At 45.4% G+C, this 57,671-nt stretch carries 50 protein-coding genes, 1 tRNA gene and 1 riboswitch (2 of these 52 only partly in view); of the genes, 21 read left to right on the forward strand and 30 right to left on the reverse strand.

What is annotated here, in order from left to right:
• Together H3V14_RS06935 and H3V14_RS06940 are read right to left on the reverse strand one after the other, a co-directional pair.
• Positions 1 to 964, reverse strand: partial view of a magnesium transporter CorA family protein gene (locus H3V14_RS06935; protein WP_198227541.1) — the 5' portion only. Its footprint begins 65 nt before the window's first position; only the first 964 of its 1,029 coding nucleotides appear in the window; the start codon lies at positions 962 to 964; the stop codon falls past the left edge of the window.
• A gap of 3 nt (positions 965 to 967) precedes the next feature.
• Positions 968 to 2,281, reverse strand: a complete 1,314-nt coding sequence (locus H3V14_RS06940) for a methylmalonyl-CoA mutase family protein (protein ID WP_075915987.1) — start codon at positions 2,279 to 2,281, stop codon at positions 968 to 970.
• A gap of 504 nt (positions 2,282 to 2,785) precedes the next feature.
• On the opposite strand from H3V14_RS06940, the gene H3V14_RS06945 reads away from it, so the two are divergent.
• Positions 2,786 to 4,306, forward strand: coding sequence for a helicase HerA-like domain-containing protein (locus tag H3V14_RS06945; RefSeq protein WP_198227543.1), 1,521 nt, complete (start codon positions 2,786 to 2,788; stop codon positions 4,304 to 4,306).
• Positions 4,307 to 4,660: 354 nt separating this feature from the next.
• Here H3V14_RS06945 and H3V14_RS06950 read toward each other — a convergent pair whose 3' ends face one another.
• Positions 4,661 to 5,359 carry a L,D-transpeptidase gene (locus H3V14_RS06950; RefSeq protein WP_198227545.1) on the reverse strand — a complete coding sequence of 233 codons (699 nt, stop codon included), beginning with the start codon at positions 5,357 to 5,359 and terminating at the stop codon, positions 4,661 to 4,663.
• Between the two features lie 331 nt (positions 5,360 to 5,690).
• Between H3V14_RS06950 and H3V14_RS06955 the strand changes: the two genes are divergently transcribed.
• The gene (locus H3V14_RS06955; RefSeq protein WP_075870126.1) at positions 5,691 to 6,287 is read left to right on the forward strand and encodes a superoxide dismutase; all 597 of its coding nucleotides are present in this window, start codon (positions 5,691 to 5,693) and stop codon (positions 6,285 to 6,287) included.
• Between the two features lie 84 nt (positions 6,288 to 6,371).
• Here H3V14_RS06955 and H3V14_RS06960 read toward each other — a convergent pair whose 3' ends face one another.
• The 4 genes from H3V14_RS06960 to msrB form a co-directional block, all read right to left on the reverse strand.
• Positions 6,372 to 6,710 carry a hypothetical protein gene (locus H3V14_RS06960; protein ID WP_246713057.1) on the reverse strand — a complete coding sequence of 113 codons (339 nt, stop codon included), beginning with the start codon at positions 6,708 to 6,710 and terminating at the stop codon, positions 6,372 to 6,374.
• A 31-nt stretch (positions 6,711 to 6,741) separates the two neighbouring features.
• Complete coding sequence (locus H3V14_RS06965) at positions 6,742 to 7,053, reverse strand: hypothetical protein (RefSeq protein WP_198227547.1); 312 nt, start codon at positions 7,051 to 7,053, stop codon at positions 6,742 to 6,744.
• Positions 7,054 to 7,396: 343 nt separating this feature from the next.
• Complete coding sequence (locus H3V14_RS06970) at positions 7,397 to 9,484, reverse strand: S9 family peptidase (RefSeq protein WP_198227549.1); 2,088 nt, start codon at positions 9,482 to 9,484, stop codon at positions 7,397 to 7,399.
• Positions 9,485 to 9,561: 77 nt separating this feature from the next.
• The gene (msrB, locus tag H3V14_RS06975) at positions 9,562 to 9,981 is read right to left on the reverse strand and encodes a peptide-methionine (R)-S-oxide reductase MsrB (protein WP_198227551.1); all 420 of its coding nucleotides are present in this window, start codon (positions 9,979 to 9,981) and stop codon (positions 9,562 to 9,564) included.
• A 403-nt stretch (positions 9,982 to 10,384) separates the two neighbouring features.
• Here msrB and H3V14_RS06980 point away from each other — a divergent pair, with 403 nt between their 5' ends.
• Positions 10,385 to 10,822: a MucR family transcriptional regulator gene (locus tag H3V14_RS06980; protein WP_075870415.1), complete on the forward strand. Its 438-nt coding sequence runs from the start codon at positions 10,385 to 10,387 to the stop codon at positions 10,820 to 10,822.
• Between the two features lie 136 nt (positions 10,823 to 10,958).
• On the opposite strand, the gene H3V14_RS06985 is transcribed toward H3V14_RS06980, so the two are convergent.
• Entirely contained in the window at positions 10,959 to 11,384 is a 426-nt protein-coding gene (locus H3V14_RS06985) for a SufE family protein (protein WP_198227553.1), read from the reverse strand.
• 121 nt (positions 11,385 to 11,505) lie between these two features.
• Positions 11,506 to 11,988, reverse strand: coding sequence for a DUF5330 domain-containing protein (locus tag H3V14_RS06990; RefSeq protein WP_198213245.1), 483 nt, complete (start codon positions 11,986 to 11,988; stop codon positions 11,506 to 11,508).
• 268 nt (positions 11,989 to 12,256) lie between these two features.
• Here H3V14_RS06990 and H3V14_RS06995 point away from each other — a divergent pair, with 268 nt between their 5' ends.
• The 3 genes from H3V14_RS06995 (at position 12,257) to H3V14_RS07005 (ending at position 14,942) form a co-directional block, all read left to right on the forward strand.
• Positions 12,257 to 13,447, forward strand: coding sequence for a HAMP domain-containing sensor histidine kinase (locus H3V14_RS06995; protein WP_075870121.1), 1,191 nt, complete (start codon positions 12,257 to 12,259; stop codon positions 13,445 to 13,447).
• Positions 13,398 to 14,384, forward strand: coding sequence for a peptidoglycan-binding domain-containing protein (locus tag H3V14_RS07000; protein ID WP_198227561.1), 987 nt, complete (start codon positions 13,398 to 13,400; stop codon positions 14,382 to 14,384). Before H3V14_RS06995 ends, H3V14_RS07000 begins: the two co-directional genes overlap by 50 nt.
• 210 nt (positions 14,385 to 14,594) lie before the next feature.
• Positions 14,595 to 14,942, forward strand: coding sequence for a DUF1491 family protein (locus tag H3V14_RS07005; protein WP_198227563.1), 348 nt, complete (start codon positions 14,595 to 14,597; stop codon positions 14,940 to 14,942).
• A gap of 5 nt (positions 14,943 to 14,947) precedes the next feature.
• Here H3V14_RS07005 and H3V14_RS07010 read toward each other — a convergent pair whose 3' ends face one another.
• From H3V14_RS07010 to H3V14_RS07020, 3 genes are read right to left on the reverse strand one after another with little or no spacing between them, the layout of a single operon-like run.
• Entirely contained in the window at positions 14,948 to 15,481 is a 534-nt protein-coding gene (locus H3V14_RS07010; RefSeq protein ID WP_075870118.1) for a hypothetical protein, read from the reverse strand.
• Positions 15,474 to 16,070, reverse strand: a complete 597-nt coding sequence (locus H3V14_RS07015; protein WP_075914802.1) for a DUF1214 domain-containing protein — start codon at positions 16,068 to 16,070, stop codon at positions 15,474 to 15,476. The genes H3V14_RS07010 and H3V14_RS07015 overlap by 8 nt, the downstream gene beginning before the upstream one ends.
• A 33-nt stretch (positions 16,071 to 16,103) precedes the next feature.
• Complete coding sequence (locus tag H3V14_RS07020; protein ID WP_198227565.1) at positions 16,104 to 18,266, reverse strand: transglycosylase domain-containing protein; 2,163 nt, start codon at positions 18,264 to 18,266, stop codon at positions 16,104 to 16,106.
• A 368-nt stretch (positions 18,267 to 18,634) separates the two neighbouring features.
• Between H3V14_RS07020 and H3V14_RS07025 the strand changes: the two genes are divergently transcribed.
• Genes H3V14_RS07025 through H3V14_RS07035 form a run of 3 tightly spaced genes read left to right on the forward strand, consistent with a single transcriptional unit; the run spans position 18,635 to position 21,022 of the window.
• Positions 18,635 to 18,865, forward strand: a complete 231-nt coding sequence (locus H3V14_RS07025) for a hypothetical protein (protein ID WP_075870115.1) — start codon at positions 18,635 to 18,637, stop codon at positions 18,863 to 18,865.
• Positions 18,866 to 18,887: 22 nt separating this feature from the next.
• Positions 18,888 to 19,550, forward strand: a complete 663-nt coding sequence (locus H3V14_RS07030; protein ID WP_075915969.1) for a response regulator transcription factor — start codon at positions 18,888 to 18,890, stop codon at positions 19,548 to 19,550.
• Between the two features lie 17 nt (positions 19,551 to 19,567).
• A complete protein-coding gene (locus H3V14_RS07035) occupies positions 19,568 to 21,022 on the forward strand; it encodes an ATP-binding protein (RefSeq protein WP_198227567.1) in 1,455 nt (484 codons plus the stop codon).
• 233 nt (positions 21,023 to 21,255) lie between these two features.
• Here H3V14_RS07035 and H3V14_RS07040 read toward each other — a convergent pair whose 3' ends face one another.
• The gene (locus H3V14_RS07040; RefSeq protein ID WP_198227569.1) at positions 21,256 to 22,623 is read right to left on the reverse strand and encodes an LLM class flavin-dependent oxidoreductase; all 1,368 of its coding nucleotides are present in this window, start codon (positions 22,621 to 22,623) and stop codon (positions 21,256 to 21,258) included.
• 230 nt (positions 22,624 to 22,853) lie between these two features.
• Here H3V14_RS07040 and H3V14_RS07045 point away from each other — a divergent pair, with 230 nt between their 5' ends.
• From H3V14_RS07045 to H3V14_RS07085, 9 genes are all read left to right on the forward strand, one after another.
• Entirely contained in the window at positions 22,854 to 23,261 is a 408-nt protein-coding gene (locus tag H3V14_RS07045) for an RT0821/Lpp0805 family surface protein (RefSeq protein ID WP_198227577.1), read from the forward strand.
• Between the two features lie 99 nt (positions 23,262 to 23,360).
• A complete protein-coding gene (gene ccmI, locus H3V14_RS07050) occupies positions 23,361 to 24,533 on the forward strand; it encodes a c-type cytochrome biogenesis protein CcmI (protein WP_198227585.1) in 1,173 nt (390 codons plus the stop codon).
• A gap of 34 nt (positions 24,534 to 24,567) precedes the next feature.
• Positions 24,568 to 25,062 (forward strand): cytochrome c maturation protein CcmE, encoded by a 495-nt coding sequence (ccmE, locus tag H3V14_RS07055; RefSeq protein WP_198213213.1) that lies wholly within the window; start codon positions 24,568 to 24,570, stop codon positions 25,060 to 25,062.
• Positions 25,052 to 27,022 carry a heme lyase CcmF/NrfE family subunit gene (locus tag H3V14_RS07060; RefSeq protein WP_198227586.1) on the forward strand — a complete coding sequence of 657 codons (1,971 nt, stop codon included), beginning with the start codon at positions 25,052 to 25,054 and terminating at the stop codon, positions 27,020 to 27,022. Before ccmE ends, H3V14_RS07060 begins: the two co-directional genes overlap by 11 nt.
• A gap of 11 nt (positions 27,023 to 27,033) precedes the next feature.
• Positions 27,034 to 27,504 carry a cytochrome c-type biogenesis protein gene (locus tag H3V14_RS07065; RefSeq protein WP_198227588.1) on the forward strand — a complete coding sequence of 157 codons (471 nt, stop codon included), beginning with the start codon at positions 27,034 to 27,036 and terminating at the stop codon, positions 27,502 to 27,504.
• Positions 27,505 to 27,671: 167 nt separating this feature from the next.
• On the forward strand, positions 27,672 to 29,174 hold the full coding sequence (locus H3V14_RS07070) for a Do family serine endopeptidase (protein ID WP_198227590.1): 1,503 nt from the start codon (positions 27,672 to 27,674) through the stop codon (positions 29,172 to 29,174).
• Positions 29,175 to 29,250: 76 nt separating this feature from the next.
• A complete protein-coding gene (locus tag H3V14_RS07075; protein ID WP_075870105.1) occupies positions 29,251 to 29,937 on the forward strand; it encodes a response regulator transcription factor in 687 nt (228 codons plus the stop codon).
• The gene (locus tag H3V14_RS07080; RefSeq protein WP_198227592.1) at positions 29,934 to 31,352 is read left to right on the forward strand and encodes a HAMP domain-containing sensor histidine kinase; all 1,419 of its coding nucleotides are present in this window, start codon (positions 29,934 to 29,936) and stop codon (positions 31,350 to 31,352) included. The genes H3V14_RS07075 and H3V14_RS07080 overlap by 4 nt, the downstream gene beginning before the upstream one ends.
• 178 nt (positions 31,353 to 31,530) lie before the next feature.
• Positions 31,531 to 34,452 (forward strand): bifunctional [glutamine synthetase] adenylyltransferase/[glutamine synthetase]-adenylyl-L-tyrosine phosphorylase, encoded by a 2,922-nt coding sequence (locus H3V14_RS07085; protein WP_198227854.1) that lies wholly within the window; start codon positions 31,531 to 31,533, stop codon positions 34,450 to 34,452.
• Between the two features lie 464 nt (positions 34,453 to 34,916).
• Here H3V14_RS07085 and H3V14_RS07090 read toward each other — a convergent pair whose 3' ends face one another.
• Both H3V14_RS07090 and pepN read right to left on the reverse strand, forming a co-directional pair.
• Positions 34,917 to 37,241 carry a PAS domain-containing sensor histidine kinase gene (locus H3V14_RS07090; protein WP_198227599.1) on the reverse strand — a complete coding sequence of 775 codons (2,325 nt, stop codon included), beginning with the start codon at positions 37,239 to 37,241 and terminating at the stop codon, positions 34,917 to 34,919.
• Positions 37,242 to 37,529: 288 nt separating this feature from the next.
• Positions 37,530 to 40,157, reverse strand: a complete 2,628-nt coding sequence (gene pepN, locus H3V14_RS07095) for an aminopeptidase N (protein WP_198227601.1) — start codon at positions 40,155 to 40,157, stop codon at positions 37,530 to 37,532.
• Positions 40,158 to 40,460: 303 nt separating this feature from the next.
• Between pepN and H3V14_RS07100 the strand changes: the two genes are divergently transcribed.
• Complete coding sequence (locus H3V14_RS07100; protein ID WP_198227856.1) at positions 40,461 to 41,375, forward strand: DMT family transporter; 915 nt, start codon at positions 40,461 to 40,463, stop codon at positions 41,373 to 41,375.
• A gap of 17 nt (positions 41,376 to 41,392) precedes the next feature.
• On the opposite strand, the gene H3V14_RS07105 is transcribed toward H3V14_RS07100, so the two are convergent.
• The 12 genes from H3V14_RS07105 to H3V14_RS07160 all read right to left on the reverse strand — a co-directional run bounded on the left by H3V14_RS07105 (position 41,393) and on the right by H3V14_RS07160 (position 53,396).
• Positions 41,393 to 42,226 (reverse strand): uracil-DNA glycosylase family protein, encoded by an 834-nt coding sequence (locus tag H3V14_RS07105; protein ID WP_075870099.1) that lies wholly within the window; start codon positions 42,224 to 42,226, stop codon positions 41,393 to 41,395.
• Between the two features lie 336 nt (positions 42,227 to 42,562).
• Positions 42,563 to 43,672, reverse strand: coding sequence for an acyl-CoA dehydrogenase (locus H3V14_RS07110; protein ID WP_198227603.1), 1,110 nt, complete (start codon positions 43,670 to 43,672; stop codon positions 42,563 to 42,565).
• A gap of 174 nt (positions 43,673 to 43,846) precedes the next feature.
• Positions 43,847 to 44,863 (reverse strand): endonuclease/exonuclease/phosphatase family protein, encoded by a 1,017-nt coding sequence (locus H3V14_RS07115; protein WP_198227612.1) that lies wholly within the window; start codon positions 44,861 to 44,863, stop codon positions 43,847 to 43,849.
• Positions 44,864 to 45,329: 466 nt separating this feature from the next.
• Positions 45,330 to 45,860, reverse strand: a complete 531-nt coding sequence (locus H3V14_RS07120; RefSeq protein WP_198213197.1) for an O-acetyl-ADP-ribose deacetylase — start codon at positions 45,858 to 45,860, stop codon at positions 45,330 to 45,332.
• Between the two features lie 155 nt (positions 45,861 to 46,015).
• Positions 46,016 to 46,801, reverse strand: a complete 786-nt coding sequence (locus H3V14_RS07125; protein WP_246785077.1) for a hydroxymethylpyrimidine/phosphomethylpyrimidine kinase — start codon at positions 46,799 to 46,801, stop codon at positions 46,016 to 46,018.
• A complete protein-coding gene (locus tag H3V14_RS07130) occupies positions 46,771 to 47,376 on the reverse strand; it encodes a thiamine phosphate synthase (protein ID WP_198227858.1) in 606 nt (201 codons plus the stop codon). Before H3V14_RS07130 ends, H3V14_RS07125 begins: the two co-directional genes overlap by 31 nt.
• On the reverse strand, positions 47,376 to 48,146 hold the full coding sequence (locus tag H3V14_RS07135) for a thiazole synthase (protein WP_198227614.1): 771 nt from the start codon (positions 48,144 to 48,146) through the stop codon (positions 47,376 to 47,378). The genes H3V14_RS07130 and H3V14_RS07135 overlap by 1 nt, the downstream gene beginning before the upstream one ends.
• Before the next feature lie 5 nt (positions 48,147 to 48,151).
• Entirely contained in the window at positions 48,152 to 48,349 is a 198-nt protein-coding gene (thiS, locus tag H3V14_RS07140; RefSeq protein ID WP_198227615.1) for a sulfur carrier protein ThiS, read from the reverse strand.
• Between the two features lie 5 nt (positions 48,350 to 48,354).
• Positions 48,355 to 49,317, reverse strand: a complete 963-nt coding sequence (locus H3V14_RS07145) for an FAD-dependent oxidoreductase (protein ID WP_198227617.1) — start codon at positions 49,315 to 49,317, stop codon at positions 48,355 to 48,357.
• Positions 49,318 to 49,478: 161 nt separating this feature from the next.
• Positions 49,479 to 49,604, reverse strand: a riboswitch (TPP riboswitch).
• A 155-nt stretch (positions 49,605 to 49,759) separates the two neighbouring features.
• Positions 49,760 to 50,125, reverse strand: coding sequence for a DUF423 domain-containing protein (locus H3V14_RS07150; RefSeq protein WP_075914782.1), 366 nt, complete (start codon positions 50,123 to 50,125; stop codon positions 49,760 to 49,762).
• Between the two features lie 5 nt (positions 50,126 to 50,130).
• Positions 50,131 to 51,252, reverse strand: coding sequence for a pyridoxal phosphate-dependent aminotransferase (locus H3V14_RS07155; RefSeq protein WP_198227620.1), 1,122 nt, complete (start codon positions 51,250 to 51,252; stop codon positions 50,131 to 50,133).
• An 857-nt stretch (positions 51,253 to 52,109) separates the two neighbouring features.
• Positions 52,110 to 53,396: a porin gene (locus H3V14_RS07160; RefSeq protein WP_198227622.1), complete on the reverse strand. Its 1,287-nt coding sequence runs from the start codon at positions 53,394 to 53,396 to the stop codon at positions 52,110 to 52,112.
• 877 nt (positions 53,397 to 54,273) lie between these two features.
• Here H3V14_RS07160 and H3V14_RS07165 point away from each other — a divergent pair.
• Positions 54,274 to 54,364, forward strand: a tRNA-Ser gene (locus H3V14_RS07165).
• Positions 54,365 to 54,937: 573 nt separating this feature from the next.
• On the opposite strand, the gene H3V14_RS07170 is transcribed toward H3V14_RS07165, so the two are convergent.
• From H3V14_RS07170 to H3V14_RS07180, 3 genes are read right to left on the reverse strand one after another with little or no spacing between them, the layout of a single operon-like run.
• Positions 54,938 to 55,162, reverse strand: a complete 225-nt coding sequence (locus tag H3V14_RS07170) for a hypothetical protein (protein WP_198227623.1) — start codon at positions 55,160 to 55,162, stop codon at positions 54,938 to 54,940.
• A gap of 24 nt (positions 55,163 to 55,186) precedes the next feature.
• Positions 55,187 to 55,900 carry an MFS transporter gene (locus H3V14_RS07175; RefSeq protein ID WP_198227625.1) on the reverse strand — a complete coding sequence of 238 codons (714 nt, stop codon included), beginning with the start codon at positions 55,898 to 55,900 and terminating at the stop codon, positions 55,187 to 55,189.
• Positions 55,897 to 56,088: a hypothetical protein gene (locus tag H3V14_RS07180; protein ID WP_198215812.1), complete on the reverse strand. Its 192-nt coding sequence runs from the start codon at positions 56,086 to 56,088 to the stop codon at positions 55,897 to 55,899. The genes H3V14_RS07175 and H3V14_RS07180 overlap by 4 nt, the downstream gene beginning before the upstream one ends.
• 869 nt (positions 56,089 to 56,957) lie before the next feature.
• On the opposite strand from H3V14_RS07180, the gene H3V14_RS07185 reads away from it, so the two are divergent.
• Positions 56,958 to 57,671, forward strand: the 5' portion of a protein-coding gene (locus H3V14_RS07185; protein WP_198227627.1) for a putative FMN-dependent luciferase-like monooxygenase. 297 nt of this gene lie beyond the right edge of the window; 714 of the gene's 1,011 nt are visible here — the first part of the coding sequence; its start codon is at positions 56,958 to 56,960; the stop codon falls past the right edge of the window.

Raw genomic sequence — 57,671 nt, forward strand, 5'->3', positions numbered from 1 at the left:
AAGCAAAAGGATAGCCCCATTTTTCATTAAGTTCCGGCATAAATTGGAAATTCATGCCGTAGATGGAAGCAACAAGTGTTGGCGGCATGAAACCGACCGCTGCAACCGAGAAAAATTTGATAATTGCATTTTGTTCAGTCGATATCATTCCGACAACGGTATCAAGCAGGAATGTCATTTTTGCAGACAAAAAGTCTGCATAATGTTCAAGCGACTGGGTATCCTGTTCCAATGATTTGACAGTCGTCTTCATATCTTTTTTTGGTGTTACTGTTTTGCCGTCGGCTTCGATATATTTGGGGGTAACTGTTTTCCCGTAAGCTTCAACATAAACGAGAAGGCGGCTAACTCCTGCAATGCTTTCTCTCACCATTGAAAGCAACGTTCCCTGATTGCCAATATGGTTGAGAGTTTTGCGAAAATCGATGGTCGACATCGGCATAGCCGCTTCATCACGATGGAAAATATTGCGGGAAGCCGTTTCAATGCGTCCGGAGACTGCTTCAAGAAGATCGGCAAGCCTATCTGTTGCGGCCTCGATAACAGCAGTGAGAATAGTTAACCCCGTGCACTGCGGTGTAATTAATCCATTGCCTGCTTTAGTCACCCGCAAAATGAAAAGCTCGATTGCTTGCGGGTGGCTATAGCGAACAGTCACCAGCCTTGATCCTGTCAGAATGAAGGTAACAGGTGCGATATCACGTTTGTCGCCGTCAACAGTGTAGATCAACGGGGCCGTCATATATTGCGCTCCGTTTTCCATGTAAAAGCGGCTTGATTCTTCAATCTCTGTCATATCATCATGCGTCGGTATGGGAATTCCGAGCCACTTTTCCAGCTTTTTTTCCTCTCCTGCAGTCGGATCGGAAAGATCAATCCACAGCACGTCATTTTCGGGCGTTCCGTCTTCTTTGAGCGGGACTTCAACAAGACGGTCAGTCGATGTTCGGAAGCTGCGGATCATGCATTAATCCTTTGTGATTTCAACCGGCGCTATTTTTTGTACTTCTACGAATTCTTGGTCCCAACGGCCTGATACCAGCGGGTGACAATGAGAAATACCTTCAGCTGAAAAATGAACCGGCTTGGTATCGACAATGCCGGCAGGGGCGTCATCGCCTTTCCGATATTCGGATGTTCCGATGATGGCACGTTCATTTTTGTGATAACTCGCCAGTCTGAGATCTCGCGCTTCTTCAATACGTTTGGCAAGGTTGCCATCAATCAGACTTTGCATAACGCCGCCTTCATCTTCAAGGCGGGTAAATTCGACCCATGCTGCTTCTGCAAGTGCATCTGCGTCACTGTCTCGCCGGTTTGCCTGTTTTGCAAGCGGGGTGGCAAGCTCTTTCATAAAAATAAGCTGGCTGTTACGGGCAATGCGACGTGCGTTTTCGTCAGGTAAACCGAATACGAAACTATATGGCAAAACCGATAATGATGATGCCCCACCCAAAATGGCAGCATAGGCAGCAATCGATGAACGGGAGATATTGCTGAGGGAATCCTGTTTTGTCATCATTCGCATCGATGTTTCGACGTGAATGACCGCAGGAAATGGCGAAGTCACCCCGCGTTCTTCCTGAAGTCTGCGCCAAAGCGACCTGATTGCACGCATTTTTGCAAGCCCCATGACGGGGTCTTCATCAAGAGCTGTGGCAAAACCGATGTGCGGTAAAGCATAAATAATGTGGTGGCGTGCTTCCTCGACCATCTTCAAATGGGCGAGCGCAACCGACATCATAGCACCGATCTCTTGTGCCGGCGTAGCACCGGCATTATGATAAGGGCGTCCATCGGCTTCAAGAACAACACCGGGAATGCCTGAGGAAAAAAACACCGACATTGATTGCGGCAATGACGCTTTTAGCGCTTCAATCGACATTTTGAGTTTGCCGGTCGTGGCCAACACAGCCGTGGGGTCGGTACTGAATGTCAGTTTTGTGCGAGTCGGGTTAATGCGCCGGTGCTGGAGATAATCGATAAAACTGTCGGCAATGACACGACCATGGGGATGGTTGTCGAGACGGATATGAAGACCGTCGAGGCTTACCCCGTCGAAAAGTGTTGGAATTGTTTCTGCTTTAGCCGGTAGTCCGAAGCCGTAAGCACTATTGGCGCCTTCGAAAATCAGGGCAATGCCGGTAGCACCATTGGCTATATCTTCCTTAAGTTGGAAGCGGGCACGTTCAATATCGGGATCGTCGGCACGTTGCATGACTGACCAGCCTGCCTGACGGGATTGTGTATTGTCGGATGGATGGGATTGTTTCGAGCTCATGAGCAAATCAAAATCCTGCTAAATAAATTTTACACCATCACGGAGATGGGGTTTTATGTAACACAATCACAAAGCCCCGACCGGTGCAAGTCCAACCTATTGCAAATTCATTTAGGATTCAATTTGTCAAAACCAAGTTTGGCTCGAGAAATCCGCAATCAATCGGGTGTTTATTCAGTATCGGAAGCAATTATGAAGTTACGAGGTTGGGCGCATTCCAAAATCGCGAGCTCAAAGGCGAATTTTTATATGTCGTTGATTTAAAAATAGAACTTGCGAAAATTTATTGAGCTTTCAAATTTTTGAAATTTTTACGAAGATGCATTTGTTGCGTTGTTAATCACGCCAGTCATCGGCCGACTATCCGGTTTTTTACCGTAAGAATTGGTGCATCAGAAAACCAAGTTCTCTTATCTCGTCAAGGCTCACATAAAAGACTTATTGATTTTGTCTAATTTCGGTACATTTATGATGATTGGAAAACATGCCGAGGGATAATTGGGTATGATAGACAAGAGTGGAATTTTTCTGGGTGCCAGCCATCAAAAAAAGGATAACGCACTCAAACCTGAATATATCTGGCTTAAATATGCAAATCGTCATGGCTTGATAACCGGTGCGACAGGCACAGGAAAAACTGTAACATTGCAGGTTATTGCCGAGGCCTTTGCAGCTTCCGTTGTGCCAGTCTTTTGCGCCGATGTGAAAGGTGACCTTTCAGGCATAGCCAAAGCCGGCACGCTTAATGACAAGGTTCGTTCGCGAGCTCGAAGTGTCGGGCTCTCAACTATCGAAATGAAAGCCGCACCTGTTATCTTTTGGGATTTGTTCGGCGTCGACGGGCATCCGATAAGGGCCACTGTGTCAGAAATGGGCCCATTGTTGCTCTCAAGGCTGATGGATTTGACACAAGCACAGGAAGGTGTGCTGAATATTGCTTTCCGTGTTGCCGATGACGAAGGATTATTATTGCTTGATCTTAAAGATTTGCAGGCAATGCTTAATCACGTTGGAGAAAAGGCTGCGGAACTTTCTTCCCGTTATGGCAATATCTCTAAATCTTCCGTAGGCTCTATCCAGCGTCAATTATTGGTTTTTGAAGAGCAGGGCGGAGAACATTTCTTTGGTGAACCGTCTTTAAAGCTTGAAGATATTATGCGCACAACGAGTGATGGGCGAGGCGTTGTCAGTGTCCTTGCGGCTGACAAACTGATGACCAATCCGCGTCTTTATTCCACATTTCTGTTGTGGCTTATGTCGGAACTTTTCGAACAGTTACCGGAAGTCGGCGATCCTGAAAAACCGCGACTCGTTTTCTTTTTTGATGAAGCGCATCTGCTTTTTGATAACGCACCAAAAGCATTGATTGAACGGATTGAACAGGTCGTGCGCCTGATCCGTTCAAAAGGAGTGGGCATCTATTTTATTTCGCAAAATCCGTTGGATGTGCCGGAGTCCATTCTGGCTCAACTGGGCAATCGCATCCAGCATGCATTGCGTGTTTATACGCCGCGCGAAACAGCAGCTGTGAAAGCCGCAGCCTCGACTTTTCGTGCCAACCCTGATTTTGACACGATGAAAGCAATCTCGGATCTCGGAACCGGTGAAGCGCTGGTGTCAACTTTAGAAGATAAAGGGGTTCCATCCATTGTTCAAAGGACCACTATCCGTCCACCTTCATCACAAATTGGCCCGATTACTTCCGAAGAGCGTCAAAACTTGATAAAAACAAGCCCCGTGAGCGGAAAATATGACGAAACCGTTGATCGTCAGTCCGCTTACGAGATGTTGCAGAAAAATACGCAAGAAAAACAATCCGGTAATAATCAGGAAGAAGGCGGGAGTTTCTGGGATACGATTTTCGGCGATGATAAAAAGAATAGTCGCGGTCAATCTGTTGCGGAAACTGCCGTCAAGTCGATTACCCGTACGGCAGCCAATTCCATCGGCCGGTCAATTGCAAAAGCCGGTGAAAATTATTTACGCGGTGTGTTAGGCAATCTTCTGGGTGGTAGACGGAAATAAACGGTTGGTGACCTGACAGGTTTCGGCGTATGGTTGATAGATCACCAGTCACAGGATTGTAAATCTACCGTGAAGCGACCGGCCGCAATTGTGGCCTTGGCGTTACTCGAACTAATGTTTTAATATTTTAAAAGCCAATCGGCCTTCATCTATGGTCATATGGTTTTAAGAAGTTTTATATAATTTGTGAGCTGCGCTTGGCAAAGCAGGGGCGTTCATCAGAGGGTGTAAAAGTGGCTTGCTTTTGTTCTACTTAGCAAGACTTTCAAAACATTCTGTTAGTTTCAGGGAATTAACGTAACTACCGGAACCGTTATCGGTATGTGAGACCGAATTTACCGCCGCTCCTCAATATCAGACAACAAGTACGGGAGCTTTATCCGGCACACGCTCGTAAAGATCAATAATGTCCTGATTGATTAATCTCACGCAACCAGATGAAGCGCGCTTGCCAATGGACGACCAATCGGGCGAACCATGAAGACGGTAGAGAGTGTCTCTACCGTCTTGAAAAATATAAAGCGCGCGTGCGCCAAGCGGGTTTTTGAGACCCGGTTTCATTCCTCCGTTTTCGGCACTGTATTTTTTAAGTTGTGGCTGTCTTGCGATCATATCCGAAGGTGGAGTCCATGTCGGCCATTTGCGTTTATATTCGATGATGCCGCGGCCGGACCAAGCAAACCCTTCTTTTCCGACACTGACACCGTAACGGATAGCTTTGCCGTTCAAACGGACGAGATAAAGATAACGGCGTTTGGTATCGACAACGATTGTTCCCGGTTGTTCTCCTGTCGGATCATCAACAATCTGACGTAGAAATTGCGGATCAATTTTTTGATAGGGAATTGCCGGTAAGACAAAATCTCCATCGCGCATTTCAGCATACATCGACGCAAAAGGAAGAAGTGCACTATTGTCGGTTGTGGATGGTGATTTTACTGGCGCAAGCGCAATATCTTTCAACCCTGAAGGCATACATGCCGAAAGACCGGTTGTGGCTGCCCCGATTGTGAGTGTTTGCAAAAATAAGCGGCGGGAGACATAGCTGGTCATCTATCAATCCAATTTCTCTTCGTTATTTTATATATGCCGCAAAAAAGTTAAAAACCGCCAAATCTTAGACGCATCATCGCCATGCGAAGGTAAGTTTTCGTGTGAAAGTTCAAAAACACAAACAATAAAAATTTGCCATTTACGGGCTGCCCTTACAGCCATCAATGGTCTATCTATAAAACCGGTTTTGTAGAGACAACGACCCGATACCCCGACTTAGGCGGTCAAACTCTTGTGAGATAGGCAAATTCCCTTGCTTTTATCCAGTGAGAGCACCAAATAAATAAACGCACCTATTCCGGGAGAGAATATATTTTAAGGAGTATTGAAAATGGCTTTTGAATTGCCCGAACTACCCTATGCGTATGACGCACTTCAGCCTTATATGTCGCGTGAGACACTTGAATATCACCATGACAAGCACCATCAGGCCTATGTCACCAACGGCAATAAATTGCTAAAAGATTCAGGTCTTGAAGGCAAAAGCCTTGAAGAAATCGTCAAAGCAAGCTTTGGCAAAAATCAGGGTCTGTTTAACAATGCAGCGCAACACTATAATCACACCCATTTTTGGAAATGGATGAAGAAAGATGGCGGTGGAAAGAAACTACCGGCCAAACTGCAAAAAGCGATTGACAGCGATTTGGGCGGTTACGACAAATTCCGTGCCGATTTCCTTGCAGCCGGTGCAGCTCAATTCGGCTCTGGCTGGGCTTGGTTGGCTGTGAAAAACGGAAAATTGGAAATTTCCAAGACACCGAATGGAGAAAACCCGCTTGTTCACGGAGCAACGCCTATTCTTGGTGTCGACGTTTGGGAACACTCCTATTACATTGATTATCGCAATGCTCGTGCAAAATATCTGGAAGCATTTGTTGATCACCTGATCAATTGGGATCACGTTCTGGAAATGTACGAAAAAGCCTGATCTCTTCAGAAAAAAACGAAATTTGAGCCACCATTTGTAAAAATGGTGGCTTTTCTATTTTAAAACGTAAATAAGTTGAACACCTTAAAATCTGGTGCACATGCTCGCGTCGATCGACTTTTCATTATAAAGATAATTCATTGTTTTTAACCATGACTTGCATTGATTCATGGTTTTGAAACATCTGTAACGTTCTACCGGCATAAGACCGGAGCCACGATTTTGAAACGGGGTTTGTTCCCAGCCGCGGAAAAAACCGGCAACTATTCCACTTCCCTTCGGAGGCGTCGAACAACGTTCGCCTGCATATTCACTGGTCATATTAGCCACTTTCCCGGGATCCCGTCCACTTGCATAACCGTTTTGCGACATCGCGAGAAAGGCAAGGCCGATTGCAGTAAAAAATGTCAATCTCAGTTTCATAGAGAATAGGCCTCCATCAGCCCGGTTAAAATCAATATCTTGTACACAATGTTGCCGTTGGTGGTGGTGCACCGTAAAGCGATTCCATTGTATACAGCCAGCCACGGCATTCATCCATCGATTTAAAGCATCTGAAGCGGTCAACCGGGACAAAGCTATCAGAGCTTACAATGGGGTTATCTGTCAGGCCGCTAAAATAGCCTGCAACAATTCCACTTCCCTTTGCCGGTGTGTTACAACGGGTGCCTGCATATTCATCAACATCTTTCCTGATTCCTGCACTTTGAGCAGGCAGAGAAAAAATGATGACCAATAATAGAACAATTAAATTTGTAATTTTCATTTTCGAGACCAGATATTCCTGAAATATCAGACCAAATCCTGTAGATTTATTTTTAACATCTTGAGTAAATATCTGGTGTTTTTAGACTGCATTGACAAGTGTGACATTTATCCATTGCCTTAATATTAAATATGAGACGGTTAGAAAAAATAAATGTCCAAGTCCAAGCCAGCTTAGAGGGAACCTCGTTATAATCATCAGAATATGAAGTCCCCCTGAAAAAGTCTTCCGGAAAGCTTAATTTGCAAGAAAAAAACAGGTAGGATCGCAATATCCTGAAAACAGAATTGTGAGACCCGACCTGTCATTTAAAAAAACCTCCGGTATCATCCGGATGACGGCATTAATTCTTTCCGGCAACTTTAAGAATGAAAGCGTAGATATAGGCACTTTCTTCGAGCCGTGAAAAACGGCCGGATGCGCCGGCATGACCGGAATCCATGTTGGTTCTGAGCAAGACCGGATTATTGCCGGTTTTGAATTCGCGCAATTTTGCAACCCATTTTGCCGGTTCCCAAAAGGTTACACGGGGGTCGGTGAGACCTGCCATTGCAAGAATAGACGGATAGTTCTTCGCGCTCACATTATCATAGGGAGAATAGGACGCTATCAGTTCATAATCTTCCTTTGATGCAATAGGATTTCCCCATTCAGGCCATTCAGGTGGCGTGAGTGGCAAAGTATCGTCAAGCATTGTCGTTAACACATCGACAAAGGGAACGATAGCGACAATGCCGGCATAATCTTCGGGAGCCATATTGGCGACGGCACCCATCAGCATGCCACCAGCCGACCCGCCTTCCGCAATCAACCGGTCGTGAGAGGTGAAATGATTGGCAACCAGAAAGCGCCCGCAAGCGATGAAATCGGTAAATGTATTGCGCTTGAATAGATGCTTTCCTTTTTCATACCAGTCAAAGCCTTTTTCTTTGCCGCCTCTGATATGAGCGATTGCATAGATAAAACCGCGATCGACCAACGATAAAGCATTGGTATTGAAACTGTCCGGCATGGAAATTCCATAGGCCCCATAGCCATAAAGGAGGCATGGCGCACTGCCATCGAGTTTTGTACCTTTGCGATAAAAAAGCGAAACGGGAATCTCCGCTCCGTCTTCAGCCTTGGCCATCAAACGACGCGTTATATAATTTTTAGGGTCATGCCCCGAAGGTACTTCCTGCCGTTTTAACATGACACGTTGGCGTGTCGTCATGTCATATTCGTAAAGTTCGGCGGGCGTTGTCATTGAAGAATATGTAAAGCGGATCGTCCCGCTATCATATTCGGGTGCTCCATGAAGCCCTAATGAATAAGTTTCTTCTGTAAAGGAAATGGCATGTCTTGTCCCGTCACGCCGGTCAAGGAGCTCGATTCTGGGAAGGCCATCGCGCCGTTCAAGCCAGATTAGAAAATTCTTGTAAGCATCATGAGCAAGGATGAGCCTTGAACGTTGGTGAGGTACCACTTCCGACCAGTTTTCCTCAGTAGGTTTATCGAAAGGCGCTGACATGATTTTGAAATCTTTGGCGCCATTTATATTGGTGAGGATATAGAAGACGTCGCCGCCTTCAGTTAAGCTATATTCGACACCTTTTTGACGCTTTCTTACACATTTGGGTGCGCTTGTCGGATCTTTTGCCGGAATAAGCCAAACCTCGGAAGTTTCGTGGTCGTGTATATCGATATAGATCACGTCATTTAACGACGAACCACCAACACTCAAGAAAAATCCGGGGTCTTTTTCTTCAAAAACCAGTTTATCAGCTTGTTGTTCGGTTCCAAGCTTATGATAATAAAGTTTGGAGGGGCGGTGATTTTCATCCACGTTTGTGTAGAAAAAACCTTCCGAATTCGCGTCCCAAACAACATCACCGGCAGTATTCAGAATTGTTTCAGCACTATCCGAAAGCGAACCTAAATCACGCAATTTTGTTGTATAGAATTCCGAACCTTTGTCATCATAGGTCCAGGCACATTTCTTATGGTCTGGCGAATGCTGGACTGCACCGAGACGAAAGTAATCTTTCCCTTTGGCTAGCGCATCACCATCGAGATAAACGACAGCCTCACCACCATTGCGAGGTGTTCTGAAATAATGCGGCTGTTCACCACCGGTTGTGAAAGAAACGCCATAAGCATAGGGCCCTTCTTTTACCGGTACCGAGCTGTCATCTTCCTTTATGCGGCCCTTCATCTCGACAAAAAGTGCTTGCTGCAGCTCTTTCGTGTCAGCCATAAGGGTTTCCTGATAAGCATTCTCTTCTTCAAGGTGGTTACGTATATTTTCGTCAAGCAATTCGGGCTTTTTGAAGACTTCTTGCCAGTTTTCAGCTCTCAGCCAATGGTAAAAATCGTGACGAACAATGCCGTGATGTTCTTCATAATGGTCTATTTTCTTGGTTTCTGGCGGGAAAATTGATGATTCGGTCATTCTTGTTCCTAAATCAGGCACTACACCCGATTATTGCTGGGTTATTCTACAGGCCTATTTTATTTGGCCTGCCTGTTTTATCTTGGCGTCTTATCCTGCTTATAGGTTAAAGCATAGCCATTCATGCAATAACGCAAGCCCGTCGGCTCCGGGCCATCCGGAAAAACGTGTCCGAGGTGAGAGCCACAATCGGCGCATAAAACTTCAGTACGTTCCATGCCATGGGAAAAATCTTCCTGAAGAACCACTGCATCAGCGCTAATCGGGCGGAAAAAACTTGGCCAGCCGGTACCCGATTCAAACTTGGTTTCGGAACGATAGAGTGGTTTGCCACAACAAACACAATAAAAGGTTCCTGGTTTCGAAGTATCGAACTTTGGTCCTGTAAAGGCTCTCTCTGTCCCGTGTCCACGAGTAATATCGAATTGTTCCGGCGTTAATTGTTTACGCCATTCTTCGTCGGATTTGATAATTTTGAAATGATGTTTATCACTCATGAATTCTTCCTTGAATAAATATATTAATTTTGCCGACTAATCAGTCAATTGCTTTGACAGCGAAAAAATTAGCTGCTAGAAGCTGACAAAATAGCAATCATCCCCATTTATATGATATCTATGTATAAGGAAATCAATCAATACTAGAATTATCGTCATGTGTTCACGTTAATTATGTAAAAATGGGACACTTTGCCTTATTTTATATATATTTTGTATAAGAGACCTTTATAAGTTCAATAGAAAAATCAGAAAATAACTTGAAAACTATATGGAACCTTTGTTTTATAGATTTGTTTTCTATTTGTAATTGACAAGGTTTCTTACATAGCTATATGAAAACAACATTTGCTTGCTAAACAGACGCAAGCTGAAACAAAGAAGAAGTAAAAAGGAAAAGAAGATGGATGAACAAGCCGTCAGCGAGAATGAAAGTGATTTCATTATTACACTGGTTGCTGATGTTGTAGCTGCTTATGTCGGCAATAACTCAATTAGACCGGGTGAGTTACCTAGTTTGATCGCGGACGTTCACGCTGCATTTGTCAAAGCAGGTGGTGAAACAGCCGCAGAGGCTGAGGTCGAAAAGCAAAAGCCGGCAGTTAACCCGAAGCGTTCTGTTTTCCCTGACTACATCGTCTGTTTGGAAGATGGTAAAAAATTCAAGTCGCTCAAGCGGCACTTAATGACACATTACGAACTTACGCCGGAACAATATCGTGAGAAGTGGGATCTGGATCCTAACTATCCGATGGTTGCACCGAATTACGCTGAAGCCCGTTCCTCACTTGCAAAGCAAATGGGATTAGGGCGCAAACCCGGCAAAAGAAAAGCAAAATAATCGAATTTATAAGATTGAAAATTTAAACGGGTGCATTTTTAATGTGCCCGTTTTTTAAATCGATTGAAGTCCCGATTCAGATTGGCACACGTATGTTTGCGGATGGAAGCTTCAATCCGATCATAAAAATATAGATTTATTGTTTTTGAAGAGTGTTTCGGGCTTCGAGGCGAATTCGTTCAACCATCGACCGCAAGCCGTTCGAGCGTTGTGGCGTCAAATTTTCGTCAAGCCCCAGTTTTTTCAGAATTTTTTCGATGTCAGCGTCACGAACTTCCGAGGCGTGCTTTCCCGAATAGAATGTTATCAATATATAGACAAGACCGCGTACGATATGTGCGTCGGAATCGCCCACGAAAGTCATCACCGGATCGGCACCTTCGCCACGTTTGGTCAACAACCAGACTTGACTGACACATCCCGGCACCTTATGTGCCTCATCACGCGCTTCTTCCGGATAAGGGGGGAGTTCGCGGCCGAGTTCGATAACGTAACGATAGCGGTCTTCCCAATCGTCAAGCATGGAAAAACTTTCTAGAATATCGTTCATTGTGTCAGTCATGATTTATTATCGTTCTGCTTTTTCTCTAATGTCTAATAGTTATCGTTGAACCGTTTACTCCGTCTTTGAGAAAAAGTAAATTTTTCGACTGAAAGCTTTTTGCCGTTCTGCTTTTGATAGCCTATTCGAGTGGCTTGTTGTGACTGGAATGTGCTTCGTCTTTTCCCCCGGTTGCCGGCTTGTTTAAAGGTGTAGCAGCACTATCCATTTTGGGCATAGCGGGCTTTATTTCATGCTTTTCATGCTCGTCATGTCCTTTTTCAGGCGTGATCGAACCGGTATTGATATTTTCAGGCGGCAATTTTTTCTCGCCTTTGTCAGAGCCGAATGTTCTGTCCAGATATTCATAGGCAATACGTGCACCATCACGTGCACGTTCGCCAAGCGAGCCGAAAAAAGTCTTACCGGTTTCGCACGTATCGGAATTGCGTTCGCAGAAGTTGCCAAGGTCATTGACCGTATCTTTGACCGCCAATAGCGCCTCGACAGTATTCATATATTGATCAGGCTGAGAACCATTATTTTTTCCGGATGTTCCCAAAAACGAGATGATCACCAGAAACAGAGTTAAAAAACAGAAGGATTTTATAAAAAACCGTATCATAACGCCCCGACACAACGCAGTTACAAATGAGCAGGATAATGTCGACTGTAACGTTTTATGATTGACGAAAGATTGACAGGATTGAGTTTTTTTAAAGAAACCACAGGCTTTTTGATGATTTTTCGTGGTAGTTGTTAACCATAGCGACGAAGATATGCGACTTGCTACCGTCTTCTCCTGTTTATTATCCTTTCGTTAAAAACTTGCCGCCAGATTGGGTGCAGTGAGCTACAGACGTTGTTTGTGACAAATGGCGTCGTGCTCGAAAATGATGCGCAAAACTGGAAGCGACAAGGTTTTAATCGGAACAATGGAAACATTGAACGCAACATTGACAGTAAACAGCCAGGGTATTTTGCTTCAAAATGCCGCGCCAAACTGTTTTTTGGGATATTTAAAACAAAGCGATTCTTTGTCGGATCATGTACATATCAATGATCGTATCATTCTTTTGTCATTCCTAGCAGATGTTCGCGAAAACCGTATTGCCTCACCGATTTCAATTCGCATGAACGGACTTGATCGTACGCGATTCGTTTCGGTTATTGTCCATTGTCTTTCGACAGACCAAAAAGTCATCAAGCTTTTTATCGAAGCTAACAGCGACGAGATCAATGATATAGACGTGAGTGCGGTTTCGCCTTTTGCACGCGCCGCCCATGAAATGCGCACACCTTTAAACGCAATATTGGGATTTGCCGACCTGCTCGATTTTGTCGAAGACAAGAGTGCAGCGGACGGAAAGCGCCATGAATATATCGCAATGATTAAAAAGGCGGGTAACCATCTGTTGGGAATCGTCAACAAGACATTGAAAGATCAAAATCGACAGCTTGATGAAAACGGCGCCGGTACCTGCCTAGTTGCCAATGTGCTCAACGAGACCTTGGAGCTCACTTTGCCGCTGCACGGACATAGAAAAATTGCTCTTGCCGGCACTGAAATACCGATTAGCTGTTGTCTTGATACGCTATCGTTCCGTCAGATATGCATGAACCTTATTTCAAATGCTATAAAATATAGCAATGATGACGGACATATCGACATTCATGTTGCAACCCGCTCCGACAATTATTGTGAAATCACTATCAAGGATGACGGAATCGGAATGGATGAGCAACATATTGCGCGTTTGGGATTGCCATTCTTGCGTGCGTCCGACGTTGTCGTCTGTAAGATCGAAGGTGTCGGTCTCGGTCTTGCTATGGTGTTCGATCTGGTCAAACGTGCGAACGGTCAAATCTCGTTTGAAAGTCAAAAGGGAAAAGGTACGCGGGTGAAATTGCTTTTGCCGATTGATCCGACAAGATTGGTCACCCCGTTCAACAATTCCTCAACCGAACCGGTTAATGGCGATGGGTCCTCAAATAATCAATATCTTCTAACCCCGAAAACAAAAATTAGGAACAATGGCAAGTCAACGAAAAACATCACGAACCCGAGCCGGAAAACAGCGTAGTCTGTTTCTTGCAATTCTCTCCGGATTGGGCCATCTGCTGCGCTTGTTTGTTGCGTGGGTATATCGTTATGCGCGAAAAAACCCGCTCATGGCATGTGGTTTTTTCCTATTTTTAGTGGGATTCGGTTTTGTAACGTTCAACGCACTCTTCTACCAAAGTGCAAGCCATCATGCGGTTTTTATCCAGACCCGTCCACTGGCACAGCAGATCTCGGCGCCTTCTGCCCAGAGCACGTCTAACAAAGCGGATCATGCACAGGAAGGGACTGTCTCTGCAGTATCCTCATCTGCCTCTCCGGCTTCTCAAACGCAAACGTCACCGACGTCCAAAGAAACAACGCTTCCTGACAATTTATTGGATGCCCAGAAGATGTTGGCTGCAATGGGGCTTTATGACGGTCCTCTTGATGGACTAGATGGCCCAAAAACGAGAAATGCTATCGCATTATGGCGGCAAAATTCCAAAGGGAACGGAAATCCGAATGGGGGCAAACAACAGGATGATATTGCCTCTTTGATCAGCGGAGCTTTACCAAAGTCGGGCAATGTGGATCAGGTTACAACACAATCACTATCAACCACCAGGCAGGCTGTTGCCAATGGTCAAAATATCGCTGCCGTAAAGGAAGTTGCGGGAAACCAAAACAAAACAGGTGCGGATAATGGTGATGTTAAAATATTGCAAGCCACACCAGCGGTTGCAGCATCACAACAAGCAACGAACATCAACGGATTTAAAGCGGGAACTGCCGATATTATGCGCGTTCAGGCGGGCTTACGCGCATTCGGAGATGATCATGTGGTGGTGACCGGCACAGAGGATGAAAACACAGCTGAAGCGTTGAGGAATTTTCAAAAAATGTTCAGCCTGACCATCACCGGAAAAATCAATCAGGAAGTGATTGATAAAATGAAAGATATTGGTCTTATCGGATAGATTCGTGGCTCGAAACGGGTGAAACGTCAATCGGCCCCATAATGTGTCTGAATTCTAAACTTAAGATCATAAATAACGTTCGGCTATCGTAGTTTGTTTTCCTTTGATAGTTTATTTAGAAATTGAATAGTTCGGGTAACGGCAAGCTGAAAGTCGTATTTGAATTTCATTCAAGCTTTGTCGTTCAAGGGCAGATTTTCGGAGTATCGAATGCGTCTTACGTCAGATTTCTGGACGGCAGCTTTAATGCGCCGTGTTCGCGCAGAGGGCGGATTCGCTTATCTTACCCGTCGTGGCTCCAACGAAGCAGGTACGATTTTCATTCTGGATCGTTTAGACGATGGAAAGGTTGATCTTTATGGACCGGCTCCACAAAGCTTTTATACCGAACAAAGCGATCGCGACGAACGTTGCTTTATAAAAATTCTGGTAGATGTCGAAGAGGCAGTCGCTGTTGAAAAACTTGAAAAAGAACTACAATTCGATGCTGATTTATGGTTGGTCGAATTTGAAAATTATACTCCACAACAATTGCCGTTCAACACAGTGAAAGCTTGAAACGCCTAGTAATCAAGCGTCTGGCAATGGGCATGGTCAAGGAACTCATCGCCATTATTTGTCAACTTGGTCTTTAGACTGCGAAGGATAACAAATCCATCTGCAATATCTTCTCCTATGAGCACAGAATTTTCAACACTTTCCGGTGTTGATTGTTTCAGTTCCATGATCTGACCGGGATTACCGATGACAAGATCAAGCTTTCCGTTCGGCATAGTGTGATTATTCAAGCTGTAAAAATTGGTTCCGTTACGGTCATAAACCGACATTGACCAAAATGGAGCAGTACCTTCGGCCTTGATGTGGACGGGGCCGTCATCAAGATTAAAGCGGCAAGCTTTGAGGTGGAATAACGGGTCGGTAGAGGCAACGATCGGATTATCTTCGCCAAGCGGGGCAAAATTATATTTGTTATTTGTTGCGAGCAAACGTTTCCACGTATTGAGTTCGCTGAAATGGGGTACCATTAACACCACGCAAATGTGAACAATAATGGCTCCTATAATCCCGACCAGAAGTGCGTAGATTAATTTAGTCACAGTTGCGTACTCCCGTTGGAACAACCTCGACTGTTGGCATATTGAGTTTTTGTAGTGCTGTCGAAGTCACAATCGGTGTGTCGTAAAGTGTCAGGATCAATCCATATTCGCGCTTGCCCCGTGTAGCGAGCCAGTTTCCTGCTTGCGGTTGAGGCGAAACCAGTACATTCAATGTTCCATCCTGATTCCAGACGACGTTGGAACTTGATAATTCGGTAGGAAGTTTGTCATCCACCCATTGGGCACGCAATTCATGGTCTGCAGCATAAAGGGTAAACAATCTGGTTTCGGGCAGAAAACCTTTAAGGCGGTAAGTGCACCGGCTTTTCAAGGAGTGGTTGTGGTTATCCCGCCAGAGCTGGAAAACCAAGCCTTCGGTTCTGCCTAAAGAAATATCGCCGCGCTTTGCTGCACGGGCACGTGCATAGGCATCTGCCTCGTCGGTTCCAGCCTGCGGATAGGCTTCCCATTGACCGATTTTCAAGCGGCCGAAACCGTCGAAACTATCGAGGACATAATTGACGCTTAAGGCTCCGCCGACGATAGCTATGAAAAGGCTTAGAGTGACGAGAAATATGCGATAAAACATAAAGCGGCTTTTCCTGTTTCTTGCCCTTCCGGTTTAACGTATCTCACTTGTCGAAGAGGATACGACGTGCGCCGAACTTGCAGGCGTTAGAAGTGGTGCCTTCTGAAACTCTTCAATCAGTGATTTGATAACTTTTGAAGAGGCGGGCGAGAGCACCTGCGGCAGGTCGGGAGCAATATTTTCATTGGAATTATCGGTTTCGGAATGTTTCGAATTGGAAAGGATCGAGTTTTCGACGCCAAAAAGTGGTTTGATAGTTGTGTTTTGATGGGCATATAGCATTATGCGGTTCCACATCATTGCAGGCACAACGCCGCCGAATGCGCGGTTCATTGACGAAAAATCATCATTTCCCATCCAGACTGCACCGGTATAATTTCCGGTAAATCCGACGAACCATGCGTCACGATAAGCTTGAGATGTTCCGGTTTTTCCGGCAACGAGTGTCATCGGTAATTGGGCTCGTTTACCGGAGCCCCGTGTGGTCACGCCTACCATCATCTGGTTCATATAGGCCGCAGATTGTGCACTCATCACCCGATGTGGTTTTTCGCCATCTCTCGTCCAATCCCAAATAACTTTACCATCTGATGTCATAATTTGGGTAAAGCCATGACGGTTACCGGCCATACCGCCGTTGGCAAACACATTGAAACCGGTTGCCTGATCGAGCGGAGTCATGTTGGATGTGCCAAGAACCATCGTCTTATGCGAAAAGATATTTGCGTCAATGCCCATATTCTTGATCAGATCGCGAATAGGCTGCGTGTCGCGATTAAGATATTGATAGGTTATCCGAACCGGTACTGTATTGATCGAAAAGGCAAGAGCCGTTGCAAGGTCAACATTGCCACTGTAACGGCCGGAATTATTATGAGGTGACCAACCACCCCAGTTGATCGGAGCGTCGGAAATGATTGTTTTCGGAGTGAGGCCGCGTTCCATCGCAACAGCATAGACATAAGGTTTGAAAGACGAACCCGGTTGCCGTCCGCCCTGGGTTGCGCGGTTGAATTGGCTTTGTTGATAATCGCGCCCGCCGACAATGGCTCTAACCGACCCGTCATTATCAAGAATAACGGCTGCGGCCTGAGTGGCTTTATATTGGGCGCCGTATTGCTGAAGATAATATTCAATCGATTCGTCGGCGGCTTTCTGTATGCCTTGATCAAGAGTCGTGCGAACGACGACATTATGGTTCGGTAATTTGTTGCCAAGTTTTCTTACTTCATCGAATACCCAATCAAGGAAATAGTTCGGCTCGTCATTATCAAGCTCTGTGACGACACTTGCGGGATGGCGTCGTGCCCCGATAACCTGTCCTTCGGTCATCAAGCCGTCATCCACCAGATTCGACAACACAACATTGGCACGTGCCCGCGCTGCTGGCAGGTTGACATGGGGGGCATATTTCCCGGGTGCTTTGAAAAGTCCGGCAAGCATTGCAGCTTCGGCAAGCGAAACATCCCGTATATCTTTGCCAAAATAAAAACGTGAGGCAGCTGCAATACCGAATGCACCGCCACCCATGTAGGCCCGATCAAGATAGAGCTGCAAAATCTGTTTTTTGGAAAGATTTGCTTCCAGCCATATCGCCAGATAGGCCTCCTTGATTTTTCGCTCGAACGTTCTTTCATTATTCAGAAAAAGATTTTTTGCTAATTGCTGGGTGAGTGTCGAGCCACCCTGAACAACACCATGAGCGCGCAAATTTTGACTGAATGCGCGTGACAGACCATAAAAATCGATTCCCCAATGTTCGAAGAAACGCCTATCTTCGGTTGCCAGAACCGCTTTGATAACAAAATCAGGCATCTCCTCAATTGGCACAGGCTCGCCATGGAGAGCACCGCGGCTTCCGATGTAGTTGCCATGTCTATCGAGAAAATTTACTGCAAAATCTTCCGGAGAATGCCAGTCTTTTTTCGTTAATGAAAAAACCGACACGCCGATGAAGGTAAAAATGGCAAAACCGATAAGTCCGAGGGTTAACCCTTCATCGACGACTTCCACGATTAGCCTCTTCCAGCCGCGCACGCGGAATCGACGCGATATAATCGTGGCATTTTCCCAGAAAACTGCCATTGCCCGCCCGAACCGGTAAAGGCAGGTGTCAATCCACGAATCAAGCCCGATCAAAAGAGGGCTACGGAAACGCTTCCTGTCACTTTTATTATTTTTTTTAAAACCGAACATGGAAAGCAATCCGTGTCATTGACTACAGCTTTTTAAGAGCAACGCAAACTCTCGTCTATATTAGCTTATCGAACCTTTAGAACGAAAGAGTTTTTTCTCTCTTAAGGATTAATTTAGAGTGAAAGGTTAAGAGCTTTCATCATTCAATCAACAGGCCGGTCGATAAAGAACCGTCATCGAAACGGGTAGATTAGCCCAATTCCGCATGACCATTGAAAAATGGCGGTTTTCCCTAATATTAAAGTAAATATGGTAGCAGTTTGCAAATGACGACTTTTCATGGATTATAGAAAGTTGGAAATATCGGATAATAAATAATTGGTTTGTTCATTTTGTATTCAGACAAAATAGGATATGAGTGCGTTATCATGAAAAAGTTTCTGTTTTTTTTAATTCTGACATGTTTTGCAGGTGCAACCGGAGCTTATGCGGCCGATTGCACGGAAGTAGGAAAACGTGTTGCAACAGAGCAGGGCGGCACATTGGCCCGTGCTACACTTGATACACAAAATGGCAATACCTGCGTTGTAATAGTTCTCATTCCCGCCCGTGACGGCGAAAAGCCGCGCCGCGTTGAAGTAGCAGTACCTGCAAACTGAGAAAGCGTCGGAAGCATCGTCAATGAGAATTCTCGTTGTAGAGGATGATCGCGATCTCAATCGCCAACTCGTCGAGGCACTTAACGGGGCCGGATATGTTGCTGACCGCGCGTATGATGGCGAGGAGGGGTATTTTTTGGGGGATACCGAATCTTATGATGCTGTCGTCCTTGATCTCGGTTTACCAAAAATGGATGGCATTAGCATCGTCGAACGGTGGCGGGAGAATTCGCGTTCAATGCCTGTTCTGATTTTAACAGCGAGGGATCGGTGGTCGGATAAAGTTGCAGGCATTGATGCCGGAGCCGATGACTACGTCGTAAAACCCTTTCATATGGAAGAAGTCCTTGCACGCCTGCGCGCCCTGATAAGACGCGCATCCGGACATGCGTCAAGCGAGCTTGTCTGCGGGCCGATTACCCTTGATACCAAAACCTCGCGGGTTACAGTCAATGGCAGCCAGATCAAGCTGACATCACTGGAATTTGCTCTGTTATCCTTCCTTATGCATCATCAGGGTGAAATCATATCGCGCACCGGTTTGACAGAACATCTTTACGATCAGGATTTTGACAGGGATTCCAATACGATTGAAGTGTTTATAGGCCGGTTGCGAAAAAAATTGGGCGTCGATGTTATAGAGACGATACGCGGTATGGGTTACCGCTTGAAAGCCCCTGAATAATAGACAATGTTTTGCCCATGGAAACGGTAAAAGGCGAAACGAACTGGAAGCTTTTTTTCAAGACCATCAGTAAATCACTGGGGCTTCGGGTCAATATATTTTTGACTTTGTGGATCATTGCAGCGCTGGCCTTCATATCGGTTGTCAGTCTCGTCTTCTATCGCCAGTCAAATAACGATTATCTGGAACGCATTCTTACAGCTCACCTTTATAGCCTGATATCATCGGTCAATGTTTCTTCCGACGGAAAGCTGCAAGGAAATCCCGAACTCGGGGATATACGATATTCTGACCCTTCTTCCGGCTGGTATTGGGAAGTGGTCGCACTATCCGGTAATCTCAAGGGTAGACTGACTTCTTCTTCTCTAGGAGTAAAAAAAGTAGCCTCTCCAAGCGAGAAAACAGATCCTTTCGATCCAAAATTTTTTCGTTCATATAGAACCAAAGGGCCGGAAGGCCAGCGCTTGCGCGTTGTCGAAAGTGATATTATTTTAGACAACAAAAATCGTGTCGCCCGCTTTCGCGTTATGGGAAATATTGATGAAACGCGAGCGGAACTGGAAAAATTCAAGAAGACATTGCTCCTCTATCTTTCGTTATTCGGTGCTGCAAGTATTCTCATCAATCTTGTCATCATTTACATCAGTTTGCGCCCCCTTCAACGGATAAGGCACTCATTGGCCGATATTCGTGCTGGCAAGGCCAACCACCTTGACACGGATCTGCCTTTGGAAGTTATGCCGCTTGTCGGTGAAATGAATGCGTTGATTGATAATAACCAACGTATTGTTGAACGTTTTCGCGTTCAGGTGGGAAATCTTGCCCACTCGTTGAAAACTCCTTTATCAGTCATATCCAATGAAATCGACCAAAGCGCCAGTAAACCTCTTGATCGTAATCCGCTTAATGTAAAACTGCTTAAAGAGCAGACCGATATTATGCGTTCCCAGATTGACCGTTATTTACAGCGTGCCCGCATCGCTGCCCAACGTGATAGTGTTATTTATCGCACACCAATTCGACCATTATTGGAGCGACTTGTCAGAGTTATGGGTAAGCTCAATTTTGCGAAGGAAATTTCTTTCTCGATGGAGGAACCCGAGATTATCTTCATCGGAGAAAAAGAAGATATCGAGGAGATGGTCGGAAATATTCTCGAAAATGCCTGTAAATGGGCGCAAAAGCGTGTCGTTTTAAGCTGTAAAACTTTAAACAAAGAGGCTGCAGACGCAGATTCTGTTCACCCGATGTTTGCCCTTTCTGTTGAAGATGATGGCCCGGGGCTTCCTGAAAACCAGCGCAAAGACGCCCTTGAACGGGGCAAAAGATTGGACGAAAGCAAGCCGGGAACGGGGCTTGGACTTGCAATCGTTGCGGAACTTGTTGGCGAATATGGCGGAAGTGTCGAATTGACAAACTCAAAGCTTGGCGGCCTTTGCATAACGCTTACTCTGCCTTATGCAAATTCTTGACAAATTCGGGCGAGGCTTCTTACAAACAGTCGGAATGAAAAGATGAATTCGCGCACTTCATTTCCTGTTCTGTATCGGGCAAATATAAGCGTGTTTGAAAGTCACAACACTTCGCCAATTCCATAAAAATTTATAGCATTGACGGTGTTTGACAGCTGTCATCAGACACGATCATCGGTCGCAACAATTATTCGCTCGAATATGTCTGCCGCTACCGGTAAAAAGAGCAGGCATCAATGATGCGTCGTCGAAATATCCATTGCCATATAATGTTTAGGTGCAGCCGGTTGGCTTGCCTCCAACTCGTGGAATGGTAATTGATAACGTTCACGCAATAATTCGCCCTCACGAGGTTTGATGTGCAAACCTCTTCTTTCAAGAATTGGAATGACGCTTTCGGAAAATACGTCAATGTCAAAGGGGAGGGAGGGAAACAGCACATTAAATCCGTCGGCTGCTTCATTTTCAAACCAGTTTTGCATTGTATCTGCAACTTCTTCGGCCGTTCCGACAACCAGAAGATGGCCGCGCGAGCACATGAAGCGCTCTATCATTTGTTTCAGTGTAAGCTTGCGCAAACGCGCATCACCCAGAATAAGACGAGTACGGCTTGGTGCGGTTTTATCATCTGCCATTTTCAATAAAGCTTCAGGGAGTGGTTCATCAAGTGGCAGGCCGGACAAATCTTTATCGAAAATGTAGGAAAGACGCTGGATACCCGATTGAGGCACAGCAAAACTGTTCAGATAATTGAATTTTGCTTCTGCTTCTTCATGTGTTTTGCCAATGACCGGAACGATTCCCGGAAACACCAATATATCATCAAAATTCCGGCCATCTTCTTCTGTGCGATGTTTGACATCTTTATAAAACTGCTGTGCGCCGGCCAAATTGGATTGTACAGTAAACGCCAGATCGGCGTAGCGGGCAGCAAACGAACGACCGATTTCGGAGGCGCCACCTTGTGCCAATATCGGCTTTACCTGTGGCGAACGTGGCACAGTGAGCGGACCGATAGAACGCGTATATGAACCGGTATAATTGGCATTATGAACTGCTGAAGGATCAAGATAAAGACCGGTTTTTTTATCGGCAATGCGTGCACCGGGTTGCCAGCTTTCCCAAAGTGTCATAACGGCATTGAGAACATCTTCGGCGCGTGCATAACGTTCCTGACAGGGGGCAATAACATCCCGCCCGAAATTTTTTGCTTCCGACAATGTTGTTGATGTCACGATATTCCAACCGACCCGACCATTGGAAATATGATCAAGCGAAGCAAAGCGTCGGGCAATATGATAAGGATGATCAAATGTTGTGGAAGCTGTACCAATGAGGCCGATTTTTTCGGTGGTGGAAGCCAATGCCGATAAAACCACAACGGTGTCAAGCGCGCCGCTTACACTATATTTTACTTCATGCTGAAGAGCAAGAATATCACCTAAAAACAGCGAATCGAATTGTCCTCTTTCAGCCCGTTTTGCAATGTCTGTCCAATAGGACAGGCGGGTAATTGCAAGTGGATCAACATCCGGTAACCGCCAGGAAGCCGTATGACTTCCCAAACCGAACACCATGGCGTTCAAATACATCCGCCGCATTGATCAATCCTCTTAAAAGTTCGTCGGGAAAAAGAAAATTTATTTCGTTGAAATACAACTATACGTTATTTTGTTTCCAACTTTCCATAAAACATTCCGTGAGCTTTTATATCCCACTGTTTTTCCTATATATTTTAAAAAAATAATGTAACTTTGTGACGAAAAAAAGTTTTGTAATCCGTTTCCTAAACCGATATGAGAAAGGAGTAACGGAATTTGTTGGTGTCAGCATGAAGATACGCAGTTTCATCCTGTTGGTTTTATTTGCAGCATTATCGGCTTGTAGCCATAGCCGTGCACCGAATGGTGTAACAGGGCTTGCCGATACAAAGGTTATTTTGCAAACCATGGGAAACGGATTGTTGGGATCATCGATACAGTCGCTTTCAAAAGACGATCGCAAGCAGGCACTGGAAGCCGAATATAAAGCACTTGAATATACAGATGCCGGAAAAACAGTGGCCTGGACATCCGCCAAAAATGGGGCATCGGGTAGTGTCACACCGGGGCAGCCCTATCAGGTTGGTTCGCAAAATTGTCGCCAATATAGCCATTCATTCACAATTAACGGTGTTCCACAAACGGTTCATGGTAGTGCATGTCGTAACGCAAACGGCACATGGTCGCCGCTCATTTGACACATTTCATCAATCCGCCATCGTCTATCCAATCAATTTGACGCGAGAAAGCAGTGCAGGTTCTGGTTTTTTCTCTAACGTTTCTATATTGAACTCATCATGACATTTTGGGTTATCGTTCTCATTTTCGCAGCCATAGTGACAATGGTTGTGCTCTATGCCGTTAGTCGCCCGATCAAAAACGGGCAGGAACGGGTGGTTGTGGATTCTTCCACTTCGGATATTGAAATATATAAAAACCAATTATCCGAACTTGATGCTGATTTGAAGCGCGGCCTGATTGACAAGGAAAGCGCTGACGAAGCAAGGCTTGAACTTTCGCGTAATATATTGACGGCTGAAAAGCAAAAAACCGGAAACGCTTTTATAAATCACCGCAGCCGCGGGTTAAAGGGCGTTATTATTGTAGCGGTTTTATGCGTGCCTCTTATTACCATAGGGGTTTATTCGCTTTTGGGAAATCCGGGACTTCAAAGCCATCCCTTCAACGATCTTATGATGAAAGATCCCGCAGAACTGACGCCCGAAGAAAAGCTTGTTCGCACGGAAGCACTTTTTGCACGCAGTCCGGATGACGGAAAATTGGCAGACGAACTTGCAACCGGTTATCTTGTTGCCGGACGTTTTCAGGATGCTGTCAATACATACGTCAGTGCTTTACGTTTGAATGGTGATTCTGCACCCCGTCTGGTGGGCTACGGGATGGCTCTTGTCGGCTATAATGGCGGAACGGTAAGTGAAGACGCCGAGAAAAGTTTCGAAAAAGCGGCAAAACTGTCTCCGGATGACTTCTATCCACGTCTCTTTATTGCTGAATCTCTCCGACAGGCAGGAAAAATTGATGAAGCAATATCAGGGCTGAAAGATTATCTTTCGCGACAAGTGAAAGACAATGCCGGACGCCAGCGTGTTGAAATGATGATCAAAGAGCTGGAAAAAGCAAAAACTGATGCCGCCTCCCGCGAACAGGGAGCTAAAGGCGGTGCGATTTCCGGAAACGGCGAACGGGCTTCCGGTACCGGAAATAAGCCGGTTGCCAGCGATAATGATAGCAACGATGCCATTCACGCAATGGTGGAACAATTGGCACAAAAACTTGAAAAGAACCCGGACAATCTTGAAGGTTGGAAACAGTTGATCCATTCATGGCTCGTTTTAAACGAAACCGGAAAGGCAAGAAACTCGTTAAAAGAGGGAACATCGAAACTTACAAAAGATAAAGCGTCAGAGCTTGAGGCTTATGCAAAAGCACAAGGGCTTGCGTTGAAGTAAAAATCTCTTAACGTGAAAGTCAGGAAATAAGATTATGAGCAATGAAACAGCCGTACGTTTGACAATCCAGAAAGGGTTGCGGCGTCGTAAGACCAAACGCCTGATGATGATATTGGGTGGGCTCGTCGTATTGGCGGTTGCAGCGGCGCTTGTTCTTTATGCCATGCGGGGTACCGCCAGTTTTTTCCGCATGCCTTCAGAAATAACCGGTGAAGATATTTCATCCGGCAGGCCTCTGCGGCTCGGTGGTTTTGTTGAAAAAGGTTCGGTTGATAAAGAAAACGGAACCAGAATAACGTTTGCAATTACCGATTTTTCCAACAAGGAAACTGTGAAATTCGATGGCGTTCTACCCGATCTTTTTCGCGAAGGTCAGGGAATCATTGCAGAAGGCCATTTTGTGCCGGATGGTGTTTTTGTTGCCGATCGTGTTTTGGCAAAACATGACGAAACCTATGTGCCGAAAGATATTGTCGATAGGCTCAAAGCCCAAGGATTGTGGGAGGCCTATCAGAAACATGAGCGTTGAGATCGGTTCTCTTGCACTCTGTGCGGCACTCGCTGTAGCAATATTCCAGACGATTGTTCCTGTCATCGGTGTTTACCGTTCCGATCGGCGTTTGGTTGATGCTGCCTCGCCTATTGCCCATCTTGTCTTTGTGCTTGTGCTCGTTGCATTTGCCACATTAATTCACGCCTATATTGTTTCGGACTTTTCGGTTCTGAATGTTGTGCAAAATTCGCATTCCGAAAAGCCGCTCCTTTATAAGATAACCGGCGTGTGGGGAAACCATGAAGGCTCAATGCTGCTTTGGGTTTTTATTATCACATTTTTTTCCTCTCTTATTGCACTTTTTGGCGGTAATTTGCCGGAGCGGCTGAAAGCGCTGATTTTATCGACACAGGCGTCGATCACCACAGCATTTTTGCTGTTTATTCTTTTCACCTCAAACCCGTTCTTAAGAGTTAATCCTCCCGCTCTTCAGGGGCGTGATCTTAATCCTATTTTGCAGGATATCGGACTTGCTATTCATCCGCCGCTTCTCTATCTCGGCTATGTCGGCTTTTCGGTCTGTTTTTCATTTGCAATCGCTGCCTTGCTTGACGGGCGTGTTGATGCAGCCTGGGCACGCTGGGTGAGACCATGGACATTGGTTTCCTGGATATTTTTGACCGGTGGTATCATGGTCGGCTCTTATTGGGCCTATTATGAAATGGGGTGGGGTGGATACTGGTTCTGGGATCCGGTAGAAAATGCTTCACTGATGCCGTGGCTTGCTGGTACTGCGCTTCTTCATTCTGCTATCGTTTTAGAAAAGCGTGGCGCTTTGAAAATCTGGACGCTGTTTCTCGCCATTTTGACATTCTCGTTGTCGCTGATGGGAACTTTTCTTGTCCGCTCGGGCATTCTCACCTCGGTTCACAGTTTCGCGGTTGATCCGGCACGTGGACGTGCCATCCTCGCCATTCTGTTTTTCTTCATCGGCGCGGCATTAGTTCTTTTTGCCTTACGCGTATCATCTCTTAAAACCGGTGGTCTGTTTCGTCCGATATCACGCGAAGGACTTTTGGTTTTTAACAATCTGTTTTTGACAACTGCAACGGCTACCGTGCTCATCGGCACGCTTTACCCCTTACTTCTGGAAACATTGACGGGCCAAAAAATTTCGGTTGGTGCACCGTTTTTCAATTTGACCTTCGGCCCCCTTATGGTGCCGCTGTTATTGATGGTTCCGTTCGGCCCCCTTATGGCGTGGAAAAGGGGCGATATGCTTGCTGTTGCCAAACGGCTTTCGGGCGTTTTTGTACTGGCAATTATTGCAACATTGATTGTTTTTTACCAGACATCCTTGCGATCAATTCTCGCTTCCTTGGGGATTGGACTGGCAGCATTTGTCTTTTTCGGCGGCCTTTATGACCTCTGGTTCAAGAGCGGTACCAAAAGCACAGGATTTTTCGTCCGGCTAAGACGCCTTGGTAAATTGCCGAGGTCAAATTATGGCACCGCATTGGCTCATATCGGCTTAGGCATTACATTATTCGGCATTGTTGTGGTGGCAACCTTCGGACACGAAAACATTTTGAGAATTGGGGCAGGGCAGAGCGCAACGATAGCGGACAAACAGGTGCTGCTTGAAGGTGCCCGTAATGTTCATGGTTCCAACTACTCGGAAACCCAATTCCAATTTTCAGTGTCGAAGGCGGGCAAGGATTTGGGAACCATCACAGCAGCCAAGCGCTTTTATCCTTCGCAAAATATGCCGACAACAGAATCGGGCATAAAGAATTATGGGCTCTCCCAACTTTACATTGCTCCAGGCGACGTTAATAACAACGGATTGGTGCTTCACATCTGGTGGAAACCGGAAGTTGTCTGTATCTGGCTTGGTGCAATATTTATGATGATCGGCGGACTCTTTTCGTTGTCGGATCGCAGGCTCCGCGTCGGTGCTCCACAACGCGCGTTAACCCGTAGCAAAAAATCGTAGAAGGGGGCTTGATGCGTTTTTTTTGTCGAATCCTTGCTGCCTTTTATTTTTGCTGTTTAATAAATAGTGCCGGCTTGGCAGTGTTACCGGACGAAGTTTTGCAAGATCAGGCACTTGAAGCACGGGCGCGCGATATTTCTTCGCATTTACGCTGTCTCGTTTGCCAGAATGAATCGATTGACGATTCAAATGCGCCACTTGCCCGCGATTTACGACTTATTGTACGCGAACGTTTGAAAGCCGGTGACACAGATACTGAGGTCGTCGACTATCTGGTTGCCCGCTATGGCGAATTTGTGTTGTTAAAACCACGATTGAATGGTGAGACGATACTTTTATGGCTTGCACCACTTTTGATTATCGTGATTGCCGGAGGGGCGATTATCTTTAGGGTCAAGCGCCGCAAACACAACAAGTTGATGCCGCTCAGCGAAGCTGAAAAACGGCAACTTGCCCGGATATTGAAGGCGAAAAAGCGGTAACCCGTCAAAATACAAGAAAAAGGACGGAATGATCTTTTTGAAAAGACTTGCATTTTCTTAAAACCTTACAAAATTTTAATAAATTGGACAGGCGATGGTAAGGTTTGACATCTTATCTTTCCGTCAACATATGCGTTAAAGCCGCAGTCTAGAAGGAGTTTATGAGAATGCAGATGTCCCCTATTCGCAAAACGTTGGCAACTATTACGATGTCAACCGCTTTGGCGGGATCGATGATTTTCGCAGGACCGGGTTTTTCTACCAATATTGCTCAGGCAAAACCGGTTTACGTTGAAGGTGTTCAACAGCAAAGTTTTGCCAATGTCGTCGAACAGGTAAAGCCCGCAGTTGTTTCCGTTCAGGTCAAGAGCGACAAGAAAAATGAGGATCAGGGATTTACGGGATTTTTTGGTGGTCCCGGCATAGACCAGTTGCCTGATGATCATCCGCTCAAACGTTTTTTCAAGGATTTTAATGAACATCACCGTCCGCAGGCGCGTCCGGGCCAACGGTCGAAACCGCGGCCGATCGCACAGGGGTCGGGCTTCTTTATTTCTGAAGATGGCTATATCGTCACCAATAATCACGTTGTTTCGGACGGAACAACCTATTCGGTTGTGCTTGATGATGGAACCGAGCTTGATGCAAAATTGGTGGGAACAGATCCGCGTACCGATCTTGCTGTGTTGAAAGTCAACGACAAGCGCAAATTTGTCTATGTTGATTTTGCCGACGATTCAAAAGTTCGCATCGGTGATTGGGTTGTGGCCGTGGGTAATCCGTTCGGTTTGGGCGGAACCGTTACGGCAGGTATCGTCTCGGCACGCGGGCGTGATATCGGCGCTGGTGTCTATGACGATTTTATCCAGATTGATGCAGCGGTTAATCGCGGTAATTCTGGTGGTCCGACTTTTGACCTTAACGGTCAGGTCGTCGGCATTAATACGGCGATTTTCTCGCCTTCCGGCGGCAATGTTGGCATTGCTTTTGCTATTCCCTCGTCAACTGCAAAACAGGTTGTTGACCAGCTTATTAAAAAAGGTTCGGTCGAGCGCGGCTGGATCGGTGTTCAAATTCAACCTGTTACCAAAGAGATTGCCGATTCCATCGGCTTGAAGGAAGCCAAAGGCGCAATGGTTGCCGATCCTTTGGATGGACCGGCAGCAAAAGCCGGTGTCAAGGCCGGTGATGCAATCATTTCTGTCAACGGTGAACAGGTTGCCGACGCACGCGATCTTGCACGCCACATTGCAAATATCACACCGGGTGAAACCGCAACACTTGGTGTTTGGAGAGATGGCAAACAGACCGATATAAAGGTAAAAATTGCCGCAATGCCGAAAGACGAAAACAAGAGCGATGGAAGGGTTTTGCCTCAAGGCGAAAACGGTTCATCTGAAACACTTGATGATTACGGTTTGACTGTCACTCCTGCCGAGGAAGGCTCGGGGCTTGTCGTAACCAATGTCGATCCGGATTCCGATGCAGCGGATAAGGGAATTCGTCCCGGCGATGTTATCATGACGGCCAATAACCATCCGGTGAAGAAAGCTGCCGAATTTGTCGATGCAATCAAGGAAGCAAAGAAATCCGGACGTACAGCCGTTTTGTTGCAAGTTGAAAGCAATGGACAAAACCGTTTTGTTGCTTTGCCGATTGCCAATAAATAGGCGTCATATGTGTAAACAAGCTATGGCAAAGTTTTGCCATAGCTTACGCTTGTTTTAGTTATGTGAGGTGCTCTTTATGAAAGTTCTTGTTATCGAAGATGATCGTGAAGCATCGCGCTATCTGGAAAAAGCTTTAACAGAGGCAGGGCATTCTGCCGATGTTGCCGGTGATGGCGAAACAGGAGAAACATTGGCAGAAAATGGTCATTATGACGTTCTCATTGTTGATCGTATGCTACCGAAAAAGGATGGATTGTCGGTTATCATGGCGCTTCGCGCCAAGGGTATCGAAACGCCGGTACTTATTCTTTCGGCATTGGGACAGGTTGATGATCGTGTAACGGGTTTGCGCGCCGGAGGCGATGATTACCTGACAAAACCCTATGCCTTTTCAGAATTGCTCGCCCGCATAGAAGTGTTACAGCGGCGTAAAAATCCTAAAGAAGCCGAAACAATTTATCGCGTGGGTGACTTGGAACTTGATCGTTTGGCGCACACTGCCAAGCGTGGAGGCCAGGATATCATTCTGCAGCCAAGGGAATTCCGTTTGCTTGAATATCTGATGCGTCATGCCGGACAAGTTGTTACGCGCACTATGCTTCTCGAAAATGTCTGGGACTATCATTTCGACCCGCAAACCAATGTCATTGACGTTCATATTTCGAGACTTCGCTCGAAAATTGAAAAGGGTTTTGATACACCGCTTCTTCATACCGTACGCGGTGCCGGCTATATGTTGAAAGCGGTTGATAAACCATCATGAGCAGGATCAAAAGCCTAATGCGCACCACGGCCGTGCGCCTGTCAGCCCTTTATGTCATTCTTTTTGGACTGGTTGCCATCGGGCTTTCGATTTATATGACGTCACTTGCTGTTTCCATGTTGACCGAACAGACTGAACAGACGTTGAATGAAGAGGTCGGCAATATCGCGCATGCCTATCAACACGGTGGGTTACCACTTCTTGTGCGAACCATTGATCGCCGGTCACGTCAACCGGGTGCTTTTCTTTATCTTGTAGCTGATCCACAGGGACGGTTTTTGGCCGGTAATGTACAAAGTATAGAACCGGGACTCTTGAATGGTAGCGGCTTACTTCACAATTCCGTCGTTTATTCGCGGTTTGGCGATAGCGGGGAAAAGATAAAACATCGTGCTATCGCAACTGTAATTGATCTGCCAAACGGAATGAAATTGCTGGTCGGGCGTGACATCGGGGAGCCTGAAACTTTTATTGTCATTATCAAAAAGGCATTGATGTTTGCTTTGGCTGCCATGGCTGTCGGAGCATTGCTCATCTGGTTTTTTGTTGGCAGGCGCGCCTTGAAACGCATAGATCAGGTGACGGCTGCTTCCCAGCGCCTTATGGCCGGAGATTTGACAGGAAGACTTCCGGTTTCGGGGGCAGGCGATGAGTTTGATCGGCTTTCTGCAAATCTCAATGTCATGCTTGACCGTATCGAAGAACTCAATGTCGGCCTACGCCATGTATCAGACAACATTGCCCACGATTTGAAAACACCTTTAACACGGTTGCGTAATCGCGCTGATGAAGCATTGTCCAGGCGCGACAAAGATGTTGATTATCGTCAAACGTTGGAGTCAATTATTGCTGAATCCGACCAATTGATCCGCACATTCAACGCTATCCTCATGATCTCCCGTATCGAGGCCAGCACATCGGTCGAGCATCTGGAATGGCTTGACGCACGTCCTATTGTCGAAGATGTCGGGGAGCTCTACGGGCCGGTTGCCGAAGAAGCAGGCGTTACATTCAATATGGGGAAAACATTTGATGTAACCTTGTTGTTAAACAGGGAACTTCTGGCGCAAGCACTTATCAATCTGATCGAAAACGCCATCAAATATGGTACGGTACCTGAAAGAAAGCCTTTTGTATCGTTATCTATGGCAAAAAACGCCGGCCGTGTTGAAATTATCGTGAGTGACAATGGCACGGGTATTGCGCCTGAAGACAGGGAAAGGGTCACCAAACGGTTTGTAAGACTTGAAGATAGCCGAACAAAACCGGGTTTCGGAATCGGCTTGAGTTTGGCAAAAGCCGTTATGAAACTTCATGGTGGCGAACTTATACTTGAGGATGCAAAGCCCGGTTTGAAAGCTGTTCTTTCTTTTCCCGAGTTGTCACAAGAAAAAATCGGGACAAACAAGCCATAACAGCAAAATTGGTGTCGCATAACATCAAACAGAAAAAGCTGCAGCTTAAGAAAAACAATAACACAGCATTTCAATTTAGTCGTTTGTCATTTCTGTTGTTCATTAAATAGTCTTCTATTAATGTTGAAAGACATGAGATAGCACTGTCATGCCGTATAATTAGGGAAGACGAAGAGTGATGCAACAAGCTTTCTGGAATGAAAAGTTGAAACATTTAACCCCGCTTGATGCAACCGGCTCACAATGGCTGGCCGATATGACAGACAAAGCCCGTGAAAATGGGCTCGAAGAACTTGCCAGCGAACTTGAAAAAGGCAAGGGCCAGTCGGAATTTCTGGGTACAGTCATGACGCTTTCACCTTTTTTACGTGAAACGCTTGTGCGCAATCCGGCCTTTATTGCTCCGCTTCTTCATAAAGATATATCGGAACGGTTGCATGATTTGCTTGAGGAAACTTCGCGGATAGATAGGCTTGAAAATATAACCGAAGCGCTTTTAATGGCCTCACTGAGGCAAAAAAAACTTGAAATGCATGTGTTGATTGCGCTGGCTGATCTTGGCGGGCTCTTTACATCTGCCATGACGTCGGAATGGTTGACAAAACTTGCTGAAGTTACACTCGGGGCTGCCCTGCGATTTTTATTAAGAGATACACATAATCAAGGCAAAATCAGTCTTGCCGATTACAACAATCCGGAAAAAGAGTGCGGACTCGTTGTTCTCGGAATGGGAAAACTCGGTGCTCGCGAACTTAATTATTCTTCCGACATAGACCTTATTGTTTTTATTGACGAAACGTCGTCCCATATTGGCGAACCATTTGAAAGCATAGATGTTTTTTCCAAAATGATACGTCGGCTTATCCGTATCATGCAGGAACGCACCGCTGACGGGTATGTCTTTCGCGTCGATTTGAGGTTGCGCCCCGATCCCGGCTCTACTCCTCTTGCTCTGCCAATAAGTGCGGCTCTCCATTATTATGAAAGTCGGGGACAGAATTGGGAACGTGCAGCCATGATCAAAGCGCGTCCTGTCGCAGGCGATATCAAGGCTGGTGACGAGTTTCTCCACGAATTATCCCCCTATATATGGCGCAAATACCTGGATTATGCGGCTATTGCCGATATCCATTCAATCAAACGTCAAATTCATGCTTATAAAGGCCATGGGGAAATTGCTGTTCGCGGCCACAATGTCAAACTCGGACGCGGTGGAATACGCGAAATCGAGTTTTTTGTGCAAACCCAGCAATTGATCGCCGGCGGGCGTTTTCCCGAACTTCGGGGGAGGCGTACTGTCGATATGCTTGCCGAACTCTGTTCTCTCGGCTGGATCAATGTCGAAACACGTGATGTATTGAGCGAGAAATATGCTTATTTACGCAATGTTGAACATCGCATCCAGATGCTCGAAGATGAACAGACGCATATCCTGCCCGAGGATGATAGAGACTTTACCGCCGTTGCCTATATGATGGGGTACGCAAATATCAATGATTTTACCCGCGATTTTCTGGAAACGTTGACAACCGTCGAGCATCATTATGCAGCATTGTTCGAACAGGAAAAGGAACTAGGGTCAGAGGCCGGAAATCTGGTGTTTACCGGTGAGGATGATGACCCGGGCACGCTTGCGACATTATCGAAATTGGGCTTTGCACGCCCCAGTGATATTTGCCGCATCATCCGGACTTGGCATTTCGGGCGTTATCGTGCAACCCAATCTGCAGAAGCCAGAGAAAGATTGACCGAACTGACACCTGCGCTTCTTAAAGCATTTGGTGCTACCAAAAGAGCAGACGAGGCCTTGTCACGGTTTGATGCTTTTTTACAGGGGCTTCCGTCAGGTATCCAGCTCTTCAGCCTGTTACAATCCAATCCTTCGTTGCTGGATATGCTGGTTCTCATCATGAGCTCGGCACCGCGTCTTGCCGATATTATTACCAGAAAACCGCACATTTTCGACGGTATGCTTGATCCGGCAATTTTTGCCGAATTGCCGACAAAAACCTATTTGCAAAACCGGCTGGAATTTTTCTTAAGCGGCGTTTCCAACTATGAAGATATTCTTGATCAATTGCGCCTTTTTGCAAGTGAACAGCGCTTCCTCATCGGCATCAGGCTTCTTAACGGTGCTATCGAAGGTGAGCGCGCTGCACGTGCTTTCACTGATCTCGCCGATTTGATGATTGCCAATACACTTGAGGCCGTCGAGCAGGAATTTTCCCGTGTGCATGGTTTTGTCAAAGGCGGACGCGTCGGAATATTGGGGATGGGTAAACTTGGTAGCCATGAGCTTACGGCCGGTTCCGATCTCGATCTTATCCTGCTTTATGATTACGACAATAAGACAGAAATGTCGGATGGTGAAAAGCCGCTTTATATTTCCCAATATTACATGCGTCTGACGCAACGTCTGGTATCGGCTTTGTCGGCACCGACAGGCGAGGGGGTTCTTTACGAAGTTGATCTGAGATTGCGTCCATCGGGAAATAAGGGGCCGGTTGCTGTGCCGTTCGAGGCATTCGGAAAATATCAAAGAAATGAAGCGTGGGTGTGGGAACATCTGGCACTCACCCGTGCCCGCGGCGTTGCAGGCGACCAATTGTTTTTGCAAGAGCTTGAAGATGAGGTGGCCGCTATTATTGCTTTAAAGCGCGATAAGAAAAAGGTTTCCCATGATGTGCGCGAAATGCGCGAATTGATCGAGCAGGAAAAACCGCCGATCAATATATGGGATTTCAAAACAATGCGTGGTGGGCAAGTCGACCTCGAATTCATTGCTCAATTCGCATTGATTACGCACCAAAGCGAATTTGTTGTAGGCCGTACAACAGGCGAAGTTCTGGAAAAATTGCCCCAATCCTTCTTGTCTATCTCTTCCGTTGGCGAACTTCATCATGCTTATCGCGTATATACAAATTTAAGTCAGATGATGCGGTTATGCCTGAATGACAAGCTCGATCCGGATGATATGCCGCCGGGGCTGGCAGATCTCTTACAAAGGACTGTAGGCGAACCGGATTTGAACCACGTCGAGAGCTTGATTGTTGAAACGGCAAACACTGTTAGCGAAATTTTTGATGACGTGGTGGCCTGAGTTTTTGTGGATAGAGAGCGGGAGACTAATTTCTTATCCCGAAAACTATAAATTGCTTCAGTCTGATAAGCTTATCGGCAAACGCTGTTGCACTTTTTTCTGTTTGTTGTTGGAAAATGCACTATCAGGCAGCATCAACAACAATCCGGCATAAGAAACAAATTGAACGTTGAAAAAGCTTGCAGCTTGCGGTGACCGTAAAGCCTCAATTGATCGCCGTTGCTAGCTTTTTATAAGGGGAGGAATTGCTCACGGAAAGATTGGCGAACAATCAGGATTATGGATGGGCATGATAATGAACGGCGGGGATGATGAACGGGCACGTGTGAAAGTTAAGCGACGCCGCCTTTTTCTGACAGAGGTTGCGAGTTTTCTCTAACGATCACCATAGAAAACCGAAGTGGAGAAGAGGGATTATTAACGAACACATTCCGAACGAATGAGACTTTAAAGTTTGATAGAAGTTAGTGTTTCTGGGTAATCGGCAAGGTGATGGTAACCGTTGTTCCCTTGCTTTCTTTTGAAGCAATATCAAGCGCTCCGCCATGAAGTTCGACCAGAGAACGGGAGATTGCAAGTCCAAGACCGGAACCGGCATGGGTTTTGGTAAACTGGTTTTCAACCTGTTCAAAAGGTTGGCAAAGTTTTGCAATGGCCGATTCAGGAATACCAACACCGGTATCGGCGAAAACAAAGACAAGTTTGTCGTCTTTCTGATAGCCCTTAACGTCGATATGGCCACCTGACGGAGTGAATTTGACTGCATTCGAAAGAATATTGAGGAACACCTGATGAATGGCTCGCCGGTCGATATCGCCATGGAGTTTCGGTGTAATATCGGCTGTTACAGTGATATTCTTTTCTTGTGCCTGCGGCGTCAAAGTACGCAATGTCTCGCTGATAATCGGCTCAAGATCGGCATTTTCGCTTGAAAGGGTGAACCGTCCGGCTTCGATCTTGGACATGTCAAGAATATCATTGATAAGTGTCAGTAAATGCGTACCCGAATTATGGATATCATTCATATATTCGGCATAGCGTTCTGATCCCAATGGGCCAAAGGTGCCCTGTATCATCATTTCCGAAAAACCGATAATGGCGTTGAGCGGCGTTCTCAATTCATGTGACATATTTGCCAAAAATTCGGATTTTGCCTTATTGGCGCTTTCGGCACGTTCTTTTTCCGATTGCAGACTTTCGTTCAGTTTTTCAACTTCGGTGGCGCGCTGTTGAGCGCTCTGGCGGGCGAGTTTCAGTTCCTGAATAAAGGAATAAAGCCGTCTCTCGCTATCTTCCAAACTTTTTTGTTGTTGTTTGAGTTCGGAAATGTCGGTACCAACCGAGACCAGACCACCATCCTGCGTACGGCGTTCGTTAATTTTGAGCCAGCTTCCATCAGCCATTTGGCGGATACTGGTAAAGTTGCCGGTGTCATCATGCTCAACCGACATTTCGTTGATGGCAGGTTTTGCCATTGCCTCGACTGTAGCCCTTTGCACCCCGGGTTGCAGCATGTGGTCGGGAAGTGAAGCATATTCACGGAACTTGCTGTTTGACATGACGAGACGCCCTTCCGAATCCCACAGCACAAAGGATTCCGAAATGTTTTCTATAGCATCGCGAATACGCAGATCAGCTTGTGCCGTCTGCTCGGCAAATTGATGTTGTTCGCTTATGTCAAATGAAATACCGACGAGGTGGGCTTCTTCCTCTTGAGCAACCTCGGCACGGATACGCATCCAAACATAATGGCCATCAGCGTGGCGCATAGGAAGGTTGATATCAATGTGATCTTTTTCACCGCTCATCAAGTCACGTGCCAGTTCATAAAGATCGGCATCGGCAGGATTGATAATGGAAGCGATTTCAGAGATCGACAGAAGTGCATCTTTTGGTTTGAAACCGAGCATTTCATACATGGAACGTGACCAATAAACGCGTCCGCTTGCCATGTTCCAGTCCCATAAGCCGCAACGCCCGCGCATCATTGCCATGTCGATGCGGTTCTGGATTTTTTCAGAAATGAGATCGGTATCACGAACACGCGCAGCTTGCGCATAATAGGCGTAAAGAATGGCTAGTATGACGCCGACTGTTCCGGCGAAAATCGTAATATTGATTGAAACGGTTTTGCGCCATTCAAGGTATATCTGCTCGCTTTCTTCTCCGACAAACACACCGAATTTTCCTTGCGCGGCCTGGTCGAAAGATGCCAATGAAGCTTTTCCGTCAATTTTGACTTCCATCACACCGGCACTGCGTCCGAGTACAAAGAGAGCTTGTGCATCACCAACTGAATCCGACAGGGGACGATTGATCAGCGTCTCCATCCCCGAGGCTGCAACGACAGTGCCTGTTTCATCAACGATAGCAATACGGGCCGAGCTCGCAATCAAACCCTGTGTGCGGAAGTCGATAAGGATGTTTTGCAAATCGTTGTTTGAAATTGAACCCGAATTCGGTTCATCCTGTTCTTTTGAATAGACAGCACGGTCAACAGAACTGCCGATATGTCCGGTTGCCAGCATAATGGCCGATCTTGTTGTCGTATCAATTGTTTGCCGCCATTCGTAAAGCTGGACCAGACGGGTTGCTGCAAGCAAAACAAGAAAAATCAGAATTATCAGAGGTATGGCACGACGCAGCCATGGCTCGATTGTGAGCAGCCTTTTGTAGGCTGGACCAGAAAGCAAATCGACATGAGCTGACCCGGCCTTACGCTTTTTTTGCGAAGGTTTTGAATCAACAAATGTCCCTGTGGGCGCGTCTAACGCGTCCAAATGCGCCATTTCTGGCCCCCTCTAAAGTTAACGGATAAACCGGAGAACTGATTCGGTACGCAAAACATCCGAACAAGCCCAATGAATCAAAACTGATTCGTCCTGTCCAGCTTTTTCTTTGCGTGGGATCTTTTTTCATTCATCAAGCTTAGAACAAAAGCTTTAATAATTTTTTAACGCTGTCACAGCGTCCTGACAGGAAAAGGCCGTTTTAACGGGTAGCGTCGAGGAATATTTCAGAAAATTTTCAAGAAAAAAGCGGGAAGAAATATCTTCTTCCCGCCGGAATTTCGATTGTTAACCGAGTGTGCGGCTTACGATGTCGGAAACGTCCACCGAAAGCTTTGGTGCTTTCAATATCCGTTCCAACTGTTCTTTGAGTTTATTTTGACGTTTTGTTTCGAGTTGCTTCCATGAGCGCGTGAGCGTTGAAAGACGCGCAGCAAGTTGCTGGTTTTCTTTGTCTACAGTCAGGATAATATCAGCGAGCAGCTTGTATCCTTCACCATCAACCCTGTTAAAGCCCGTCTGGTTCGAAGCTGCAAATGCGGCAATAAGCGCACGAGTCCGGTTCGGGTTATCAAGCGAAAAGAGCGGATGTTTCATAAGCTCTTTGACATGCGCCAAGGTTTTTTCGCCCGGAACTGTTGCCTGAACAGAAAACCACTTGTCCATAACAAGCGGGTCGTTGCCATAACGCTTTTCGAAATCGGAAAGTGCTTCTTTAGCTTCATTTGTCTCATTGAAGTGGTGAACCAGAATGGTTAGCCCTGCCATCCTATCTGTCATGTTGTCAGCCGCCTTATAGGCTTCAAAAGCACGGATAGGTGTGTTTTCGGCAAGTGCCAGATAATTCAGAACAGTGTTTTTCAACGCACGTTTGCCAGCCGGTTCGGCTTTTGGCGAATAACGGCCTGCTGTCTGCATTTTGTCGAAAACTTGCAGCATTTTCGGTTTTAAATGTTCAGCCAGCGACTTCATGAAAGACTGGCGAACATTAAAGATGCGGTCAGGATCAACATCATGACCGATCATGCGGGCAAGTTCGACTTCCAAAGGCAATTGGAGGCAAAGCGACCGGAAAGCAGGTTCCAACGTGTCATCGTCAAGAAGTGCCTCAATAAGGGCTTGAAGTTTTTCAGGCATCTCGGGTTTTTCATGCGTATGGTCGGCAATTGCAGCAACCAGAGCCTTACCCATTAACTGGTTGAGTGACTCCCAGCGGTTGACCTCGTCAGCATCAAAGCGTGCGCGGAAAGCCAAGTCATCATCACTTTCTTCCATCTTCAGATTAATCGGGGCCGAAAATCCGCGCAGCAGCGATAAAACCGGCTTTTCTTTCAGGTCCCGGATATGAACGGTTTGCTTTGCTTCGGATAAAACAATGACATTGTTTTCAATATGGTTATCGGCCTGATAGGGCATATCCTTACCGTTTTTGCCCAAAAGCCCGAAGGAAAGGGGAATAACCATCGGTTTTTTATTTGATTGACCGGGAGTATCGGGAACAGTCTGCGTCAAATCAAGTGTCAGGACACCATCTTTATAATGGCTGTCAACGGTTACTGTCGGTGTTCCTGCTTGCTCATACCACAGCATGAATTGTGATAAATCACGTCCTGAAACATCGGCAAAACAGGCGATGAAGTCTTCAATGGTGCAAGCCTCGCCATCATGGCGTTGGAAATAAAGATCCATGCCTTTGCGGAAAAGCTCGTCGCCAAGCATGGTATGAACCATGCGTACGACCTCTGCCCCTTTTTCATAGACGGTTGTCGTATAAAAATTGTTGATTTCACGATACTGCCGTGGGCGAACCGGATGGGCAAGGGGGCCAGCATCTTCAGGAAATTGCGCAATTTTCAGTACACGAACATCGGAAATACGATGAACAGGGCGCGAGCGTTGGTCAGACGAAAATTCCTGATCGCGATAGACTGTCAAACCTTCTTTTAAACAAAGTTGGAACCAGTCACGGCAGGTAATTCGATCGCCTGTCCAATTGTGAAAATATTCGTGTGCAATAACGCGTTCTATGCCGGCATAGTCGGTATCTGTTGCTGTGTTCGGGTCGGCAAGGACATATTTATCATTGAAAACATTAAGTCCTTTGTTTTCCATTGCGCCCATATTGAAATCGGAAACAGCGACAATATTGAAAATATCAAGGTCATATTCGCGCCCGAACTTTTCTTCATCCCAACGCATAGCACGTTTGAGTGAATCCATTGCATAAGCCGCGCGTTCCCTTTTTCCTTTTTCGACATAAATTCCGAGTTTTACTTTCCGCCCAGACATCGTGGTGAAGCTGTCATCATAATGGTCAAGAGCACCTCCAACGAGAGCGAAAAGATAGCATGGTTTGGGATGCGGATCTTCCCAGATTGCATAATGGCGTCCGCCCTCAAGTTTTCCGGTTTCTACGAGATTGCCATTGGAAAGAAGTACAGGCTCATTCTTCTCATCCGCTTCGATCCGGGTTCTGAAAACCGACAGAATATCGGGACGATCATAAAAATAGGTCATCCGGCGGAAGCCCTGTGGCTCGTTCTGTGTGCAATAGACACCATTAGACAGATAAAGCCCCATCAATTGGCGATTTTTCTTGGGATTGATTTGCGTGGCAACCTGAAGAATAAATTTGCCTGAAGGGGGATTGTGAATTTCAAGTTTATCAGGTGTTGCCGAATAGTCTTTAGGTTCGAGTTTCTGACCATTGATTGCCACTGACAACAGTTTCAATTCGTCCCCGACAAGAACCAGTGGTGTTCCCGGTTTGGTGTTTTTTCGGGGGGAAAGCGAAAGCTTCGATTTTACGATTGTTTCAGTGGGGTGAAGCGAAAAATCAAGCTCGGTGTTGGAAATTGCGTAATCGGTGGGCGAGTAATCTTCAAGACGGTATACTGGAGTGTCAGATTTGGTCATAAATCGTGCCTTTTTATAGAAGTTTATCATGAAGGTAAGCATATTTTGTCGAAACGACAACCGGCTCGAAAAGAAATCTCTGTTCATGCACACCAATGTGAATGGGAAATATCATTTGCGCGACGGTCAAAACATTTATTTTGACATCGACGTTGTATATGAACGAAAAAGATGTCTTACGCAAAGCAACTGGCAATTTTATTCCTTTAGTCTTAACGACTGCCAATGAAGCGCTTTACCGACAGGAGAAAACTCGTGCAAAAACAATCACCGGCTATTCCGCATGCCCCTTCGGGGAATGTCATGCTCGGAATCTGGATGAAGATTTTGTCGGTCGTCTGTTTTGTGGTGATGTATAGTTTTTTGAAGTCGGCCAAAGGCATTCCGGCTGGCGAATTAAGCTTCTTTAGATCGTTTTTTGGCATTGTCCCGATCATCCTTTGGGTCATGTCACTCAAACAGCTTAAAACGGTGCTTTACACCAAAAACCTGACCGGACATGTTTTTCGGGGAATGTTCGGCACTTTTTCAATGCTATTCAGCTTTTATGCTTTGACCCTTCTACCGCTTCCCGAAACAGTTGCCATCGGTTATGGCGAACCGCTCATTCTTGTGGTTTTATGTGCCATCTTTCTTCATGAAAAAGTTTATTTTTATCGTTGGAGTGCGGTGATCGTCGGCCTTATCGGTGTGTTGATCATTGTTTGGCCACGCCTTACCATTCTTGGTACGGCAAATGCCGATGTCAGCGCTTCAATCGGTGCGCTTTCCGCGCTTGGTGCAGCAATCATGGCAGCCATTGCGATGTTGCTTGTCCGCAAACTTGTGTTTACCGAAAAGACAACGACGATCACTCTCTATTTCATGATAACGTCAAGCATTATATCATTAATTACAGTTCCGTTCGGATGGGTTGTTCCCGATTTTTATCAGGCCTCCATGCTCGTTCTGGCCGGTTTGTTCGGTGGCATTGCGCAAATTTTCATGACTCAGGCTTATAGGCATGCCGAACCTTCAACAGTTGCACCATTTGAATATACATCAATGTTGTTAAGCCTTTTGAGCGGCTATTTCGTCTTTGATGAAATTCCGACAATAGCAATGTTGTTCGGTGCGTGCCTCGTCATCGGCTCGGGCATTTTCATTATATTGCGTGAGTCCCATGTTATCGGTAAAAACCATACACGCCACCGTGCACTGTTTCATAAACACCGTTGAGTGCAAATCCCGAATGCTTAAACCCGCTGGTCAAGCGCATTGCGGATTTCCAGAAAATCAGCCCAGGCTAGTTTCTTCTGGCTCGGTGTTCGCAATAAATAGGCCGGGTGAAATGTTGGCATAACCGGAATGGTTTTGCCGTTATCCATCTGATGCGAGAGCCATTTTCCTCTCGTGCGGATAATACCGTTTTTGACACCGGTCAGCACCTGCATAGCTGGCCCGCCCAGAGCAACAAGAATTTCTGGCGCAGCCAATTCTATCTGTCGCTCGATAAACGGACGGCAAAGCTCGGTTTCCATGGGGGTCGGAGTACGGTTACCAGGTGGACGCCATGGTATAGTATTCGCAATATAAACGCCCTCGCGTTTCAAACCGATTGCCGCGAGAATACGGTTGAGTAACATGCCGGATCGACCGACGAAAGGAATGCCCTGTAAATCCTCTTCGCGCCCCGGTGCTTCACCTACGAGCATCAGTTTCGAATGTGGCGTGCCATCTGCAAAACACGTGTTTTTCGCGGTAAGTTTCAATGTGCATCCGTTGAAGGATTTGAGTGCGTCGAACAGTTCATCAAGGTTTCTGGCATTGCGGGCAAGTTCATTTGCTGTCGCTACTTGTCCTTCAATCGAAATACGCGGCGTTGCAGCATGGCGGGTAGCGGAGTGAACGGTTCCCCTTTGTGGTGGATTGGTTGTTTCATGTGCGGCGGCAGTTAACCGTTTTGCTATTTCAGCCGATTGCTTAAAACGATCAATTGGTTTGTCAGCAAGGGGCGTGTCGACACCGGCTTCGGAATAGAAGCCAAGCAATTCCTCGAAGGAAATCGTGTTGTTGTGTCGCTCTGACATATTAGCCTTTTGCTTTTTAAAGCTAATGAATAGACCAAGCAATAAAGCTCTTCAAGCTTGGATATCAGATGTTTTTGATAACGAGCGCCTCCCATCATCGTAAGTCAAGCGAAGACGCTCTTGTGTGTAAAATCTTGTCGGATGATGCCGCTATTATGAAAACCGGTCAGACACGTAAATTGTAATTTTCCTTAATCGAAAGGGTGCAAAAATTTGACTTTTCGGAGAAGCCCTGAGCGCTATGGCGCCCAAATATTTCCAACAAAAAGCATTTATTGTTTTATGTCATGCAGCGCTTTTTGATGCGTTGAAATTTATAATGGTCGACAAACAGGTTCACCACAGCGGTTCGTCATGCCGCTCCATGAGAAAACCTGCGGCTTTGAGAAGCCTTGCATCAGGAGCAATGTGGCGGATAAACATGGAAAGATCACGCCGCATCCGCTCGATCGGGCAACGTTCGATAAAGGCTTCCATGCCAAGTGATTTCTCGCAAAGGTTAAGAATTCGGACGCACACATCTTCCATCTGGTCATGCGCCAGAAGACAGGCCAGAACTGCATCGTCAACATTAGCCTTCGTCGGTTTGCGCGTTGCCTCTTCGACGAGACAAGCAGTTTTAAAAAGCATTGCAGACGCCGCCAATGTTTCCGATCTTGCTTTTGCAAGCCGCGTTAACTGGAAAGGGTCATCAAGGCGGTTCTTCCGGATGAGCATTTCGCGCCAGGTATCTATAATGGCTTCGGCACCCCCGAGATGGGCAACACTATGGCGCCAGACGCCGCCAATATAATGGGGTTCCAGATGAAAATCGCCAGGTTTTCCCAAAAGATCGGATTCTCTTATTTCCATATCAGAGAAATCGAACGAACCGGTAAGAGTAGGGCGCATGCCCGAAGCATCCCAGTATTCGATATTTTGTCGGGCTGTATCGGTGACATCTACCACAGCAAGCTGGTCGCAATCATCGTCGTTGTTCCTTAAACGTATAATTGCGAATTCAACCATTCCCAATCCGGTTACCAGACGTTTTACACCGTGGAGCTTGATTTTTCCGTTCGGCAAAGTGGTAAATCTCAAAGGTTGATTGAGACTGGCACCCCAAACTCCCAAAAGAGCACCTTCTTTGACTTTGGAAAAAATGTTTTTTCTCAAACGATTTTCAGCAAAAAGTTCGATAAGACGCACGGCATGAAGATGCCCTTCGAAAAGCCGTGCAAGCGACAGATTGGCTTTGCCAAGCCTGCGTAAAAAATCGAATGCGGCTTTCGTTTCATCTTCGCTTTTTGTCAAAGCCCAATTGCTTCCACCAAGCTTTTTGGGCAAACAGGCACGAAGTGCGCCGCTTTCATTTAACCGTTGTAAGTCGACCGTCAACCCATATTCTTCTACGTGGTCGGCACTCTCCGAAATGAGGTCGAATAAGGCTTCGTTATCCGTGAACATAGGTGTTTCCATAAACATTTTTAGAAAATCTCGTTACGAGAAAATGGTCTGAACTAAAATGCGTAACGTTTAAAGAAATTCAAAAATAAAACAGAAAAAGGTTCATTCAGTCCGGATTTGGCGTTGTTTTTCTCGGAGTTTCATGGAAACGCCGGAATTTAACTGAGTTTTGTGTCAAAACCGGTCAGATTTGAAACAGAATTCGGCAAGTACCGGTAGATGATCGGAGCCAAACGATGAAAGGCGTTTAACGCTTGTAGTTTCGATGTCCTTGGAAAGCAGAATCTGGTCAATAGGGAGTCCCAAATAAGGCCGTAAAAGAGCGGGGAAGCCATATGAGAGCCATGTTGGACCGATGCCGGAAATGTGACGTGTACCGGTTAGTCTTTCCATTCTTGAAACGGTGTTGCTCCAAGATACGCTATTGAAATCACCTGCAATAATTCGTCCGGAAATATTGCTCTCAAGATCATTTCTGAATGCACCCTTTTCGAGTTCGTCCAATTGTAAATTTTGCCCGAACGGCCATGGCCAGGCGAGATGGACAGAGATGATATCAAGTTGAAGATGGTTTGGATTATCTCCCTGTAATTTTATTTTTGCTACGTAACCACGGGTCGTTGTTGCATCATAACATGTGACGATAGGAGAACCGGAAAAACCGTAACGGGATAAAAAACTATCTGACAGGATAACGCCTGTCGCACCTGCGCGATCATTGTCGGCTACGCAACCGATAATCTTCAAATTGTTATTTTGAAAGAAGTCGCGCCATTTTGCGGATGCTTCCTGCACCGTGATAATATCAGGCTTTTCTTTTTCTATAAGAGCCAGGAATTGTTCCGGAGTTTGATTGTCAAAACGCAAATTGGCCTGCAACAGTTTGACAGTCGAGCTTTTTGGCATTCCGGAGTTTGGCGAAACGCCGCCATCATTCATGCTTAAACTAATGACAACACCGACAAATGCAATCGGGAAAAGAGCTTTTCGCCAATATTTTGTAAGAAAAAGAGGTAGAGCCGATATGATTGTTAAAAAGGCCAGAGGAATGCGAATATCGGCGAGTGAATCAAAAAGCGGATGAAAAGGTGAAAATAAACTCGCAAATAGCGGTATAGTCGATAAAACAACGAAAATTAGCCAAATGAACGCAAAAGTTTCAAAGCCGGATTTGCCGGAATGTTCACTCATTCTGATTGCCGCCAAGAACGCGGCGCAAGCCAATCATTAATTTGTCGGTTGTGTTGTTACGGGAGCAAAAATTGGCTTAGCATAAGCTGGAGTTTTTGCGTGAAACAAGGCGAAAGCACCCAAAACAGCTACAAAAACCAAAGTCAAAAACAATATAGAAAAGCGACGAATCAGCATAATTTGGCTCCCTTCGTTAACCATATTGCATAATTTACTTCGTCTGAAACCAGTTATCTTTGTTGAGCAGCATTTCTCTACAGTATTTTCAGTGATCTGATGGTTTTGCGCAACACTCTCAGATGAGCCAGGTTCTGCTGCCACCCTAAATATGGGATGACTATTTTGGCGTTAATGCCCAACCATTGGCTTAACTTCTGAAAAATTGGAGCTTTTATTTGTCATCTGTGTGCCAGCTTTTGTTAAACGCCTTGATAGAAGAAAATTTGCATTTCGCATTTTCAAAAATTTATGAGTCGAGATGAAAAAGGTGGAGTTGATCGCGATAAATCTTTTCCATATCTTTTGAAAAACAACAAAAAACGACTGTTTGGGGAAAATTATTATTTTCTAAAAACTTGATAGTGGTGAAAATAGCAATTTTTGCCGCTTGCTTGTGGGGATAGCCATAGACACCGGATGAAATTGCAGGAAATGCGACAGATTGGAATTGCTCGTTTTTCGCAATTGCAAGCGAATTGTTGTAGCATGATTGAAGTTTTTCTGCTTCATGGTCGACGCCGCCATACCAGATCGGTCCGACTGTGTGGATAATGTAGCGAGCGGGAAGACGGTAACCTTTTGTGAGCTTGGCTTCACCTGTTTTACAACCATTAAGCGCCTTGCATTCGGCAAGCAGTTCGGGACCAGCTGCCCTATGGATTGCGCCATCCACTCCGCCACCGCCAAGAAGAGTTGTATTGGCTGCATTGACAATGGCATCAACATCAAGCGTCGTAATGTCACCACAAATGACGGAAACACGATTCTTGTCTATCATCAACGATTTCCTCCGTGTTTGGCAATTCCGGTTGATTGCATTGTGGTCCTTTTCAAGTGAAGTGGAAATAGCCAAAAAGTCATGGAAAAATCTATAAAAATGAAACATGCAAATCGGGCGGTGATTAAAGACGGCCTTTTTAACTCTTAAAAAATTTAACTTTTTGAAAAAGAAGCGACACGTTCCAGCAACAATTGATAGACATAGTTTTTGGCAGTTTTGACTGCATCTTCCAATGAGTTACCTTTGGCTATCTCGCAGGCAATGGCCGTTGATAAGGTGCATCCTGTTCCTCGCATCGTTGCATTGACACGTGAATTCGAAAAATTGGTGGTACGGGAAGAGGAAACAAGACTATCGATCACAATATCTCCCGTTTCATGCCCGCCTTTTGCAAGAACATATTTCGAACCGGAAGCTAACAGTTTTTTTGCCTGCTCAATCGTTTGGGAATGATTTTCGGAAAGGTTTTCACCGGTCAAAGCAGCAAGCTCGGGAAGATTGGGCGTCACGAGATAACAATATTTCAACAGCTTTTCTTTAATGGCAGTCACTGTTCTGTCATCCGCAAGGACACCGCCTGATGAAGCGCGGATGACTGGATCAAGTATAACCGGAATATCAGAAAAATTGTCAAGAACGCTGCATATTGCCGCGACAATCTCGGGCGATCCCGTCATTCCCACTTTAATAGCCAAAATTTTATCGGACCGGAGCGCTGCCAACATTTGCCCGCGGATAATATCCCCATTCATCGGCAGCTTCGTTTCGACGTGGTGGTCATCCTGCACATTAACGGAAGTGACAGCAAGCCCCGTTCTGACCGAAAAATGGCTTGCTGTTTCGATATCACGCACGATACCCGCGCCGCCTGTCGGATCGGTTCCGGCAACAATGAGTATTTTCGGCATCAGCGCCATTTTTGTGTTGCTTCCAACCATTGTTTTACACGGTCTTCTGGATTTTCGTTCATGGCAATATCGGTTACCACGGCAGCACTATCGGCGCCGGCTTCCAATACAGCCTTGGCACGCTCCGGATTCAATCCGCCGATTGCAACCAGTGGAAGATCACCAACGAGCTTTTTCCAACGGGTCACTTTTTCTAAACCTTGAGGTTGCCATTTCATCTTTTTCAATATGGTTTGATAGACAGGCCCCAACGCGACATAATCCGGCTTAACGGCAAGCGCTTTATTAAGCTCGCTTGCATCATGTGTGCTGACACCAAGTTTTAATCCTGCTTTCTTTATTTTGTCGACATTGGCAGTGACAAGATCTTCCTGCCCGAGATGAATAAAGTCACATTTCTCTTCAATTGCCGCTTTCCAGTAATCGTTAATAATCAATTGACAATGAAATTGTTTGCAAACAAGTTTTGCCCTCTGGATATGCTGGTGAAGAACCTCTGGAGGAACATTTTTCATGCGCAATTGTACCAGCTTGACACCAAGCGGTATCAGTTTTTCAATCCGGTCTGCACTGTCAACGATAAGATAAAAAGGATCCAATCTAATCAAAATACTGCCTTTCCAAACACCGGTGTTGAAGGAACAGCAACATCTCTGGGCTCCAGCATTCCGGCTTTATATGCACTTTGTCCGGCTTTTATAGCATTTGCAAACGCTTCCGCCATCAATACCGGATCACCGGCCTTGGCGACCGCTGTATTGAGCAATACACCATCATAACCGAGTTCCATAGCTTTAGTCGCATGTGACGGGCGACCGATTCCGGCATCTACGATCAAAGAAAGCTCGGGAAAATTGGCACGAATTGTACGCAAGCCGTCAACATCCCTTGGCCCCTTTGCCGATCCGATAGGGGCACACCATGGCATAATGACACGGCATCCTGCATCAGCAAGCTTTTCTGCGACAATGAGGTCATCTGTCGTATAAGGAAAAACCTGAAATCCTTCTTCGTTAAGAATGCGGGCAGCTTCGACCAAAGCGAACACATCCGGCTGCAATGTGTCGGCATTGCCTATAACTTCCAGTTTAATCCAGGGTGTTTTGAAAAGATCACGCGCCATGTGCGCCGTTGTAACAGCTTCTTTTACTGTAAAGCATCCGGCGGTGTTTGGTAAAATGGATACTTTGAGGGATTGAATAAGAGAAAAAAACTGGCCTCCTTGTTTTCCGCCTGCCGTCTCGCGACGTAGAGATACCGTTACAACCTCTGTATGGGAAGCACGTATTGCCTCCTCAAGAATTTTTGGTGATGGATATTGTGCCGTTCCTAACAGAAGATGGGACGAAAAGTTTTTATCATAAAGTTCAAGCAACGTGCTCAACCTCCCTGCATAGGGCTTAGAATTTCAATTCTATCGCCGTTTTTTAATTTGAAATGTTCGCGTTCGCTTTCACTGACAAGCTCGGCATTGACGGCTGTTGCCAGCCAATTACCTTCATAATCGAGCTCCCTTAAAAGAGCCGAAAGCGTTTCGGCGCGTACATTCTTTTCTTCGTCATTAACGAATAACCGCATTTTTATCAGCCCATCACAATTTCAGTCACCTGACGGGCCATCTCGGGCGAGATGAGGTATCCGTGGCGGTGCATTCCGTTGACATAAATGTGGTTCCCGTCCTGCTTTACTCGCGGAAAATTATCCTCATAGGCAGGGCGTACGCCTACTCCGATTTCTACAATATCGGCTTCGCCAAAGGACGGATGAATGGTGTAGGCAGCATTCAGAAAATCCATCATTGAATGCGCAGTAATCGGCCGATCATCATTGCTTTCAATCATGGTTGCACCAATCATGAAAATTCCGTTGTCTCTCGGAACAATATAAAGCGGAATTCGCGGATGAACGAGCCTGATCGGTCTTGAAAAGGAAATCTCGGTATTGTGCACGAGTAACATTTCACCACGAACACCACGCATGTCTTTGTCCTGCCCCAGACGGGCGATGCCTGTTGCATCGACGATAAAATCAAAACCGTCTTCGCTTGCTCCAACGTCAACAAAATGCGCATTCATATCGGCTAATTTTTGTTTCAAAGCCAACAACGCTTTGCGAGGATCAATATGGCCTTCTGTCTCATAAAACAAACCGCGGTTGAAACGTCCGGCAAGGTCGGGCTCGAGTTTTGCAATTTCGTCGCCATCAATTATACGGTGCCCGCCGGTGCGTTGCGAAAAACGGTTCAATTCTGCGCTGTCTCGTTGAGGCGCAACAACGAGGGTGCCATGATGTGTCACCAGATCAGGGAGGGTTTCTGCCCACCATTTCATTGTCTGTAACCCCAGTTCTTCAACACGTGCTTCTGCACTTTCTCGTTCGCAATAGGGGGCAAGCATCCCGCCTGCATACCAGCTTGCAGCTCCACGGGGAGAATCCGCCGGAGCCGAGATTGTTATTTCAGCTCCCGCTTTTGCCAACATATAGGCGCTGGTCAAGCCGGCGACGCCACATCCTCTGACAAGTATTTTCTTGTTCGTTTTTTGCATTCGCATCATCCACAGTCAAATGACGTTGCAAGAAAAATCTGCAACGCCGGTCAAGCCGTAATGAACCAGATGCCTGGTTTCCGGAATGTAAATTCTCGGCACACAAATTAAAACCGGAGCGGAATGATTGAAAATTAATTGACTGCCGTATTTAAAAGCGTGTCAAACATAAACACCATCCCTCCGCCAGTCCTAACTGGTTCAGGTTCAATGGGTCACTGTAATGATTGGATTTTGACCAATTCAATACAGACTCTCAGCCTCGAAAGGCTCCCCAAGGTTGGTTTGCATGTTTGGCTTAAAAGGTTATTTTGTCAACATCTATAAAGCGTGATTAATGAACGACGCAAAGGACGCGACCTATGCTTGAATGCATATATCCTTAAAGGCAGTATTCAAGATTTTTATATAAGAGAAAAGTTTTGACGAGCGATCTGATACGTTAATCGTCTTCTTTTTCAAAAGGCAAAAATGAGGCAATGATTAACAAAAGCCAGCCGAGAATGTTGATTGTGCCACCAAGTGGAGCAGCATAAGGAAACAGACGTGTTTCAGCAAATTCGCGACACATAATATCCGAGGCAAAAAGTGCGACGCCAATGATGATGAAAAAGCCGGAAAGACGCATGACGATGTTTGTTTTTGTTGCAACCGAAAGCCCCAGCAATGCCGCGGCATTACCAAGAAGCACAGGTGCTACGGCTTCATAATAGCCACCGATATGCGAGGCAGCAGCATAAGCGGCAATACCACCGGCGCCATAGAGGCCGGAAAAGCCGCATAATATACGTTTATTCAGATCAGACATATTTTTCACCCCTTATTTGCCGCGTCGAGCGCGGATGCAAAAGCTTCTGCAAAAAGATCTATCTCTTTTTGGGGACCGACGCTTACTCTTATGAGCCGATCCAAAACAGGAACAGAAGGCTTACGCACGAATATCGCCCGCTTGATCAGTCCGTCCAGAACGTCTTTTGCAAAATTTCCATCACGTCCACAATCGATCGCGACAAAGTTTGTCGCTGATGGTAACGTTTTTAATCCATGACTTTCAGCAATTTTTACAATTTCTTTTTTTGCATTGTCGATTTTTCTTATAACTTCATCAAGATATTTCCTGTCCGCCAAAGCGTGAAACGCCGCAATTTGTGCCATTTTGTTGACAGAAAAATGATCCCGTACTTTATCGAACATGCAGACGAGTTCGGCTGGCCCTATCGCATAGCCACAACGCAATCCGGCTAGTCCGTAAACTTTGGAAAAGGTGCGCATACGCAACACGTTAGGCCAAATTTTGGACATTTCCGGCATTTCATCTTTCGGTGCAAGCTCACCATAAGCTTCATCAAGAACCAACAAGGTTGTCTTCGGTAAATTCGTTATGAAAGCCTCTATCTCATTTTTATTGTGCCATGTTCCCAACGGATTATCCGGATTTGCGAGATAAACAATTTTTGCTTTATATTTATGAGCTGCGTCCGAAAGAGCCTGAAGATCGGATTTGTCGTTCGAATAGGGAACATTCACCAGTTTTCCACCAAAACCGGCTACATGGTAGTTGAACGTCGGATACCCGCCAAGCGAATTGATGACAACATCACCAGGCTTGATGTATTGCCGCACAATCAATCCTAATAACGAGTCTACGCCCGGGCCAACCGTCAATTGCTCAGGCTTTAAATTATAAAGATTTGCCAAAGCATTTATCAGATCATAGTTTTCCGGATCACCATATTTCCAGACCTCACTGTTAGATTGCTGTAGTGCTTTGATGACTGATGGTGCAGGTCCGAAGCCATTTTCATTGGCTCCCAATCGGGCGCGAAATAAACGGCCTGTTTTCCGTTCGATTGATTCCGGTCCTGTAAAGGGAACGGTAGATGGGAGAGACGCAACAAGCGGCGTAACAGCCGGGAACTCAAATTTTGCTGACATTGTTTATTCCAGTTAAAACGGCAACAGGCAAAAGCGCATTTTGGCATCACTAGCACAAAATACCCTTGCCCTGAACATCAATAAATCGTTATGACGTGGAATTAAATGATGAATTTTGAATGACATTTCGATTTCACGTAACGCAAAAACCGTTTTTTCAGTATGCCAAATTCAAATTTTATGTATTGAAAAATATGAATCTATTTTCAATAATAGTATTAAAATTTATATACTTTTTATAAAATTTATATAAATAAGTAAAATTAAAAATTAAACTAATAGTTTAATTAATAACTTATATAAAATTTATTAATAGATTATTTTTATCAAAATTTAAAAAACATCCGGATTAAAAATAGCTGGGTATTTTTTTTAAAATTTCAAAACGGTTCAAAAATGTTTTGTTAGATCGAATTACCGAAAGATATTTTTATACAACCTTCAATTTTACCTGATAAAAAATCTCTAACCGGATTGTGGGATTACGTCTTGAATATCTCCAGACAAACAGGATGAGCCAACCGTCTGTCATGATTTTACGGACAAAACTATATTCTGTTCCTATAAGAAAACCTTCCACCCTAAGTGAGTTAATTAAATTTACGAAATGCAAGTTGATGAAGCTGAATCTGTTAAGGGAAAAATTACCGGAACGTGAGCCGATCACAATGTTACGCTTGCGACTTGAGTAATCTTGACAGGTAATCACAAAGGTAGAGACAAGTGCGTTGCAAAGTTTAATAACACAGCCAATAGGCGCGTTATCACGAAATATTCAAAAGCCACTTTAAAATCCCGTCAAACATAAAAAAACCGGTGGCAAAACCACCGGTTCTTATTTTCAATCAATTCAAGAATTAGAACGAACGTTGGATACGAACCATACCTTGGAAAGCATCCTGCCCCTTGAGGGAGTCAACATACTTAATTGTATTGGCGTCGTTACGTTTACTGTAATCATTATCCCAAGAAACATAGGTCAATTCAGGAGTAATGACGAGACCCGGTACCAATTCATACTTTACGTTAACAGATGCAGCGAATGTATCTGTATCGTCGTAGGAAACTTGAGCGTTGAAGCTGGTCTTTTTATTGAATTTGAAGGTTGTACCACCCCAAACAGACCAGTCACCACCCCAATCACCATAGATTGAGTTGATTTGGCGATAAATCCCGTACTTGGTTACGCCGTCTTTTATCCGTGAAGAAGATTTTCCATGAGGACCATAGGTATCGTCTTCCATATATGTATCATCGGCAGATTTATATCCACCCATGACCCAAACGCTCCATTGATCGGTAACGTTCAAATCCAAACGAGCCTTGGCAGCCCATTCTTCATAATAGGCATCATATGCGCCAACAACCGAAACACCGCCCCAACCTTGAACGAATTTCAAGCCGCCGACAACATTCGGGGTATAGTCATCAATTTTTCCGCTAAGCTTATGTTTTTTAGTCTCTATACTGCCATTTTCGTCACGGAAATATTTATAGCCATAGCCGAAATCATGTCCGTTTTCGTCACGAGCATTATTCAGGTCATCGTTGCCTTGTTCAACACCCAAGATAGCGGAGAAACCGTTTCCTGCATTGAAAGTATAGCTGATAACATTGGTACGTGTGTAAGCCATCGGGTTTACGATATCGTCATTGATGACATTACCATAGTAACCTGTCCAATGGTTGAAGATGGATTCATCAAGACCAACGCGGATACCACCAAGTTCGATGAAAGCAAAACGGAGCTGTCCACCAGCGGAATCACCCTTGTGATCCCATTCTGCACCTTGGTCCCACTGCGAACGCAATTCAACGAATGTACGCAATGTGCCGAGTTCTGTTTCGGAAGCGGTGTGGAAACGGAGTGTTGCACGTGTACGCCATGCGTAAGTATCACGATCAACCTCACCACGCTTACGAGCGCCTACATTATCGCCGCCCTTGATGTCTGCACGGACATAGCCCGAAATACGCATGCAAGTCTCGGTTCCGGGAATGTAGAAATATCCTTCACCATACGCGTCGCAAACGCGTACATATTCAACGGGTTCAGGCTCTGCAACGACAACATCAGCTGCACGAGCGCCAGAAACTGCAATGAGAGCTGCAGCGGAGCCGAGAAGAAGGCTCTTAATGTTCATATCTGACCTCCAGTCAAAGTTAAAATTGGGTCGGGTTCACGAAGTTCAGAAAGTTGAATCCCGATCCCCTTAACCGAAAAAGTCGCACGCAAGCGCTCCTTCTTCATGGATCGAACATACCCGACATGAAGTTCGATTCAACAACGAATTAGGAAAAACCGCGTCTCCAACCCGAGTATCATTGATTGTTGTTGCAAAAATGACACAAAAATATATCAATCAAGCCATTTTGTTTGTGGATAATTAACCATATATTTTGTGTTAATTTTTCATTAACCGCTGATTTTGACCGCTTGTATACGATCTATTCGAGTCGAAACACACTTTATTCTCAATATGGAACAGAATTTCTTTTATTGCACAAAACCAACACTTTTCAATTCAAAATATAGACTGACGTCAGCTGGTTTAGACATTGATCGCATTTATGAATGAAGATTAGCTCTAAGTTTCTGGATCGAGAAACTGCCCGCTGATTGAAGTTATAAGCAGCAATGAAACAATCGGGCTTTGCAACAGACGGAATATGACAGCGTGCAACAGACCGACGTTTTACAGAAGTTAGGAAAGAATGTGCAAAACGAGGAATTTGGCTAACTCGTCAAGGCTAATTCACGATGATTAAGTCGCAATAAAACAAACCCATTCATTATATAACTATGGGTAATCCAGACCGAGAGATCGAAAGAAATCGTTTGGCTAAATGGCAGAAGCCCTCTCTGCGAGAAAGACAATGCTCTGTTAGTGAGCAGCTACGAAGTGTCTTTGACAAAAATGTTTGAGACGTCACTAATGGGTGCCATTAATATGTATAAAATTTTAGAAATTCGTGAAAATCGCTTGAACTTCCATCAAAGAATGTTTATTGGCTCCTCTTGGAGAGGTGGCCGAGTGGTCGAAGGCGCTCCCCTGCTAAGGGAGTAGAGCTCAAAAGGCTCTCGAGGGTTCGAATCCCTTCTTCTCCGCCATCCTACCTTGAAAAAAATCACTAAATCAATAAGTTAAACTATCTTAATCGGTTTTTTGCCCTTTAACTCATGCGCCTTTCAACAGAGCATGACTATACGTCCAACTGCGCCGCTTACATTCGCATATTAAGGGTCAGTCAAGCTTAATTAGAATAAAATTCTAGGATGAATTGGTGTTTGGGAATCTAAAGTCCATGATAAGAAGCTTTGAATTTATCACGTCCATCAGGAGGGGGCATCCAATAAATGATTGAACCTGCATCTCTCAGCATGGTTAGAAATTTGTCTGTAAGTAGTTGATTTCAATAATCGTTCGTTTCTATTAGTCAGTTTGATTGTAAAAAATTTCCACTGCTTTGGACGTTTTACGTCAGTGGATTCTGGAACCGGAGTTTTACGGCATTACTTTTTGAATTCGATTATATCGATACGCAGTTTTTCTGTAAAAATATAATGGCATTATAACAGATGTTTTTGCGAGTACTTGAAAACGCGTCTTCTAGACAAAGTATTGTTTAAAAGCGAGATCAACCAAAAAGATAAAGCAACGGACGTATAGCGGGCGCACCCCATCTAACGTCTGATTTTACCCGTCCATAAAAGAATAAGAGCAATAATAACAGGTAGCATAAAATAAGCGGGCAGTGTTGCGGGATAAACTCCGTATGAAACAAGAACGCCGCCAATCATCGAGCCTATCGACCCTCCGAGATAGACGGATGACTGGTTTAAACCGACTGCCAGATTACCATCGCCTTTATCCTCCCTGAGTTTTATGAGTTCATTGTTCTGGGGCACTTGCAACGCCCAGCCAACCGCACCCTATATAACGAGGGGTAAAGCTATCAATGGCAGATAGATGCGGGACAGTAAAACCAACCCCAGAAATGACAGCAAAAGCAATCCGAGAATAATCAATAGGATTTTCTTAAGATCATAGTCATCGACAAAATATCCAATCAGAATACTTCCACAAACGCCCCCTAAGCCCCAGTACCATAAATAAACCGTGACATAGGCCTCTTTATTTATGGCGCTCACAAATGGAGATAGGAAAGTATACATTCCCAAACTCGATATTGCTGCAAAAAGAGAGATCAATAGAACTCTCACAACGGGCCATTCGGATAAAAGAGAAAATCGGGATTTTTCAGATTTTATCATGGTTGATGGCAAGGCCGGTAAACATAGAGATAAACCGATGAGAGCCATACCACCAAGAATACTCACAATTATCATAGCGCTCCGCCAACCGAAATGATCGGCTATAACGAGCGAAGCGGGAACGCCGATGACAGTTCCAATTGCCATTCCCGCCATTATTGTTGAAATGGATTTGCCCTTGCTCTCGTTGCCGCTCAATCGGGTCGATGCAGTTATTCCACAAGCAAGAAACGCACCCGCGGAAACTCCCGCTATAGCACGAAGAATGATTAATGAATAAAACTCCGGAACGATCACGCATGCCGCATTGGCAATAACAAACACCCCAAGATAAATGCAAACATTGTTTTTAAGATCACGATGTCCTGTCATTCCCACCAGAACGGGAGACAAAGACCATAAGGTAGCGTAAAAGCGGTTACCAACTGCGCGGCCAAGCCGATTGAGACGCCAAAATCGTTACTAATCAGAGGGATTAAACCGGCTGTCATATATGATGAAAGCCCCAAGGCTAATGCCGATAAGGATAAACAGATGAGTGATATTCTTATAGATGACATGTTGCAACGCTCCTTCTCATTCCGGTATTTTTTAGCTTTTAGCGTTGGCCATTATAAAAATAATGAGAGCGGAACGTTTAACACTTGAAATAGCGAATGGTGATCTAATTTTTTCCGGAAAATACCGCGGTATCCGAGCTTCCTTGCATGAATGACTTCGCCCATATGTTCCGGAACTAAAATATGATGACCGGAATATCGATATGTAAAATCAATTAGTTTTTACCTAACTTTATTTATCAACTTTATAAGGGATTTTATAACAGATAAAATTACCTGCATTGCGAGATGAAACTCGTGAGATGAAATGCTTGTCGGATGGGCTGACAGGAAACTTAAACAACGGAATTTAACAAACTGGTTTAATGCGAAAAACGAATAAGTTTAAGAACGTGGTGACGTATTCAATATTCGATAAAGTCTCATTGAAGCGGTGATTTTTCGGCTGCAAGCCGATAGTTTATAGGGGCTGGAAGTTTCTCGGAAAATCGAGACGGAGGCCTATGCATATCGAAATCAAATAATCTGAAAGCTACGCAATGCGGATGTTACGTTCTATGAAAACGATTACGAAATCCGTTTTCAATATTAAAAATATTGGCTTAATTTTTTTGAATCCTGAATATTCAAAATTAAAAAATAACGTTTTTTAAAAGCGAAAAACTGTCCAAAATTTTAGCATTGGATCCGCACCGAAGCATGCAAAATAATATTGAGACAAATTTTCTAACAATCTTAACAATTATATCAATTAAATTTTTATCAAAGTCGAAAACGAGAAATCCATTCTTTGTCGGTTGTCTGCCAAGCGTTTAGGCTTTTTGCCGGAAAACATTTTATTTGATGTTTGTTGGAAATGGATTTTTATAATGGCAAATAACCAAAAAAAGCTTGGCTTTTTTTCACGCCTTCTTGATGATGTACCTGCTGGTGAACGTTACAAGTTGGCGGAGGAACAAATAATTTTTGCAGAAGAATTGGGCTTTGAAACCGCCTGGGTTGCCCAACACCATTTTCACCCTCAAGAAGGTGGCCTTCCATCGCCTTTTGCTTTTCTTTCAAATGTTGCTGCAAAAACCAAAAGGATAAAGTTGGGAACGGGAGTTATCACTTTACCGATGGAAAATCCCGTGCGCGTTGCAGAAGATGCAGCGGTTGTCGATCTTTTATCGAATGGCCGTCTGGAACTGGGGTTTGGCACCGGAGGAACACGCGAGTCATTTGAAGTGTTTGGTGTCAATCCGGATAAACGTGGCGAAGTTTATGCCCACCATCTTGAAGTGTTGCGTCATGCCTTTGCCGGAGAAGATCTGTTGGATGGTAACCGGCTTTATCCAGGTGCTCCGCATTTGTTGCGTCGTTTCTGGATGGCAACATTTTCTCCGTTCGGAGGTAAGCTTGCCGGCGAAAAAGGCGACGGGCTAATGTTGTCGCGCACACAACCGCGTCCTGCTGATAACCTTTATGCTTCGCTTGATGAAATACAAAACCCGATCATTGACGCTTACCTCGCGGCACTGCCTGCAAGTGTCAAACCCCGCATCATGGCATCCAGAAGTTTATTTGTATCTCGCGATCGTGCC

The sequence above is a fragment of the Bartonella sp. W8151 genome (genome assembly GCF_016100385.1).
GTDB classification, from domain to species: domain Bacteria; phylum Pseudomonadota; class Alphaproteobacteria; order Rhizobiales; family Rhizobiaceae; genus Bartonella; species Bartonella apis.

Coding starts and splice junctions, on each gene's coding strand:
- H3V14_RS06940 (WP_075915987.1), bottom strand. CDS start 2,281: ATGAGCTCGAAACAATCCCATCCATCCGACAATACACAATCCCGTCAG.
- H3V14_RS06945 (WP_198227543.1), top strand. CDS start 2,786: ATGATAGACAAGAGTGGAATTTTTCTGGGTGCCAGCCATCAAAAAAAG.
- H3V14_RS06950 (WP_198227545.1), bottom strand. CDS start 5,359: ATGACCAGCTATGTCTCCCGCCGCTTATTTTTGCAAACACTCACAATC.
- H3V14_RS06955 (WP_075870126.1), top strand. CDS start 5,691: ATGGCTTTTGAATTGCCCGAACTACCCTATGCGTATGACGCACTTCAG.
- H3V14_RS06960 (WP_246713057.1), bottom strand. CDS start 6,710: ATGAAACTGAGATTGACATTTTTTACTGCAATCGGCCTTGCCTTTCTC.
- H3V14_RS06965 (WP_198227547.1), bottom strand. CDS start 7,053: ATGAAAATTACAAATTTAATTGTTCTATTATTGGTCATCATTTTTTCT.
- H3V14_RS06970 (WP_198227549.1), bottom strand. CDS start 9,484: ATGACCGAATCATCAATTTTCCCGCCAGAAACCAAGAAAATAGACCAT.
- msrB (WP_198227551.1), bottom strand. CDS start 9,981: ATGAGTGATAAACATCATTTCAAAATTATCAAATCCGACGAAGAATGG.
- H3V14_RS06980 (WP_075870415.1), top strand. CDS start 10,385: ATGGATGAACAAGCCGTCAGCGAGAATGAAAGTGATTTCATTATTACA.
- H3V14_RS06985 (WP_198227553.1), bottom strand. CDS start 11,384: ATGACTGACACAATGAACGATATTCTAGAAAGTTTTTCCATGCTTGAC.
- H3V14_RS06990 (WP_198213245.1), bottom strand. CDS start 11,988: ATGATACGGTTTTTTATAAAATCCTTCTGTTTTTTAACTCTGTTTCTG.
- H3V14_RS06995 (WP_075870121.1), top strand. CDS start 12,257: ATGATGCGCAAAACTGGAAGCGACAAGGTTTTAATCGGAACAATGGAA.
- H3V14_RS07000 (WP_198227561.1), top strand. CDS start 13,398: ATGGCAAGTCAACGAAAAACATCACGAACCCGAGCCGGAAAACAGCGT.
- H3V14_RS07005 (WP_198227563.1), top strand. CDS start 14,595: ATGCGTCTTACGTCAGATTTCTGGACGGCAGCTTTAATGCGCCGTGTT.
- H3V14_RS07015 (WP_075914802.1), bottom strand. CDS start 16,070: ATGTTTTATCGCATATTTCTCGTCACTCTAAGCCTTTTCATAGCTATC.
- H3V14_RS07020 (WP_198227565.1), bottom strand. CDS start 18,266: ATGTTCGGTTTTAAAAAAAATAATAAAAGTGACAGGAAGCGTTTCCGT.
- H3V14_RS07025 (WP_075870115.1), top strand. CDS start 18,635: ATGAAAAAGTTTCTGTTTTTTTTAATTCTGACATGTTTTGCAGGTGCA.
- H3V14_RS07030 (WP_075915969.1), top strand. CDS start 18,888: ATGAGAATTCTCGTTGTAGAGGATGATCGCGATCTCAATCGCCAACTC.
- H3V14_RS07035 (WP_198227567.1), top strand. CDS start 19,568: ATGGAAACGGTAAAAGGCGAAACGAACTGGAAGCTTTTTTTCAAGACC.
- H3V14_RS07040 (WP_198227569.1), bottom strand. CDS start 22,623: ATGCGGCGGATGTATTTGAACGCCATGGTGTTCGGTTTGGGAAGTCAT.
- H3V14_RS07045 (WP_198227577.1), top strand. CDS start 22,854: ATGAAGATACGCAGTTTCATCCTGTTGGTTTTATTTGCAGCATTATCG.
- ccmI (WP_198227585.1), top strand. CDS start 23,361: ATGACATTTTGGGTTATCGTTCTCATTTTCGCAGCCATAGTGACAATG.
- ccmE (WP_198213213.1), top strand. CDS start 24,568: ATGAGCAATGAAACAGCCGTACGTTTGACAATCCAGAAAGGGTTGCGG.
- H3V14_RS07060 (WP_198227586.1), top strand. CDS start 25,052: ATGAGCGTTGAGATCGGTTCTCTTGCACTCTGTGCGGCACTCGCTGTA.
- H3V14_RS07065 (WP_198227588.1), top strand. CDS start 27,034: ATGCGTTTTTTTTGTCGAATCCTTGCTGCCTTTTATTTTTGCTGTTTA.
- H3V14_RS07070 (WP_198227590.1), top strand. CDS start 27,672: ATGCAGATGTCCCCTATTCGCAAAACGTTGGCAACTATTACGATGTCA.
- H3V14_RS07075 (WP_075870105.1), top strand. CDS start 29,251: ATGAAAGTTCTTGTTATCGAAGATGATCGTGAAGCATCGCGCTATCTG.
- H3V14_RS07080 (WP_198227592.1), top strand. CDS start 29,934: ATGAGCAGGATCAAAAGCCTAATGCGCACCACGGCCGTGCGCCTGTCA.
- H3V14_RS07085 (WP_198227854.1), top strand. CDS start 31,531: ATGCAACAAGCTTTCTGGAATGAAAAGTTGAAACATTTAACCCCGCTT.
- H3V14_RS07090 (WP_198227599.1), bottom strand. CDS start 37,241: ATGGCGCATTTGGACGCGTTAGACGCGCCCACAGGGACATTTGTTGAT.
- pepN (WP_198227601.1), bottom strand. CDS start 40,157: ATGACCAAATCTGACACTCCAGTATACCGTCTTGAAGATTACTCGCCC.
- H3V14_RS07100 (WP_198227856.1), top strand. CDS start 40,461: ATGCTCGGAATCTGGATGAAGATTTTGTCGGTCGTCTGTTTTGTGGTG.
- H3V14_RS07105 (WP_075870099.1), bottom strand. CDS start 42,226: ATGTCAGAGCGACACAACAACACGATTTCCTTCGAGGAATTGCTTGGC.
- H3V14_RS07110 (WP_198227603.1), bottom strand. CDS start 43,672: ATGTTCACGGATAACGAAGCCTTATTCGACCTCATTTCGGAGAGTGCC.
- H3V14_RS07115 (WP_198227612.1), bottom strand. CDS start 44,863: ATGAGTGAACATTCCGGCAAATCCGGCTTTGAAACTTTTGCGTTCATT.
- H3V14_RS07120 (WP_198213197.1), bottom strand. CDS start 45,860: ATGATAGACAAGAATCGTGTTTCCGTCATTTGTGGTGACATTACGACG.
- H3V14_RS07125 (WP_246785077.1), bottom strand. CDS start 46,801: ATGGTTGGAAGCAACACAAAAATGGCGCTGATGCCGAAAATACTCATT.
- thiS (WP_198227615.1), bottom strand. CDS start 48,349: ATGCGGTTATTCGTTAATGACGAAGAAAAGAATGTACGCGCCGAAACG.
- H3V14_RS07145 (WP_198227617.1), bottom strand. CDS start 49,317: ATGCAAAAAACGAACAAGAAAATACTTGTCAGAGGATGTGGCGTCGCC.
- H3V14_RS07150 (WP_075914782.1), bottom strand. CDS start 50,125: ATGTCTGATCTGAATAAACGTATATTATGCGGCTTTTCCGGCCTCTAT.
- H3V14_RS07155 (WP_198227620.1), bottom strand. CDS start 51,252: ATGTCAGCAAAATTTGAGTTCCCGGCTGTTACGCCGCTTGTTGCGTCT.
- H3V14_RS07160 (WP_198227622.1), bottom strand. CDS start 53,396: ATGAACATTAAGAGCCTTCTTCTCGGCTCCGCTGCAGCTCTCATTGCA.
- H3V14_RS07175 (WP_198227625.1), bottom strand. CDS start 55,900: ATGACAGGACATCGTGATCTTAAAAACAATGTTTGCATTTATCTTGGG.
- H3V14_RS07180 (WP_198215812.1), bottom strand. CDS start 56,088: ATGTCATCTATAAGAATATCACTCATCTGTTTATCCTTATCGGCATTA.